The following is a 55,289-nucleotide window of genomic DNA, read 5'->3' on the forward strand; positions in this document are numbered from 1 at the left end:
CCCGGACCTGCTCACCCAGTCCAAATGGGTGCGCGGGAAACCCTGGACCCGGGAGGAACTCGAAGACCCCCTCGAAGACCCCGACCCGTAGCAGCACGTCCTAAGAATTCTCCGGGCAAAAGGAAACCGCCGATTTTCCCTTAAAGGAAAATCGGCGGCATCCGACGTGCTTGCTCAAGTCTCAGCTATTTTTTGCTGCTCCCAGAACGAAGGCATCCTCGGCATTCTCAATCGGCCCGGCCAGCGGATCGTCGGTTCCGTCAGCGCGCACGACATCGCGTTCAGGATTGCGGATATCTCCAACGATCTTGATGCAGATATAGATCAGCATTACCATGTGGGCCAAGATGCCCAGGCCGTACAGGATCTCGATAGTCCAGCTTCCACCGAAGTATCCTCCGTCGGACACTGCCTTGGCGCTCCACAGCCAGACAACCGCCCAGTGGAATACCTCCACCAGCTGCCACACCAGGAATTCGCGCCACTTCGGACGGGCAAGTACGTACAGCGGGATCAGCCACATCACGAACTGCGGCGAGTACACCTTGCCCAGCAGCAGGAAGGCTGCGACGATCAGGAACGCGAGCTGGGCCATGCGCGGGCGGCGCTTGGCGGTCAGCCCGAGGTAGGCGATGCCCAGGCAGGCCAGGCCGAACAGCCCGTTGGACAGCAGCGACATGGTCGAACCCGACATGCCGGTCCCCGCGAAGGCCAACCACATCGAGGAGTTGCCTGCCGGGCGGTCCCCGGAGAACGTGTAGAAACGGCTCCACTCCTCAAAAGCTGTCAGCATGAACGGCACGTTAACTGCCAGCCAGGCAACGACGCCGGACGCCAGCGACACCCAGAAGTGGCGCATGCGCCCCGAGCGCAGGCACAGCACCAGGATCGCCCCGAAGAGGAAGAACGGGTACAGCTTGGCGGCGGCTCCGAGGCCCAGCAGCACGCCAGCCAGCACGATGTGCTTGCGCGAGAAGGCCAGCAGACCCAAGGTGGCGAGCATGACGGCCCACAAGTCCCAGTTCAGCTGGCTGGTGAGGATGATTCCCGGAGCCAGCGCGACCATGATGGCGTCGCGGCTGCGATGCCGGGCGGCGTAGGCGATCGCCACGACGATCACTGCCCAGCAGATGAAGGACAGCGCGGAGTTCAGGTCGAAGTACGCCAGCTGGCGCTCCGGGGAGAACCCGATGCCGGGGATCATCATCGCGGTCACGCCGGCGACGATGGCCAGCAGCACCGGGTATTCCAGTGCCTGCTCCGGCGGCAGTCCGGTGAAGTACGGGAACAGCTTGTCTGCCATGCCGCGGGTGCCGAAGAGCTGGGTGAAGTCCGAATAGCACATGTGCAGGTGCTGCTCGGCCGCAGGCCAGGCGTTCACGCGGCACCACTGCTTGGTCAGCACCGCGACGACGGCGCCGACCGCGGTCAGGACCAGCAGCCATAGGATCACCGGACGCGTCGCCTCGCGGGCGTTGAACAGGGTCTTAACCGGTTGCATCACGGTCCTGTTGCCTCGTTTCTTCTGGATTGGGAATACGTAGGAATTTGCGGGTCCGCGGGCTGAGCCGGCGTCCCAGGTGGCCGAACAGCGGCGCGGTCTTCGGGTCGATGAACACCATGTAGGCCACGCAGAGCAGGCCGACCAGGGCGGCGAAGATCCGCATCCACAGCAGGGAGAACCACTGCGCCACCGAGAGCTGGTCGACGACGCCGGCGATCGCCAGCACCAGGCACAGCACGTAGAGCAGGCGCTCCTGACCGACGCTGAACTTCTTGCCCAGCGCGAAGAACGGGATCAGCCACAGCAGGTACCAGGGCTGGATGATCGGGGCCAGCAGCACGCTGGCCGCCAGCGCGTAGCCCGAGTAGAGCAGCGGATTTCCCGACGGCTTGCGCAGCGCCAGCCACGCGATGACGGCCATGCTGACCACCTTGAAGATCGCGTAGACCACGCCGGCCACGGTGCTGATGCTCCCGCCGAACAACGATCCGATCCAGCCGACCAGCAGGCCGAGCAGACCCACCGGCGCATACGGGAACGCAGCGTCTCCAGAGCTGGCCATGCCGCTGATCCAGCCGAACCACAGTCCGGTGGCGGCGCCCAGGGCGGCGAGGATCGCGGTGGTGAGCACGGTGATCCACAGCCAGACGCGCACCTTGGAACGCAGCCGGGCCTCGGGCTTGAGCATCGCCAGGCCCAGGAAGGGTAGCGCCAGCAGCATCACCGGCTTGATCGCGATCGACAGCGCCATGGCGATGGTTCCCAGCACGCGGCGCTTGCGGTAAACCAGCAGGAACGCCAGCAGCACGCCGCCGAGCATCAGTCCGTCGTTGTGCACGCCGCCGACCATGTTCATCAGGAACAGCGGGTTCACCACGGAGACCCACAGCGTCCAGGACGGATCGCCGCCGAGCTTGAGCGCCAGCCGCGGAATCGCGTAGATGCACAGCGCGACGCCTGCCACCGCGACCAGCCGCATCATGACCACGCCGTACTCGGGGACTCCCCCGGAGACGAAGTAGGCCAGCCGTGCGTACATCAGGAACAACGGGCCATAGGGCGAGGAGGATTCGGCCCACAGCGAGTCCGCGCCCTGGGCGAACCAGCCCGGAAGCTGGGAGACCCAGTTCTCGTAGGGCGAGAGCCCGGAATGCATGAGCCGCCCCTGCCCGAGGTACGAGTACACGTCCTGCGAGAGGATCGGGAAGGAGAACAGCATCGGCGCGGACCAGGTCCAGGCCGCCCGGCGCATCAGCCCAAGCGCCTGCGCACCCAGTGACCTGGTCGTCTGGCGCAGTCGCAGCCAGGCGCGGAACATCAGCACGGTGCCGACGGCCAGCAGCAGGGTGCAGATGATGACGCCGACGGTTTCGGCGCGCAGCGGGAGCACCAGCGGGGATCGGGCAAGCACGGATTCCTGGGCGTAGGGCAGCCAGCCCACACCCCAGGAACCGCAGGAGACCATGACCGAGGCCAGCAACCCCTGGAGAATCGGCCCCTTAGAGTCCTGCAGGCCCGGTCGCCGCGGTCCGGCCGCGGACTGTTGGTTTTCGCGGTGGATCGGGACTACGATGGCGCGACCTCGCCCTTCTTGGGGCCGCCCCGGAACACCCTCAGCCATTGCTTGGAGGGCACCAGTCCGGTGAAGAGCGTACGGGTGCGCGGATCAAGGTAGGCCAGGTAGAACATCGCGACCCAGGAGATGCCGGTGGACAGGTGCTTGACCCACGGGTCGAGGTCTCCGAGGAACTGCCAGATGAACAGCTGGTCGGCGGCGCCGAAGGCGATGAAGAATGCGGTGGTGAAGTACACCCAGACGATCTGCCAGTCGTCGCGGATGCCGGTCACGGCGAAGAACGGCAGCAGCCACAGCAGGTACCATGGCTGCACGATCGGCGAGAGCACCACCAGCGCGGTGAAGGCCAGCGCCATGCGCTGCACCAGGTGCGATGGCTTGCCCTTGAAGATCAGCACGAGCACCAGCACCACCGAGAGCAGGCGCCCGCCGACCTTCAGCACCGGGAGGATCCAGTTGGTGGGCAGCGAGAAGGCCTCGAAGATCCCGGAGAGTAGCGCATTCAGGGCGCCGACGGGGGCGAACAGCACCGACCCGGTGCCGGTGCCCAGCATGACCTTCAGCCAGCCGATGCCGTAGCCGTTGGCCAGCCCGACGGCCAGCATGATCGCGGCGAACAGCGCCAGCGTGTAGCACCAGTAGAGGATCTTGCGCGGCCACTTCGCGTCGGTTCCGGCCCACAGCAGGCCGATGAACGGCAGCAGCACCATGGTGATCGGCTTGATGCCGATGGAAGCCGTCATCAGAACCACCGCGAGGATGCCGCGGCGGGTGGCGGCGTAGTAGGTTGCCGCCACGGCCAGGCCTACCATCACGGCGTCGTTGTGCGCGGAGGCGACGAAGCTGATCAGGAACAGCGGGTTGGCGACGGTGATCCATGCGGCCTTCGCCCCGGAGACGTGGTGCAGGGCCGCGAGCTTCGGCACGTAGATCAGGCACAGGATCACCCCGGCGAAGGCGATCAGGCGGAAGAGCAGCACCGAGAGGTCGGGGCTGAAGCCGACGGCGCGGAACACCCAGTATTCAAGCAGCAGGAACAGCGGGCCGTACGGGGTTTCGTCCTGCGCCCAGGTGATGTCGGTGCCCAGCTGGAACCAGTTGTTCAGCGAGGAGATGCCGGTGACATACGGGTCCTGCCCGGCGTCGACCAGGCGGCCCTGGCCGATGTAGGCGAAGACGTCTCGGGAGAAGATTGGCAGCGCCAGCAGCATCGGCGCCGACCAGATCCAGACGGCTTTCTTGACCGCCTTCAGCGATTCCGGGCCCCAGCCCGCGTGGATCTGCCCCAGCCGCAGCCAGGCACGGAAGAGGATCCAGCAGCCCAGGGTCAGCACCACGGTGGAGGTAATGACGCCGGCGTATTCGGTGCGGATGGCGATCAGCAGCGGATTGCGGTTCATCGGAGAGACGCTGGCCAGCCAGCCGACACCGAAGGATCCCAGGGCGATCATGACCGAGCCGACCAGCCCTTGCCACAGCGGGTCGAATCTCGCGCGGCGGGCGGTCGCCGACGGGGCGTCTGCCGCTGGCCGCGCGGCGGATTCCTTCCGCATATCTGGCGCCATCTTTTCCCTTTCGCCGTCCTCGAACCGCTCGGGGCGGCGGTTTGCCGCGTGTACTTTGCGCATGTCAGCAGGCCGAATCGGACCCCCTTGCGAACTTCTCCCACGGCCGGGCGTTGGACGCCCAAAATTACCAAAGAATCAAGCGAAACTCTAGCATGCAGGGCTGCGCCAACCCTGAACGACAGCCCGCATGCGAAGCGAATCACACCATTGGATTTCCGGCGCCGCGTGGCACCGGCGGGGAATGAAAATCACCCGGCCGGAAACAGTGTTTCCGACCGGGTGATCGTTTGGGGTGAGTAACGGGGTTTGAACCCGCGACCTTCTGGACCACAACCAGACGCTCTACCGACTGAGCTATACCCACCATGTTCGCTTTCATACCAAGTCAAAACGCTTTTGCGTGGTGACCCCGCATTCGGCAACGAGAAATACTATACACACATTCTCCCGGTGCTGGCCAATTGCGAACGCCCCCGGCGGCTGTGGGTTGCATCACCCGCCGCCGGGGCGCCGTCGATTGACTCCTAGGAAGGGTTCGACTTGATCTCGGCGGCGATCCCCGCGGCTACTGCCGAGGTCGGACCCGGCGCTGGAACCATGACCGCGGCGCGGTAATAGCGCAGCTCGTCGATCGAGTCCTTGATATCGCCCAGGGCGCGGTGGTTGCCGTCCTTGGCCGGGGCCGAATAGTAGGCCTTGGGATACCAGCGGCGGCTGAGTTCCTTGATCGTGGACACGTCGACGATGCGGTAGTGAAGGTGCTCGATCACCTCAGGCATATCGCGCACCAGGAAGGTTTTGTCGGTGCCGACAGAGTTGCCTGCCAGCAGGGCGGTCTTCGGCTCCGGGGCGTAGGCGCGGATGTAGTCCATGACAATGGCGGTGGCCTCGGACATGGTCATGCCGCCGTCGAGCTCCTCGAGCAGGCCGCTATTGATGTGCATGTTGCGGACGAAGTCGCCCATCTGCTCCAAGGCCTGGGGCTCGGGCTTGATCACGACGGATACCCCGTCGCCCAGGACATTCAGTTCGGAGTCGGTCACCAGGACGGCGACCTCAATCAATGCGTCGTTTTCCAGGCTGAGCCCGGTCATTTCACAATCGATCCACACAAGTTTTTCTGCAGAAGTAGGCATGAACTCAAATTTACCCCACCTAAAAATGCCATGTTCGGCACCGGAAAACGTGAATTGGCGTTTCCTCAAAGTTTCGGTGTATAGTAATTCTCGTTGCCAAGGACTTCGGTTGAAACGCAATCGCGTTGTGACTAGGTTCAAAGTGAACATGGTGGGTATAGCTCAGTCGGTAGAGCGTCTGGTTGTGGTCCAGAAGGTCGCGGGTTCAAACCCCGTTACTCACCCCAATATCGAGGTGCGAACCTTCGACTGTTGACGCAGTCGAGGTTCGCACCTCGTTTTCATTCCGGACATTTCACCCATCAATATTCCGCAGCATTCCGTCGGTCCGGCTGGTCGCCTTTTGCCGAGCACGACAATCATCGAACGACGCTCCTGATTCGCCGGGCCAGCCAGCTCATTGGCGCTTAGCCACCCCAAGCTTGACCCCGGCGGACGTCTACAGTTTTTCGAACTCTGAATCATGTAGAAATTCTTGACACACGTGCTCCCCGGTCCTGCGGTTGTGATGTAAAAAATTATTTACATCTGGAGATGTCATGACATTCACAGAACGGTATACCTGGGCGGGGCTCATCCTCAGCATCGCTACCTTCGCCGCATACTGGATCGTCATCGTCATCCGCGCGGCCTCGGACGGGCTTCCCTTCGCCGAGGTCGCTTGGCAGGGTCCGATGCTCTGGGCCCTCATTCTCGGCGGCGGTCTTTACGCGCTGGCCATGCTCGTATTGTGGATACGTGTTCGCGGCGAGGCGCATACCGACGCCCGCGACCACGAGATCGAACGCTACGCGGCCACCGCAGGCAGCGGCCTCACGGGGGTCGCCGTGCTGGCGACGCTTGTCATGCTGGCCCTGGCCGCGCCGCTTTTCTGGACTGCCACGGTGCTGTTCGCCGGATCCTTCCTCGGCTCCGTCGTGAGCACGGGCGTCACGCTGTCCGCCTACCGCAGGGGGTTCTAGTGGGCGGCTCCAAACCCACCAAGGTCACCAACTGCATCCGCGATCTGCGCACGGAGCTCGGGCTCACCCAGGCCGGCCCGGCAGCCACGCTCGGCGTCTCGCGCCAGACCGTCATCGCCATCGAACAGGGACGCCACTCGCCCTCGCTCGAAATGGCATTCCAAATCGCGCAGTCACTGCGCGTCCCGCTCGACGAGGTCTTCTCCTACCAGGGGGACGACGCGTTCTGACCCGCCGATGCCTAGCGCCGCTCAACGCTAGCTCCCTGGCGTCCCACCGCCCAAGGACCATGCCCGCGCCACGGAGCCTGGGCCTCCCATACCCTTTTGGAGTTCCCATGCGTGCACTACTGCAGCCCGTCTACGGCGAGGCCCACACCCTGACGATGGGCGACGTGCCCGTCCCCGAGCCGGCCAGGGGCCAGGTGCTGGTCCGGGTGGCCGCCGCCTCGGTCAACGCGGCCGACGTTTTCCTCATGCGCGGCGTGCCCCGCATGGTGCGGCCGGGCCACGGGCTGAAGCGCCCGGCCCGGCGCAGGCTCGGCCTTGACCTGGCGGGTGTGGTGGCCGGCGTCGGCCCCGGGGTCATTCGCTGGAAGCCGGGCGACCCGGTGTTCGGGCAGGGCCTCGCCACCCTCGCCGACTGCGCCCTGGCCAGGGAGCACCAGCTCGCACCGCTTCCCGACGCGATATCCCCGGAACATGCCGCGGCCGTTCCAGTTGCGGGTACCACCGCGCTGCGCGCCGTCGACGTCGCGCGGGTGGCCCCGGGCCAGCGGGTTGTGGTGACCGGAGCGGCCGGCGGGGTCGGCCAGTTCACCGCGCAGCTGGCGGCGCTGCGCGGCGCGGAAGTCATCGCGGTGTGCTCCGGGCGAAACATCGAGCGGGTGCGGTCGCTGGGGATCGAGCACGTCCTGGACTACGAAACCACGAGCCCGCTGGACACGCCGATTCCCTACGACGCAGTGATCGACAACGCGGGCGCCGTGCGCATCCGCGACTGGCGCCGCGTCGTGGCGCCCGGCGGGTCCATCCTCCCCAACAGCGGAGTTCCCGGGCCTGACGGCGGCGCCCTGATGCGCGTGTTCAAGGCCCAGTGGTACGGGCTCATCGCTTCGCAGCGGGTGCGCGTCTTCACGGGGAAGGTCACCGCGCCGGCGCTCACCGAGCTGGGCGTGCTGCTCGCCGCGCAACGCATCTCTCCGCTGCTGGACACTATCTACCCGCTGGAGCAGGCACCGCAGGCGCTGGCCGCGGCGGGCACCCACCACGCACGGGGCAAAATCGTCATCTCCATCTCGCCGCTGGAAAGACACGCGTCATGAGTAGGCGGAGCTTGTCGGCGGGATGGTGTTCTGCGGGCTCGGCGCGTTCCAATTCCTGCGCGGGCTGCGCGACCGGCATCCGCGGTACCACCGGATCGCGGGCCGGATCGTGCTTCCAGCCGGGTTGGCGATGGCGTTGAGCGGACTGTGGATGACGCAGATGTACGACTTCGTGCCCGAGCAGAGCTGGCCGGTGCGCGCGGTGCGCCTCCTGTTCGGATCGGCCACCGCCGTCGGCCTGGTGCTGGCGCTGGCGGCGATGCCGCCGAGGACCTTCAAGCCAGCGTGGCCCCGATCCTGCTCGCCTGGGCCATTCGCGAGGGCCGGACCATCGCCATCCCGAAAGCCTCAACAATTGCGCATGTTGAAGAAAATGCAGCGGCAGCCGCGTTGGAGCTCACAAGCCGCCATTTAGAGGCCATTGACCCTGCGTTCCCCACCTGTGCGGGAAACACCGTTGGAAATGTTATGGGTGCTAATCCGAAGGTTCGAGAAACTCATTTGAGTCAGTTGACGACAACTTTTCGAGAACATTGAATTTGGATTAATTTCACGCAAATCGAGCTTTTTTGGAATGTTACGAAGAAAAGCCTTATTGTTTCGAACATGTGAGGAATTTCAGCTTCTGGTTCGTGCACGGCTTTGCCGCTATGAACTTCTGAGTTTTGCGCGCGTATTTTCGCCAACTGTCGAATAACCGGAAAATCCTAGCCGTTGACCGGGACATTATTGCTAGTAAAGTCGCTACTGAATACCCTCAAAACTACTTGGGTTGCGAGGCAATGCTACTTGACCGGCTCAACCTGGGAGTTTGATATTAGTAGGATGACTGGCTTCCATATTGAGCGCCGAGACATACTGCCTTCCCGTGTCAAAGCGCTGTACACGGCACTCGAAGCAGCACGCACCGGCGGTCCGATATTCATCATCGGGGACGTCGGGTCTGGACGCACGACGTTTTCGCTGCAGCTGATGGATCGCATTGAATCCAATTTCATTTGGATTGTCGGTTCCAAAGCGCTGAGCTCCGTTCCCTTTTCCACGTTGAGCGTCCTCGCGACCCAACTGCCCAACGGATCCACAGGCACGTCGCCCACGGAGCTGGTCACGGGCATCGGCCGAGCCACGAGCGAACGCACCCAGTGGATTTTCCTGGACCAGGCGGAATACGTGGATCAGCAAAGCGCCGCTGTCCTCAAGCAGTTCGCTACCGCCGGAAACATTCGCCTGGTGGTCGCCACGGCGGCAGTACGTTCGCTGCCCTCGGAGCTGCGCTCCCTGATTTCCTCCCCGAGTTTCATGCGCATAGAACTTGCGCCCCTCTCCTACGACGACGCGAACCTGATACTCTCCGAGATCCTCGGCGGCGCCGTCAATTCGAGCGCAGTCACTTCGCTGCTGGAATTCTCCGGCGGACATGCGCTGCATCTGCGTGAGCTGGCCCTTGATGCCCAGTCCACCGGGGCGCTGACCAAGCAGCAGGACTACTGGACGCTCAACAGGGCCTGGACACCGCATGGGAAACGCACCACGGACCTGATCAACGCCCGCTTGAGCGACCAGCCGGAAAACGTCAGGGAGACCCTGGAACTCCTGGCGGTCACGGGTCCGGTCACTCTGCCGGTGGCCCGCAAACTCATGGGCCAGTCAATCTATGATGCCATCGACGCCGACTTGGTCCGCCTCGACCTCGTTTCGGAGAACCCCATTACCGGCGAGCGCACGGAGCGCGTCCGGCTGGGGGCGGGGCTCTCCTCGCAACTGGTTTTCAGCAGTTTCGATTCGTCCACGCTGCGCCGGCATATCAAGACCATCGAGGAGAAGCTGTCCTGGGAACTTTTCGACTCGGCCTCGCGCAGCCGGTTCACCAGGCATCGGCTGGAGATGGGGCTGACCGTTCCGATTCGCGAGCTGCTCTTTGATGTCGAGCAGTCAACCAGCGCGCGGCAGTTCTCGCAGGTGATCGCGTTGACCGATTTGCTGGACCAGCAGCGAGTCGACTCCCCCGACCAGCTGGAATCGTTGCTGATTGCCCGCGCGGATGCGTTGTATGAGCTTGGCAAGCCGGAGGCCGCATTGGCCTTGCTGCAGGAGCACCTGCCAACGGGTTCGCCGGAGATCCGCTTTGTCGCCGCCAAGATCGCTTATGCAAGTCTAGGGCGGCTCGCAGTGGCTGAGCAGATCCTGGAACCCCGCCCGGGCGATCCGCCAGGCGTTGCCGCGTATCTGCTACTGATCCGCTCGCGGGCCAATAAGGTTGTTGATATCGCGTCCTTGCGCGAATATGCGTCGATGCCCGAGCTGCGCAGTGAAGGTCGGGCGGCATGCCTGGCCCATGTGCTGATCGAGAAGTCCTACGCCGGGTTGGCCGAGGAGGCGATGGCCGAGTACGTCCGGATTTCGTCCTCGCCGGAGTGGAAGACGTGGCCTGCCTCGGTTCGGTCCGAACTGGTCTTCGCGTTCCCGACGATCGCGTTCGCGCTGGGGATGAATCCTGCGCAGTTTGCCCAGTTGACGGTAGGTGACGATCTCAAGGAGGCGAACGCCGATCACGGGAACGTCATGGTGAGCATCGGCATGGGCTATCTGGAGTCCGGGTTGGCTTCGCAGGCCTTGGCTGCGTTGGAGCAGGCCATCGGCTTGCTGTCGGTGGGCGACCCGTATTTGGTCAAGGGGTTTGCAGCGGCGTTTGCCGCGTATGCCGCCTCCCTGCTGGGCGACCGGTCCAAGGCGTCGTACTACCTGGACATGTCGCGTGCTCAGCCCGAGGTTTCGGGTCAGATCCTGCGCCCGATCGCCGAGCGTTCGCTCCTGTCGGTGGTTTTGGATCTTGAAGGCGAGCAGGCCGCTGAGGAGTATCTGCACAAGCTGCTTGCTGAGGCCGAAGGATTCGGCCGGAAGAACCTGGTGATGCGCCTGCTGCTCGAAGCGTGGCAGTGCGGGCTGGTGGCCGATGCTTCACGCCTGTCGGAAGCTGCGTTGCAGGTGCAGGGGCCGCTGGCGGCGACGCTGGCGGGGTATCAAGCGGCGCTTGAGGATCCGGCGGAGCTGAATGTGGGACAGCTTGTGCAGGCCCATGTCGATGGAGGGCAGCTACTGCTGGCTGCCCAGCTGGCGGCGAGCGCCGCGGAGCGTGCTCGGGTTTTGGGTCGGCGCACGGTGGCCACTCATCTGCTGGGGCTTTCGGTCGAAATCGCCCAGCCGCTGGAACAGGTTAATACGCCGGCACTGGGTCGGGCGCGTGTTGATGAAGCGCTGTTGACGGCTCGTGAATTTGCAACGTGCGTGCGTGCCGCATCGGGGGCGAGCAATCACGAGATCTCCCAGGAGCTGTTTTTGTCCCCGCGTACGGTGGAGGGACACCTGCAGCGCTCGTATGCGAAATTGGGTATCACGGACCGTCGGCAACTGCTGGCGGAGCCTGTCGCGACGGATGATGAAGTGCTCCCGGCCACAGAGCATACTCTAGCCCTACCTATTTCCGAGCGATGGCCTACCTAGTCGTCTGGTTTTGTTCCTTAAATGTCCATACTTACGCATATGATGATTCTTGTTCGATCAACCTATGCGATGGGTTCTTGGGGGAATCACAGTAGTTGATGGAGCGGATCACGGGATTTTCGATTGCAATCACTCGCAATGAGCGCATATGACTCCCACCGATACAGACCGGTGCCAGCATCATTGATGCTGGCACCTTGTCGTTAAGCTTTGTGACGCCATGCCACGCTCCATATTCGAAGCTATGTTCGAATCGGTGGTTTGAAGGTGTCTAAACCCGCGTTTTTCGAGACTTATTGCTTCAAACATGACGTAGGCAACAGAGTTTCGGTCGTAAATAGGCGCATGTCAATGGGTGAGACCATAATGGGAGTGAACAGTTCGTCAGGTCATTGCACGTGGCCTGCCCCGAACCAGCCCCTCGCCCCCGTCCGAAAGGCGTCTCTCCGTGAAACGCGCGCTCTTTGAAGAAGACCACGAACAGTTCCGCGAACTTGCCGTTGAGTTCAACGCCCGGCAGATCGCCGGTAAGTATGCGCAATGGGAAAAAGAACACCAGATTCCCCGCGAGGTGTGGCAGTCCGCCGGGGAGAACGGATTGCTCGGTCTCGCGGTGCCGGAAGAGTTCGGCGGCATGGGCATCGACGACTACCGCTTCCGCGTCGTGCTTGATGAGGAGTTCGTCCGTTCGGGGCACCTTGCGGTGGCATTGGCCCTGCACCTGCATGACGACCTCGTGCTCCCCTACCTGCTGGCCTACGGGTCGCAGGACCTGAAGCAGCGCTGGCTTCCGCGGTTCGTGGACGGATCCACGATCACCTCCTGCGCCTTCACCGAGCCGGGTGCCGGGTCGGATCTGCGAGGGGTGCGCACCAAGGCTGTGCGCGACGGGGACGACTGGCTGGTCAGCGGCCAGAAGACCTTCATCGGCAACGGCGCCTACGGCGATGCGGCAGTGGTGCTGGCCCGCACGGACGGGCAGACCGCGCGGGCCGGGGAGGATTCGTTCACCCTGTTCATGGTCGAGCGTTCCGAGGGCTACTCGAACGGGCAGCCATTCGACAAGATGGGCCTGCGCGCTTCCGACACCGCAGAGCTGTTCTTCGACGAGGTGCGCGTTTCCGACGCCGATCGCATCGGCGAGGTCGGCCAGGGGCTCGCATACGTCAAGGAGCAGCTGCCGCAGGCGCGCCTGGCGATCGCAGTAGCGGCCAGCGCCATCTGCACCGCCGCATTCGACCAGGCCCTGGCCCATGCCGGCGAGCGCTCCGCCTTCGGCCAGGCGCTGACCGGCTTCCAGAACACCCGCTTCGAGCTGGCGGACCTGAAGACTGAGGCGCATGTCACCCAGGCCTTCGTCGATCGCGCGGTCCTCGCGTTCAACGAGGGAGAGCTCGACGCGCAGGAGGCGGCCGAGGTGAAGCTTTGGGCTAGTGAAAGCGCGAAAAAACTCACCGACAAGGCGCTGCAGATCCATGGCGGGTACGGCTACATCATGGAGTACCCGATCGCGCAGTCGTTCACCGCATCCCGCTTGCTGACCATTTTCGGTGGCACAAGTGAGATCATGCGTGAAACTATTGGACGAGCACTCTAAGCACTTTTTGGAAAGGAACTGATCACGTGCCAATTCGGCAGATCACCGTCTACGGGGAACCCGTCCTGCACAAGCGCGCCGTGGAGGTGACGCAGTTCGACGACGAGCTTCGCCACCTGGTGGCGGACATGCACACCACCATGGATGCCGCGCACGGCGTAGGCCTGGCCGCTCCGCAGATCGGCCTGGGGCTGCGCATGTTCACCTACGTCTACGCGGACCAGGACGATGCCCAGGAGCGCGGCGTGGTGATCAACCCGAAGCTGACCCTGTCCAAGGTGTCCCAGGGTGTTCCCGACGCCGAGGACGATTCCGAGGGCTGCCTGTCGGTGCCGGGGCTGGATTTCCCGCTCAAGCGCGCCGACTACGCCAAGGTGGAGGGCTTCGACGAGTTCGGCAATCCGATCTCCTTCGAGGCGCACGGCTGGTTCGCCCGCATCATGCAGCACGAGTACGACCACCTGGACGGCCTGCTGTACGTGGACAAGTTGCAGCCGCGCTGGGAGAAGCGCTGGAAGAAGGCCAAGAAGTCCCTCGGCTGGGGCGTGCCGGGCAATACCTGGCTTCCGGGCACCGATGCGGACCCGTTCGGCCACTAGGCCCTGAACTCCAGATACCGCTGATGCAGCGCCGCACCGAGTCGATCGGTCGGCGCTGTTTGCGCGTTCCACGGCCTTTCGGCCTTGCCCGAACGCAGCCAGAAGGGCTTGACCATGCCGTTGCTGCCCGGGCCGATCTGCGCGCGCAGCCGCTCGTCGGCGACCAGCGAGCGGTCCGCGTAGGACAGGTAGTACTCGTCGAAGTGCCCCAGCAGGCGCAGCGGAAGCCTGGAGGGAAGATCCGCCGCCAGCGCCGGGCAGGCGAAGAGCAGGTAGAGCTCCTCGCCGCGGGTGTCCCGCCCCACGCAGAGCAGCTCTGAACCCAGCTCGGCGGCCGCCGTCTTGAGCTGCGTGAGCGTCTGCCCGGTATACCAGGCGGCATCCCTGATGCTGGCAGGTCCATGGCCCGCCAGATAGCGCCTGAGCAGCTCCTGCAGCGGCTGGGCGGGCTGGAGGTCCGGTGCGGCCAGGCGATCAAGCAGGATGAAGTCCTGGCCGGCGAGCCCCGCGCCCTCGGGAACCGGCCCCAGGCACAGCAGACCCTCCATGACCAGGCACATAAGCAGGTGCACCCCGCGTTGCGCGGAGGTCTGGATTCCGCGCTCGTTGAGCATGTCGAACAGGCCGGCACGGCTCGCGTGGCCCCGCTCTTCCAGGTGGGCGGCGATCAACGTCCCGGCGGCGTCGATGTCGCCCGCGGTGATCTGCAGTTCGCGCAGGCGCGAGCCCATGGCCTTGAGCGTGCGCTGGCGTGTGGCCCGCACCAGCCACCGCACGTCGGCGGCGGCGCAGATATGCAACGTGCCGCGCATGGTCCAGGAGCGCACCAGTTCCCCCGAGGCGAACAGCGCGTCAATGCGCGCCCTGCCGATGCCCTTTCCCGAACGCTGGGCGAGCGCGTAGCGCCCGGCGGCCAGGTCCTGGGATTGGAGCGCCAGCATGCGTTCCGCGGCCGCGGGGATGGAGCCGGCAGGTTCCAGCAGCAGCTGGTTCGCCATGCGCAGCTGAAGGATGCGCCGCGGCGGCAGGTGCTCGGTCATCGAGATCGCATCCTATGCCAACCGCGTGCGGATCCACTCGGCGAGCGCCTGCCTGAGCAGGGACCAGCTGGCGGCGATGTCGAAGGAGGTCACCAGGTGCGAATCGCTGAGTTTGTGCATGCAGTACCCGGCCCAAGGCACCACCGTGAGATCCGTCAGCCCACGCTCCCACGCGGCGACCAGCACCGGTTCCACCTGGGGGCCGCGCAGCACCGGGTCGAGGTCGATACCCAGCAAGGGATCGAACATTTGTTCCCATTGCTCGAATGCGGTGAGGTCGATCCCCTCGCGTCCGTACTGCGCGGTCCAGGCATCGTTGTCGGTGGCGCGGCTCGCTGCCGTGGTGAGGGCCGCGAGTCCGGGGACGCGATGGGCGCCGTGCGCCTTCACGCCCCAGGCGTTCGACCAGGTGCGAATCCACCGCCGCTCCCACAGGATCCGTGCGGCTTCATCCGGCATGGCGGAGGACCCCGTTTCGGGAACCGGGTTCAGCTCGGGCAGGGCGAGGTCTTCAGCGAGGCCCCAGGCGTGCCGGATGAACAGCAGCATCCGGATCGGCTGCCCGTGGTCGTCCATGGCCAGCGACATGTCCGCAGGCCACGAACTCTGGCGCAGGGCCGGGTTCGTTGATCGCATCATGCCCCGAGCTTGGCACAGGACGCCTCCACTGGCAACAGATTTCCGGCCGCCGGGACTATGTCAGGCTCCACCGGTTCCGGCCCAGGCTCCAACGCCGCCCCTCCAGATCGATATGCACCGTGGTCTTTGCTCCCGGACGCAGAAAGCGCCGGCGTTGTTCAATGCGCGCCTCGCCGCGAAGATAGACCCGCAGCGCGCGGCAGAGCCTGCCGAGGTCGAAGTCCGCGTCGGATTCGTCATCCAGCAGCGCGCAGTGGACGCCGAGCTCCGGTATGAATGCCTCCAGCCAGACGCCGTCGAGACGGATGAATGCGGTGCAGCTCGGATCCGCGGTGCTGCCGACGAGCACCGAATACCGCGGCGGGTTCTCGCGCAGGTCGGTTTCCAGGACGCTGAAGCCCTCGGCGAAGGTCGCCGCGACGACGCGATCCAGCCGCGTGGTGAGCTCGTTTGGCATGCCACCAGCCTACCTCCGCCTCCGACGCAGCCTCGAGTATTCCGGCGGGTCAGGGATTCGGCACCCGGGAGACGCGGCGTCCGATCTGCCATCGCTGCCCGTCAGCCTCAACGTGGACTACCGGAGTCGTCCCGGAGCGGAACAGCCGGCACAGGCGGTGCAGCTCGGCTTCCTTGCCGGCCTCGTTGTCGTCATCGTCAACAATGCCCGTCCGCACATCGTGGTCCGGGAAATCGACGTCCAAGCGGATCAGGTCGATCCTGATCACCGCGGCGAGACCGGTCCCGCAGTTGCGCACCAGCACCGAGTATTGCGGCGGGTTCTCCCGGGAGGCGTCCTCGACCACGATGAAACCCCGGCCGAACACCTCCCCGGTGACCCGGCACAGCATGGATTTCAGCTCGATCGGCATTTCCAGAGTGTACAGCGGGCTTGCGGCCCTCCGAACCCCGTTGCCCGCGGTGCGCAACAAATAGAACAACCCCATGGCCATGCAGATGCCCAGCGTCAGATAGGCAGAGAGCAGTGCGGCCGCCGCGGCCAGCACGTAGATGGGCATCGATACCAGGCCGCGAAGCAGGATCGAGCGTGTCTGCCGGGCATCGAGCGTTTCGCGCAGCAGGTGCGGCCGCCGCTTGGGCAGATGGTATTGCAGGGCGAAAAAGACCACGGGGGTCAGCAGGAACGATCCGGCGTGGATCACGGCTGCCAGCACCCCGTCGGAAAAAGCCTCGACGCGTCCAGTCCCGCTCAGCTCGGCGCGGTGTCCCGGTGCCATGGCAGCCCCCTTGCCGCATTTCTTGCCCCGATGGGTTGCGACTCTACTCCTTGGCGGCCTCCGCGGAGCCGCCGGCACCGGATTTCCCGCGCGGGACGCGTCCGAAGGACGCCAAAGGGGCCGCACCCCGCGTGCCGAAGCACGGGTGTGCGGCCCCTTGGTGGAGCGTATCGCTGCGAAGAGACTAGGCGGTGACTGCCTGGGCCTTCACTGCAGGCACCGCTGCCGGGTGGGTTCCGGCCATGGTCTCGATGACGCGGACAACCTGGCAGGAGTAGCCGAACTCGTTGTCGTACCAGACGTAGACGACGGCGTTCTTGCCGGTGGCGATGGTCGCGAGGCCGTCGACGATGCCGGCGCGGCGCGAGCCGACGAAGTCGGTGGAGACGACGTCAGGCGAGTCGATGTAGTCGATCTGCTTGTGCAGCTCGGCGCCCAGCGAGGTTTCGCGCAGGTAGTTGTTCAGCTCGTCCTTGTCGGTGGCGGTCTCCAGGTTGAGGTTCAGGATCGCCATGGAGACATCCGGGGTAGGAACGCGGATGGCGTTGCCGGTCAGCTTGCCTTCCAGCTCCGGCAGGGCCTTCGAGACGGCCTTGGCGGCACCGGTTTCGGTGATCACCATGTTCAGGACCGCCGAGCGGCCGCGGCGCTCGCCCTTGTGGAAGTTGTCGATCAGGTTCTGGTCGTTGGTGAACGAGTGAACGGTCTCGACGTGGCCGTGGATGACGCCGAACTTGTCGTTCAGGGCCTTCAGGACCGGGGTGATGGCGTTGGTGGTGCACGATGCGGCGGAGACGATCTTGTCATCGGCGGTGATGTCGGAATCGTTGATGCCGTGCACGATGTTCTTCAGGCTGCCCTTGCCCGGTGCGGTCAGCAGCACGCGGGCAACGCCCTTGGACTGCAGGTGCTGGGACAGGCCTGCCTCGTCGCGCCAGCGGCCGGTGTTGTCGACGACGATGGCGTTGTCGATGCCGTAGGCGGTGTAGTCGATGGTGGCCGGGTCGTTCGAGTAGATGACCTGGATCAGGGTGCCGTTGGCGAGGATGGTGTTGTTTTCCTCGTCCACGGTGATGGTGCCGTCGAAGCGGCCGTGTACCGAGTCGCGGCGCAGCAGCGAGGCGCGCTTGATGATGTCGTCATCCGAGCCCTTGCGCACGACGATGGCGCGCAGGCGCAGGCCGTAGCCGCCGCGCTCGATGAGGATGCGGGCCAGCAGGCGGCCGATGCGGCCGAAGCCGTACAGGACCACGTCGGTTGGCTCTGCGTCGGTGGCGCCGGCCTGGCCGACCTTGGCGCCCAGCTCAGCGGAGACGAATTCGGTCAGGTCGGCGGAGCCGGACTCGACGAACTTCTTGTTCAGGCGGCCGAGGTCGACGGAAACCGAACCAACGTTCAGGGTTTCAATGACATCGAGAATTGCCTTGGTGGCATTCAGGTCCAGCTCTTCACCGTCGATGCGGCGCACCACGCGGTGGGCCTTGATGATATCGATGGCGGACTGGTTGATCAGCTTGCGGCCGTAGATGGAGGTCACCACATTGTTCTTGCGGTAGAGACGTCCGATCAGTGGAATCATGGCCTCGGCGAGCTCTTCGCGCCCGCTCCATTCTTCCTGGGCAACGACAGACTGCTGGGTCACAGAGAATCCTTCCAAATCAGCCGGCTTGCAGATCCATAAAGCCGGTTGGCACCGAGAGAAGCACCATTGCTTTTGCGGTGGTGCGGGGTAACAGGATCATCCCCGCAAGTACGTTTTCCATTCTAGTCGGTGCACGGAGTTTCCACAGGCTTGCGCCTGTGAATCATCTCACCGTTCTGGAGTGTGCGAATGGGATGGCCGATACGCCGGGTTTTGTCCCGCCGAAGCGGTGACGGTCATCTATCTACGACTGCCGTTGCCGACAGCCTCTAGCGGTCCACCCGACTGCATGGGGCGAACAGCCCTCGTAACGCAGTCTGTCTGACCTTGCTCCGAGTGGGGTTTACCGAGCCATCCCGGTCACCCGGGATGCTGGTGGTCTCTTACACCACCGTTTCACCCTTACCAGGAGAACCTGGCGGTCTATTTTCTGTGGCACTGGCCTGCGGGTTACCCCGAGTGGGCGTTACCCACCACCCTGTTCTGTGGAGCCCGGACGTTCCTCGGGACAATTGCTTGCCACGCGACCGTCTGGCCATCCCATTCACCACTAGTCTAGTACCTTTGCGAACAACATCGTGTCCAGTGCCGCCGGCGAACTGGCTCACACGGGCTGCGGGTAGAAGTAGTCCTCCAGCAGCCGCAGCCAGATCTCGCTGATGGTCGGATAGGCGGGCACCGCGTGCCACAGGCGTTCCATCGGCACCTGCCCGGCGATCGCGATGGTGGCGGCGTGCAGCAGCTCGGCGACGTCCTGGCCCACGAAGGTCGCGCCGAGGATCACCGAGCGGGCCTTGTCGACGATAAGCGTCGCCCGGCCGGAATACCCGCTGGCATGCAGGCTGGCCCCGGCCACCGACCCCAGGTCGTGCTCGATGACCACGATGTCCAGGCCTTGGCTGCGCGCCTGCTTTGCGGTCAGCCCGACGGCTGCGACCTGCGGATCGCTGAACACCACCCGCGGCACGGCGCCGTGGTCGGCGGTCGCTGCCTGGGCGCCCCAGGGATCGTCGGCCAGCGGTTTCCCGGTGAGCCGGGCGGCGATCGCCCTTCCGGCGGCGCGGGCCTGGTACTTGCCCTGGTGGGTGAGCAGGGCGCGGGAATTCACGTCGCCCACCGCATACAGCCAATCGGTGCCGGGAACGAGCAGCGTGTCGTCGACCTCGCGTAGGGCCTCGGGCTGGATGCCGAGTTCCTCCAGGCCCAGATCGGCGGTGTTGGGTTTCCTGCCGGTGGACACCAGCAGTTCCTCGGCCTGCAGCACGGCGCCGTCCTCCAGCTGGACGCTGACCACGCCGTCGGGGCCGCGGTCCACGCGTGCCGGGGTGGCGCCCTCGCGCACGTCGACACCCCTGGCCTGCAGCGCCCGGGCCACCAGGTCCCCGGCATGGGGTTCCTCGGAGCCCAGCAGCCGGCCGCGGGCCAGCACCGTGACCTGGGCGCCAAGCGAACCATAGGCGAAGGCCATTTCGGTTCCCGCCACGCCGCCGCCGATGACGATCAGCCGGGCCGGGACCTGCTGGGCCGAGGTGGCCTCGCGGGTGCCCCAAGGCTCGGCGTCGGCCAGCCCGTCGATGGGCGGCAGCGCCGGGGCGGAACCGGTGGCCAGCACGACCGCGCGGGCGGTGTAGGCCTGCTCCCCCACCTGGACCGTGCGTTCCCCTGCCAGCCGGCCGTGGCCGCGCAGCAGCGTGATGCCCGCCGATTCCAGCCACTTGACCTGGCCGTCGTCTTTCCAGCCGCTGGTGAAGGCGTCGCGCCGGGCCAGCACGGCGGGCGCGTCGAGCGAACCGGTCAGCGCCTGCTGCGCGCCGGGCAGCCGCCGGGCCGCATCCAGCGCCTGGCCGCTGCGCAGCAGCGCCTTGGAGGGCATGCACGCCCAGTACGAGCATTCGCCGCCGACCAGTTCGGATTCGACGATGGCCGCCGACAGCCCGGCCCTGGCCGCGTAGTCGGCGGCGTTCTCCCCGGCGGGCCCGGCGCCGATCACTATGAGATCGAAGTCTGCCGCGGTCTTCGCTGGATCCTGCATGGTCCCTCCTCGTCCACCGGGCGGCGCACCCGCCCCTGGGGCCTCAGCCTAGTGAGCCCGGGGCGTTGGGGATAGGGGCGCAGGCGGATGCCCAGCCGGCGGCTGCTTGGCGGGAAGTCGGCCGTCGTGGCGATAAGCTGGAGAGCGTGCTTATTTTGCTGCCGCCTTCAGAAGGCAAGACCGCCCACGCCGCCGGAACCCCGTTCGAGCTGACGGAGCTCTCGTTCCCCGAACTGAACGCGGACCGCGAGCTGGTGATTTCGGCGCTGTCGGAGGTTTCCTCGCGCGATGACGCGCTGGAACTGCTCGGGGTCGGGGCCTCGCTGGCCAACGAGGTCACCCGCAATATCAAGCTGCACACCGAGCCGGCGGCCCGCGCGCACGACATCTACTCAGGGGTCCTGTTCGAGGCCCTGGGTTATGCAAGCCTGGATGAGGCCTCGCAGCGGCGCGCCGACGCCTCGGTGGTGGTGGTCTCTGCCTTGTGGGGCGCGGTGCGATTCGGCGACCGAATCCCGCCGTACCGGCTGTCGATGTCGGTCAAGCTCGAGCCGCTGGGCAAGCTGGCCAGCTGGTGGAAAAAGCGCATGAGCGCGGTGCTCGACCAGGCGGCCGAGGGGCAGCTGGTCGTCGACGCCCGCTCCAGCACCTATGCGGCGGCATACAAGCCTGCCGCCGGGAACACCGTGGCGGTCAACGTCTTCCAGCTGCGCAACGGCAACCCCAAGGTGGTCTCGCACTTCGCCAAGCACACCCGCGGCGAGGTCGCCCGATTCCTGGTGCAGCAGTCCCAGGCGCCCACCACGGCGCAGGAGCTGCTGGAACTGGCCTCCACCAAGTGGGAGGCGAGCCTTATCGAGGACAAGAAGGGCACGGCGCTGAACATCCTGCTTCCGGAGGACCACCAGTTCACCACCGTGAACAAGGTGGCCTGAGCGCGGCTCAGCTGCCGGGCGCAGAAGCGACCAGCTCGACTTCGAATCCCGCTTCGTCCGCCAGGTAGGCGGCATAGTGCTGCCGCCCGCCGGCATACGGGTGGCGGTCGGCGAACAACAGGGTGAAGCCGTGGGCCAGCGCGTCGGCGGCCAACGCCTCGACCTGCTGGGGGCTTCCTGCCTGGAAGGCCAGGTGGTTCAGCCCGGCCCGGGTGCGCTCGTGGGCGCCGGGCACCACGTCGGGCCCGGATTCCAGCACGATGTAGAAATCCCCGTGGCGGTAGCTGACCCCGGCATTCCAGCGCGATTCCAGCTCGAATCCCAGGTGCAGCAAGAGCCAGCCCAGCGACTTCTCGCTGGTTTCCAGGTCCTGGACCCACAGCTCCAGATGATGCAGCATCGGCGTCCCCTTAAGGGGTGAGGATGAAGTCCCAAGGGTCGGAATTGACTTGGGAAACCTCGATCTCGACCTCGTGGCCCAGATCCCGCAGCACGTTGCCCAGGGCCTTGGCCGCGGAGGACAGCCACACCCACTCGGAGGCGAAGTGCGAGACGTCGATCAGGTACGGGAAGCCCGACCCGGCGGCTTCGCGCGCCTCGCTGGCCGGGTGGTGGCGCAGGTCGGCGGTGACGTAGACATCTGCCTGGTGCGAACGCACCGCATCGAACAGCGAATCCCCGGCCCCGGAGCACAGCGCGACCTTGCGCACCAGCCCGGTGCGGTCGCCGGCCACGCGGATGCCGCCGGCCACGGCCGGCAGCACGGTGTAGACGCGTTCGGCGAAGTCCTCCAGCTTCATCGGCTTGTCTAGGAAGCCGACCCGGCCCAGCCCTTCCTCGGGCAGTCCGTCCTTGGATTCGACCAGCGGCACGCAGTCCTTGAGCCCGAAGGCGTCGGCCAGGGCGTCGTTGACCCCGCCCACGGCGCTGTCGGCATTGGTGTGCGCGGTCAGCAAGGCGGTGCCGGTCTCGATGAGCCGGTGGATCGCCTCGCCCTTGAAGTTGGTGCCGGCCACCTGGGTGACCCCGCGCAGCAGCAGCGGGTGGTGGGTGATCAGCAGGTCGGCGCCGCGGGCGATCGCGTCCTCGATGACGGCGAGGGTCGGGTCCACGGCCAGCACGACCTTGGACACCGGCGCGCCGGTGCGCCCTGCCACCAGTCCGACAGCATCCCAGTCCTCGGCCAGGGACTGCGGCCAGAGTTCTTCGGCTGCCTCCAGGACGTTGCCCAGGGTCGCAGCGCCGGCGCTGGTGCGCGCCTGCTGGTCCGCCGGCTCCTCGGCAACGGGCTTGAGCGCAGGAGGCGCCACCGCGGCATCTTGAGGCTGGGGTTCGTGCGAGTTGTTTGCCTTGCTCTGCATATGCCAAGCCTACGCGCTGGAACCGGCGATGGAACAGAATGCAACGCCGCGACGTTGGGATGTGTGTGAGTACTCTGAGCATTCAATCGCCCCATCATTTCACTGCCAGCCTGGACGTCGACGGCAAGCGGCTGACCACTTTCGTGCTGGCCGGCGGCTGCTTCTGGTGCCTGGACGCCGTGTACCAGCGCACCAAGGGGGTGGCCGCGGTCATCTCGGGCTACATCGGCGGGCATACCGCGGATCCGGACTACTACCAGGTGTGCACCGGAACCACCGGCCACGCCGAAGGACTCGCGGTGATCTTCGACGAAGACGTGGTGCCCGCAGAAGTCATCCTGGACATGTTCTTCACCATGCACGATCCGACCACCCTTAACCGCCAGGGCTACGACGTGGGAACCCAGTACCGCTCGGCCATGTTCCCGCTGGACGCGCAGCAGCGCGCCACCTTCCAGAAGGCCATCGACAAGTACGCGGGCCTATACCCCGATCCGATCGTCACCGCAATGGAAGAGTCGAAAGATTTCTACCCGGCCGAGGAAATCCACCAGGATTACTACACGAACAACTCCCGGGCGGGCTATTGCCGGGCCATCATCGACCCAAAGCTCGCAAAAGTCAGGAAATATTACGCTCAATGGCTAAACGAGGCCTGAGCGCCCAGCCGCCCCACTAGTGTTGGATATGAACCATTCGCGGTCAGCGCACTGCGGAACACGCTTGCAGACAAGTCACGTAAGGATTGCATAGAAGATGGCCAAGATCTACAACAATGTCACCGAAGTAGTTGGCGGAACCCCGCTGGTGAAGTTGAACCGCCTGAGCGAAGGCCTGCCAGGCAACATCGCGGTCAAGCTCGAATTCTACAATCCAGCCAACTCGGTCAAGGACCGCATCGGCGTGGCCATCGTCGACGCCGCCGAGAAGTCAGGCTCGCTGAAGCCCGGCGGCACCATCGTCGAAGGCACTTCCGGCAACACCGGCATCGCCCTGGCCATGGTCGGCGCGGCCCGTGGCTACAAGGTCATCCTGACCATGCCGGAGACCATGTCCACCGAGCGCCGCGTCATGCTGCGCGCCTTCGGCGCCGAGATCGTGCTGACCCCGGGTGCCGACGGCATGCGCGGCGCGGTCGAGAAGGCCAAGGAAATCGTGGCCACCACCGAGAACGCCATCTGGGCCCAGCAGTTCGCCAACGACGCGAACCCGCAGATCCACTCCGAGACCACCGGCCCGGAAATCTGGGAAGATACCGACGGCGCCGTGGACGTGCTGGTCGCAGGCATCGGCACCGGCGGCACCATCACCGGCGCCGGCCGCTACCTGAAGTCCAAGAAGGCCGACCTGCAGCTGGTCGCCGTGGAGCCGAAGGACTCCCCGATCCTCAACGGCGGCAAGCCGGGCCCGCACAAGATCCAGGGCCTGGGCGCCAACTTCATCCCCGAGGTGCTGGACACCGAGCTGTACGACGAGGTGCTGGATGCCAGCATCGACGACTCCGTCGCCACCGCCCGCGCGCTGGGAGTGAAGGAAGGCATCCTCGGCGGCATCTCCGCCGGCGCAGCCGTCTGGGGCGCCCTGCAGGTCGCGGCCCGCGAAGAGAACGCCGGCAAGCTGATCGTGGCGATCATCCCCGACTTCGGCGAGCGCTACATCTCCACCCTGCTCTTCGACGACATCCGCGGCTAGCCTGCCCTGCGCGAGATCTGAAAAGAAGTTCGCCGAAAAGTGAATAAATCGGCGCGAGCCACCGTTGAACCTTTAAGGGTTCGCAATGGTGCGGCTCGCGCCGATTTGCTGTGTGACATCTGTATTTCCGTCACGAAAACGACCAACCACTAAGGTAGAGTTCATGAGTTTCTTCTCCCGGCTACGTGAAGACCTGGCCACCGCCCGATCCCATGATCCGGCCGCGCGCAGCGACGTGGAAAACTTCTTCGTGTATTCCGGCCTGCATGCGATCTGGATGCACCGGCTTGCCCACCGCATGTGGCAGAACCCCGCGCTGCGTTGGCCAGCGCGCCTGCTCTCGCAGGCGAACCGCGCGATCACCGGCATCGAGATCCACCCGGGCGCGACCATCGGCCGCCGCTTCTTCATCGACCACGGCATGGGCATCGTCATCGGCGAGACCGCCGAGGTGGGCGACGACGTAATGCTGTACCACGGGGTGACCTTGGGCGGCCGTTCGCTGGCCAAGGTCAAGCGCCACCCGACCATCGAGGACCGCGTGGTCATCGGCGCCGGCGCCAAGGTGCTGGGCCCGATCACCATCGGCGCTGATTCGGCCATCGGCGCGAACGCCGTGGTGGTCAAGGACGCGCCGGCCGGTTCCATCGTGACCGGCATCCCCGCGCAGAACCGCCCGCGCACCCCCGAGCAGCGCCAGCCGGCCGTCGATCCGGCCGAGTACATCGATCCGGCCATGTGGATCTAGCCTGGGGCAGCGCCACGGCACCAACGGCACAGCGCCGGTACCCAGTGGGTACCGGCGCTGTGCCGTTGGCGCTGGTGGACTACTCGCCGAGCAGGTGCGAAGGCTTCTGGCCTTCAAGCAGCTCCACCGACTCGTCGGACGGATCCTGCGCCTGGACGCCGAGCTTGCCGCGGGTCAGCTTGTTCATGATCATCGCGATCGCGCCGTCGCCGGTCACGTTGGTCGCGGTGCCGAAGGAGTCCAGCGCGATGTAGGCGGCAAACATCAGGCCGACCTCGACCTCGCCGAAGCCCAGCATCTGCTGCAGCAGGCCGGCTGCCGCGGCGATCGCGCCGCCGGGGACACCCGGGGCGGCGATCATCATGACGCCGAGCATCAGGATGAACGGCAGGTAGGAGCCGAAGGACACATCGCCGCCGGTGAGCAGCAGCACGGCGATGGAGAAGCAGGTGATCTTCACCATCGAGCCGGACAGGTGGATGGTGGCGCACAGCGGCACCACGAAGCCTGCCACGGCGTCGGCGACCTTGTTCTTCTTGGTGGAGGCGAGGGTCACCGGGATGGTGGCGGCGGAGGACGAGGTGCCCAGCGCGGTGAAGTAGGCGTCGCGCATGTTCCACAGCGCCTTGAACGGGTTCTGCTTGTTCATCGACCCGGCGATGGTGTACTGCAGCAGCAGCACCACCAGGGTCAGCGCGAAGGAGACCACGGCGACCAGCAGGAACTTCTGGATCACCACGACGGCCGAGCCGCTGGCCGAGAGGTCAAGGAAGATGCCGAAGATGAACAGCGGCAGGGCCGGCACGATGATGCGGCGGATGACGCCCTCGATGATCGCGCGGAATTCAACCACGCCGCGGAAGAGCACCTTGGAGTGGAAGGAGGTGATGCCCACGCCCACCATGAAGGCCAGCACCAGCGCGGTCATCACGCCGAAAACCGGCTCCAGGACGATGGCGGTGGCCGAGTCGGAGGCCGAGGCGGTCAGCGTCACGAAGGGTTCGAAGCCCGAGCCCTCGCCCTCAGTGATGGCTTCCACGCCGCCTCCGGCCAGCGGGCCGCTGAACAGCCAGATGCTGGTGAAGTAGGCCAGCAGGCCGGCGGCGAAGGTCGAGCCGTAGGCCACGACCGCGGTGAGGCCAAGCCACTTGCCGGCGCCCTTGCCGAGCTCCGCGATGGCCGGGGCGACCAGGCCGAAGATGATCAGGGGCACCACGAAGCCCAGGATGCCGGAGAAGATCGAGTTGTAGGTGAGGAAGGTGCTACCAAGCCAGAGCGGCATGACCGGCCCGAGCAGAATGCCCGCCACGATGGCCAGGACAATCCAGCCAAGCAGCGGTATCGATTTCAGCAGCTTCATGAGGTTCCTTTGGGGTGAGAGGTCAAAGCGATGCGATGCGCCCGCGGATTGTGTCGCAGCGCACCAAACAATGATAGAGGGTGGCCGGGGCGCACCGAAATTTCCCCGCGCGGGTCCGGTGTTAAGTAGGCTGGTTTCCATGACCCAGCACCCCGCAGACACCCACGACACCATCCGCGTCCGCCAGGCGCGGGAGAACAACCTCAAGGGCGTCGACGCCGACATCCCCAAGCGCCGCATCACCGCCTTCACCGGGGTCTCCGGCTCCGGCAAGTCCTCCCTGGTCTTCGGCACCATCGCCGCCGAATCCCAGCGGCTGATCAACGAGACCTACACGGCGTTCATCCAGACCTTCATGCCCTCCATGCCGCGCCCCGACGTGGAGGTGCTGGAAAACCTGTCCGCGGCGATCGTGGTGGACCAGGAGCGCATGGGCGCAAACTCGCGCTCGACGGTGGGCACCGCCACCGACGCCTACTCGCTGCTGCGCGTTTTGTACTCGCGCTACTCGGTGCCCAGCGCCGGCGGCGCCGGGGCCTACTCCTTCAACCTGGGCGAGGGCGCCTGCGCGGTGTGCGAGGGCTTCGGCACCGAGGCGAGCATCGACCTGGACGAGCTGCTGGACTGGGACAAGACCCTGAACGAGGGCGCGATCACCGCCCCGAACTTCGCCCCCGGCGCCTGGCTGTGGCAGACGCTGACCGCCGGCACCCAGGCGGACCTTGACGTCAAGCTGCGCGACATGCCAGCTAACATGCTTCACCGGCTGCTCTACGACCAGGCCGGGAAGGTGAAGCTGAACGGCGCGAACATGAGCTATTCAGGGCTGGTCACCCGCATCAAGTCCAACTACATCCATTCGGGCCGCGAGATCAAGCAGGCGCACATCCGCGACTGGATCGCCCGCATCTCCACCACCGCGCCGTGCTCGGCCTGCGGCGGCTCGCGGCTGGGCGAGAAGGCCCGCGCCTCGAAGATCAACAACCTGGGCATCGCGGACATGACTGCGCTGCAGGTCTCGGACCTGCTGGCGGAACTCGACCAGCTGGACATTCCGGCCGCCGCTCCCCTGCTGGCCAACCTGAAGGCGGTGCTGGAGGCGATGGTGCAGATCGGCCTGGGCTACATCTCGCTGGACCGTCCGGCCGGGACCCTTTCGGGCGGCGAGGCGCAGCGCGTGAAGATGATCCGCCACCTGGGCAGCGCCCTGTCGGATGTCACCTACGTGTTCGACGAGCCCACCGTGGGCCTGCACCCGCACGATATCCAGCGCATGAACCGGCTGCTCGAAGACCTGCGCGACAAGGGCAACACCGTGCTGGTGGTCGAACACAAGCCGGAGGTCATCAAGATCGCCGACCACGTGATCGACCTGGGCCCCGGGGCCGGCGTGCATGGCGGACAGGTCACCTACAGCGGCGACGTGACAGGGCTGCTGGCCAGCGGCACGCTGACCGGCAGGCACTTCTCCACCCGCATCCCGCTGAAGGCTTCGGTGCGCCCGGGGCGCGAGCCGCTGCCGATCCGCGGGGCGCACCTGCACAACCTGAAGAACGTGGACGTGGATGTGCCCACCGGGGTGCTGTGCGCGGTGAGCGGGGTGGCCGGCTCGGGCAAGTCCTCGCTGATCCATTCGACGATCTCCAAGCGCGAGGACGTGGCGGTGGTGGACCAGTCGGCGATCCGCGGTTCGCGCCGCTCCAACCCCGCCACCTACACCGGGCTGCTGGAACCCATCCGCGCGGCCTTTGCCAAGGCCAATGGGGTGAAGCCGGCGCTGTTCAGCGCCAACTCGGAGGGCGCCTGCGAGCACTGCGGCGGCGTGGGCTTCACCTACACCGACCTGGTGTCCATGGCAGGGGTGGCGCTGCCCTGCGAGATCTGCGAGGGCAAGCGCTACAAGCCCGAGGTGCTTGAATACACCCTGGAGGGGCTGAACATCGCCCAGGTGCTGGACCTGAGCATCGAGGCCGCCGCGCAGCGGCTGAAGATCAAGAAGGCCGCCGCCATGCTTGAACGGCTGAACCAGGTGGGCCTTGGCTACCTGAAGCTCGGGCAGCCGTTGAATACGCTCTCGGGCGGCGAGCGCCAGCGCCTGAAGCTGGCGATCAACCTGGGCAAGGGCGCGGGCACCTACGTGCTGGACGAGCCGACCACCGGCCTGCACCTGGCCGACGTGCAGCGCCTGCTGGCCCTGCTGGACGAGATGGTCGATGAGGGCAACACGGTGATCGTGATCGAGCACCACCTGGCGGTTATCGCCCACGCGGACTGGGTCATCGACCTGGGCCCGGGCGCCGGTCACGAGGGCGGCACCGTGGTCTTCGAAGGCACCCCGGCGCAGCTGGCGGCCGCGGGCACCCTGACCGGCGAGCACTTGGCCGCGTACGTGAAGGACTGATGGTGCCATTCACGCTGCGCGCTGCGGGCCCGGCGGATGCACGGGAACTGACCCGGGTGCAGGTGCTCTGCTGGAAGCAGACCTATTCGGCCATGCTGCCGGCGAGCTTCTTCACCCCGGAGCACGAGGCTTCCCGGCTGGCCCAGTGGCGCCGGGTGCTGGCCGATCCGGCCTGCCAGGTAGCGCTCGCCGAGGGATCGGACGGCGGCCTGCTGGGATTCGCGATGGCCGCCAAGCCCTTCGGCGAGGCGGCGGCCGGCCTTCCGGTGGGCCGCCAGCTCTACAGCCTCTACGTGCTGGCCGAGCACCACGGCACGGGGGCGGGCCGGGCGCTGCTGGTTGCGGTGCTGGGAACTGCGCCGGCCGTGCTGTGGGTGGCGCAGGGCAACGCCCGCGCCATTGCCTTCTACCGGCGCAACGGCTTCGCGCCGGACGGCACCACGATGACCGACCCTGCGATCCCGGGCATCACCGAGGTGCGGATGCTGAGCGTCGGGCAGCCGCCGCACCCTGGATCCATTTCCTAGCCCAGATCGACGTCCAAGGAGGACTCGGAGCTGACCTTGCCGCCGTCCGGGACGGTTCCGGTGATGGTGCAGGTCGGGGCCAAACGGACCCTCCAAACAGCAACCCGCAAGGTGCCGTAAACTCAAGCTCATGGAGACTTTCAAGCGCCGTCAGGTAGTCGATTTTCTGGTCGACGAGCTCGGCTACGACGCGCACCTGACGCCTTGGGGCATCTATATCGACATGCCGAACTTCGAGGACACTGGCCGCGCCGTCATCGAATGGCGCGTCTCCGAGCGCGACATCGCCAATCTGAATGGCCTCAGGATGCCGCGCGGCTTCGTCGGGGGCGCACCCTACGCAATGGATGAGCTCAGAGCCGCGCTCGCCTGCTTCACGGCAGAGCGCGGCATCATGAGAGGTTCCGGCATGCGCATCGAGCCTGCGTAGCCTCAGTCGGCTTCGGGCCTTGTTTCGTGTTCGAGGGAACCGCAAGCCGGCCAGCCCGGTCGGGCAAGCCGAAGGCCCTGCCCGCGGTTGGAATTCCGTGGGTCGGGCCTTCACCTACGAAGCGGCTCGACTGGCCGGACTAGGTGGCTGGACGCATCGAGGCCTTGGCGTGCGGCACGTAGGCCGGCGCATGGGCCACGGCGTATGCACCGACCTCGGCCAAGGCCAGGACCGTGAATGCATTGGCCGCATGCAGCAATCCGACCCATGGAGCGTCGAAGGCCAAGATGCCAATGGCGATCTGGACGGCCACCGCCGCGGCGAGCCACAAAGCCCACTTCAGCCCTGCGTGGGCGAACAGGGCGACGACGATCAGCGCCAGCACGAGGATCGGGATGATCGTTTGCCCGATCATGCCGTGAAGCATCGCCGCAACCGGCGCATCGCTTTCGCTCATGGTGGCGCCGGCACCAATCGCCTGGATCATCAGGAAAGTCGTCATACCTATGGTGGCTGCTTGGACAACGACCACTGCAGAGATGACGTGCGCAAGAACCTTGTATGCGGTACGCAACTTTTCAAAACCTCCAGCAAGAATGGATGGAGATCATGAATACCCGAAAAGGCTACGTGGTCGCGGAATTGCCCGTGGAGCGCACCTGAGCGCCGCACGGTGGGCGATCACCAATGAAGATTCGCAATTATAGGCTTGCCCTGCGCCTGGATCCATGGTTTTTCGGCAACGACTGCCGAAATTTCCAGGCAATGCCATACATCGATTCCGGAGCCCGGCGCGAGTGGCGGATTCCATGCCAGCCGCCCGGGTCGGTCGACGTGAAGGACACGGATCCGAAGCCCCGGGCGTTCGCAATGGCACTGCTACCGGTCGCCGAAAGTCCGGCTCTTTCGACCCCAGCGACCCGATGCCGGGCTACGCGGCGCTGAGCACCGCGACCAGGAAGTCGCCATTCGGTGCATGCAGCTGCCAGGTGGAATATTCCTGGTCCACCGACAGCCCGGCCCGCGCAGCGTCGGCGCGGAAATCATCGAACTCGTAGCCGCGTCCGGCGCCGAAGCCTACGACCAGGCGGCCTCCCTCGGCCAGTCGCCCGCGCAGCCGGGTCAGCGCCGGGAGGCGCTCGCCGGCGGCCAGGAAGGTCAGCACGTTGCCGGCGCAGACGATCAGGTCGAACTCGGTCAGCTCCCCCGGGCCCTCGGGGAGCGTGAAGTCGGCCAGGTTGCCCTGCTGCCAGCGCACGAACGGATAGTCTTCGCGGGCCACCTGGATCAGCTGCGCATCCAGGTCCACACCCAGCACCCGGTGGCCGTGTTCGGCCAGCCAGCCGCCGATGCGCCCGGTGCCGCAGCCGGCATCCAGGATGCGCGCACCGCGGTCGGCCATGGCGTCGATCATGCGCGCCTCGCCGTGGATGTCGCGGCCCTGTGCGATGAAGCCGCGCCAGCGTTCAGCGTAGTTCGCCGCGTGGTCGGGGTTGTTGCGGACGGCCGCAAGCCAGAGGTTTTCTTCAGGACCAGTCATGTCCCCCAGTTTCCCACAACCTGCGGTCCGCCCAGGCCTGCGGCTAGATGCGCACCAGCATCTTGCCGGTGTTCTCGCCCTGCATCATGGCGATGAACGCGTGGACGGTGTTCTCGATCCCATCCACGATCGTCTCGTCGTAGGCGATCTGTCCGTCGGTGAACCACTGGCCCATGCGCTCGGCAAATTCGCCGGAATGCTGCAGGTAGTTGGCCAGCGTAAAGCCCTGCAGCTTCAGCCCGCGGGTGATCAGGTTCGCCATGTTGCGCGGGCCGGGGGCCGCCTCGGTGGTGTTGTAGCTGGAGATCGCTCCGCACAGCGCGGCGCGACCGCCGTCGTTGAAGTTCTCCAGTGCGGCTTCTAGGTGCTCGCCGCCGACGTTGTCGAAGAACACGTCGATGCCCTCGGGCGCCAGGGATGCCAGCTGGCCGGCGACGTCCCCGTCCTTGTAGTTGAAGGCCGCGTCGTAGCCGTACTTTTCGGTCAGCAGCGCGACCTTCTCGGCGCTGCCGGCGGAGCCGATGACGCGCTTGGCGCCCAGCAGCCGGGCGATCTGCCCGGCGGCGGTGCCCACCGCGCCGGCGGCTCCGGAGATGAAGACGGTGTCGCCCTCCTTCATCCCGGCGATCACCGTGAGGCCGACCCAGGCGGTCAGGCCGGTCATGCCCATCATGTGCAGCCGCAGCGAGCTGGGCACGCCGGGGATTTCCGGGACCGCGGTGAATCGCTCGGCGGTATCCTGGACGGTGTCGGACCAGCCGTGCTGGTGGGTGACCAAGGTGCCGACGGGCAGCGTGTCGGACATCGATTCGGTGACCCGGCCGACGGCGCCGCCGGTGATCTGCTCGCCGATCTGGTACGGGGCGACATAGGAGCGTGTATCATTCATGCGCCCGCGCATGTAGGGGTCCACGGAGATGAACTCGTTGCGCACGCGCACCTGCCCCGGCGCCAGCTCGGGCAGTTCGGAGGTGCGGAACTGGAAGTTCTGCTCGGTGGGCCAGCCGGTCGGGCGGGAGGCGAGCAGGATCTGGGTGCTGGTGGTGTTGGACATGGGTGGATGTTCCCTTTCTGTTGTCAGGTAATCCGGAGATTGCCCGGGTCGGCAAGTTGATCGGTGCGCTAGAGGATCAGTCCGAGGGCCAGGAAGATGAGTCCCAGCAGCGGCAAGGTGCCCTGCTTCAGGGCTGCGGCTGACTTCTCCGGGCTGGAGATGGCCAGCACGAGGGCCGCGAGCAGCATGGAGCCAAGGCTGGTGAACACCAGGGCCGAACCCACGGCCGCCTGCCCGGCGAGCTGGAAGACCAGCCCGGCGAACACGGCAATCGCCAGAAACAAGTTGTAGAAACCCTGGTTGAAGGCCAAGGCCTTGGTGGCATGGGCTTCCGCGACGCTGGTGCCGAAGACCTTGCGGGTGGCGGGTCGCTCCCACCACAGCGACTCCATCAGGAAGATGTAGACATGGAGCAGCGCGGCTGCAAGCGCAAGGACCTGCGAAATGATGATCATGAGTGCGCCTTCCCTCGGCGGCAGGTGCCGCGGACCTTTATCTGTAACGACCATTTCAATATATACTGAAATGGTCGTTACGAAAAGGGAAAGGACTGTGATGGCTCGAACACTGGCCTTCGACCGCGCCGAGGCGGTGCGCCGGGCGCGCTCCGTCTTCTGGTCCCGCGGCTACGAATCGGCATCCGTCCCGGAGCTCGAAGCGGCCACCGGGCTGAGCCGTTCGAGCATCTACAACTCCTTCGGTTCCAAGCGCGGCCTGTTCGACGCGGCGGTCGACAGCTATCTGGAGGAAGTGGTTCGGCCGCGCCTTGCAGACTTGGCCGGCACCGCGGTGTCCGCCCACGCGCTGGACGAGTACTTGGCCGCGACGCAGGAAATTTTCCAGAAGCCCGAGTCGCTTCCGGCCGCCAACGGGTGCCTGCTGATCAACAGCGCCAACGCGCCGATCGCCCGAGACGAACACGTCAGCGAGGCGATCAGCGCCTACCGCGCCGAACTGCACGCCGCGTTCTCCCGCGGACTGCGGGCCGCGGCCCCGGGTCTGGATGAACAGCGCCATGAGCTGTTGGCCGAGGCGGTCACCGGATTGGTGGTCGCAGCCTTCGCCCTGGTGCGCATCAGCCCCGTGGAGGCCGCGCGGCTGATCGAGTCGGCCCGGCAGCTGGCGCAAACCCGCGCCTAGGGTCAACGTGCCCTGGGACCGCCCAGAGCCGAGGAATACTGGCCCGCAGTGACAGTTGCAACTGGCTTGGCCCCGTCCAGCTGCCCGGCACCCAGGCCCGCTGCCACCTCGGCGCTCCCGCCGGTGGAGATCGTGTAGCTGCGGCCGTTCACGATGTCCTTTGAGGAATAAACCAGGTTTTCGGTCGGCTTGCTGGTGACGAAGGTGGCGAGCAGCGTTCCGGCGGAGTCAGCGATCTGGATTACCGTGCCTGCGGGAACCGCGGAACCCAGCGGGACCTGCAGCCCGCCCTGGGTGGATGAACCGCTGGGCCCCTGGGCCATGGAGCCGCTGCCAGCCGCCGCCAGCACGCCGCCGGTGATCGTCATCTCCCCGTTCGCGTCGATGGCCCCGTTGCCGGCGCCGGTCGGACCATTGACCACGATCTGCCCGCCGGATATAGCGATGCCGCCATTGGAGTCCAGCCCGTCGCCCTCGGCGTTAACCGTCACGGCCCCGCCGGAGATCTCCAAGTGGAAATCACCCGCCTGCTGCGCGCCGCCCCCGGCAATCGAGGCGTTCAGCCCGTCGTCGTCGGCCGTGGCGTTGACCGTGCCGCCGGAGATATCGATGATGGCCGCTTCCAGCGCTTCGGTCGAGTCGCTGACCACGGCGGTTCCGCCGCTGATCCTCAATGCCGTCTCGGCCTTCAGGCCGTCGTCCCCCACGGAGACGGTGAGCTGCCCGGCGTACTGGTGCAGCCAGCCGAGGTCCTCGCTGGCGTCGTTGGTGGACTTGATGCCATCCGCGGCGGCGGTCACGGTGTAGTTGCCGCCGAGCACCAGCACGTAGTCCCTGCCTTTCACCCCGTCATCAGCGGCGGCCACCGTGACCTGCCCGGAATCCAGGACCAGCCCGTCAGCGCTCGCGATGCCGTCTTGGTGGTTGCCCTCCACGGACAACTCGCCGCGCCCGGCGATGGTCAGGTCCGCCATCGAGTAGATCGCGGCGTTCGGTGCGTCCGCGGCGGTGTCCGCATAACTCGGGGCGTCGCTGGCGGAGTTTCCGGTCCCCTCCTCCAGGTACAGCAGCACCTCGTTCGCCTGCGCGGCCAGGATGGCGGGGCCGGTGGACGAGGTGATGTGCGCGCCGTCCAGGATGATCCGCACCAAGGCATCCTTGGGGGCATCCACCACCAGCTGGCCGTCGCCGAGCGTCCCGGAGACGCGGTAGGTGCCCGCGGCATTGATGCTCACGGTGCCGCCGGACACGGAGACCTCCTTCGCGTTCTCCCCCGCGGCCGTCGATCCAGAGTCTGCCAGCACAAGCGTGGTTTCCGCGGAGGCGTCCCAGTGCAGGTCATCGGCGTCGAAATGGGTGTCCTCGATGACGTCCTTGGCCGAGGCGGTGCTGGTGTCGGGCGAGGCGCTGGGCACTGCGGCGCTTTGGAAGGTGCTGTTGCCGGTCACCTCGGACACGGTTTTCATCGACCCTGCGGAGCATCCGGCCAGGGCCAAGGCCAGACACAGGGCCGCAGCCGATGCCAGGGCCTTGGTTCGGAACGGGAACTTCATGGGGTCAACCTCGGGGAAATTGAAGGGGCAGTACCCATTGTTTTCCGCCAGTCTGTGACAGCTCTGTTCAGCGCAAAAGCCGCACGTATGAATCCAGCCGGCGGCGCTCGCCGGGAATACGCAAAAGCCGGCCGGGCCGGGGAAAATTCCCCTGCCCGGCCGGCTTTAGGCGCCAGAAGACCTAGTGGGTGTCTTCTGCTTCGATCTCCGAGCGGTCCCCGCTCCACAGGGTGTGGAAGGTGCCGTCCTTGTCGGTGCGGCGGTAGGTGTGCGCACCGAAGAAGTCGCGCAGTCCCTGGGTCAGGGCCGCCGGCAGGCGGTCGCGGCGCAGGCCGTCGTAGTAGGCCAGCGAAGAGGAGAACACCGGTGCCGGGATGCCCAGCTGCACCGCCACTGCCACCACGCGGCGCCAGGCCGGAACCGCCTTGGCGATGGCCTCGGAGAAAGCCGGGGTGAACAGCAGGTTGGCGGGCTTCGCGTCACCCTTGTAAGCGGCCATGATGTCCTTGAGCAGGGCGGCGCGGATGATGCAGCCCTCGCGCCACAGGCCGGCGATCTCGTCCAGCTTCAGTTCCCAGTTGTACTCGTCGGCAGCCGAGGTGAGCATGTCGATGCCCTGGGCGTAGGAAACCAGCTTCGAGGCGAACAGCGCCTGGCGCACGTCCTCCACGAAGTTCTCCGGCAGCGCGACCTCGGTAGTCTCGCCGGCCAGCACGCTCTGGCCCACGGCGCGGATCTCGCGCTGCGAGGACAGGGAGCGGGCGAACACGGATTCGGCGATCGCGGAGACCGGGGAGCCCAGGTCCAGGCCGGACTGCACGGTCCAGCGGCCGGTGCCCTTCTGGCCTGCGGAGTCCTGGATGACATCGATCAGCGGCTTGCCGGTGGCGGCGTCGGTGTGGCCCAAGACCTCGGCGGTGATTTCAATCAGGAAGCTGGACAGGTCGCCCTGGTTCCAGTCGGCGAAGATCTTGGCCTGCTCGGCCGGCTCGATGCCGGCGGCGCTGCGCAGCAGGTCGTAGGCTTCGCCGATGACCTGCATGTCGGCGTACTCGATGCCGTTGTGGACCATCTTCACGAAGTGGCCGGCGCCGTCGGTGGAGATCCAGGCGCAGCACGGGGCGCCGTCATCGGCCTTGGCGGAGATCTTCTCCAGCATCGGGCCCAGGGCCTCGTAGGACTGGGCCGAGCCGCCGGGCATGATCGAAGGGCCGAGCAGCGCGCCCTCTTCGCCGCCGGAGACGCCGACGCCGACGAAGTGCAGGCCCTTTGCGGCCAGCGAAGCCTCGCGGCGGCGGGTGTCGGTGTAGTGCGAGTTGCCGCCGTCGATGATGATGTCACCCGTATCCAGCAGCGGAACCAGCTGGTCGATCACGGAATCGACCGGGCCGCCGGCCTTGACCATGATCATCACCCGTCGCGGGGACTCGAGGTTCGCGACAAGCTCTTCCAGGGATTCGGTGCGGATGAAGTCGCCTTCATCGCCGTGGGCCTCAAGCAGCGCGTCGGTCTTGGCGACCGAGCGGTTGTGCAGGGCGACGGTGTATCCGTTGCGGGCGAAGTTGCGAGCGAGGTTCGCACCCATCACGGCCAGACCTGTGACACCAATCTGTGCAGGCATAAAAATAAGTCTCCATCAATTACCGGGAGGTGGGCCGGGAACAGAGACCGGAACAGTCACGGTCTCAGATCACGACCACGTGACCCTCCCATCTTACAAGGGTTCGACAGGCGTTTCCCAGAGCACTCACGCACTTAAAACATATTTGTTTACGCGTGGCAGGGCCCGCGATAGCCAACGCCGCCTGCTCATTGGCTAAACTGGCGTCATGGCAACTAGTCTGCACGCTCATGTGGTTGAGCACCTCGGCTCCCGCATCGTCAGCGGACAAATTCCCCGCGGCTCCATCATCCTGGCCGCCGATCTTGAGCAGAAACTCCAGGTCTCCCGTTCGGTGATCCGCGAGGCGGTGCGCGTCCTGGCCCAGTGCGGCCTGGTCAACAGCACCAAACGCGTCGGAATCCGGGTGCTCAGCGCCGAGCATTGGAACCCGTACGACGACCACGTGATCCGCTGGCGGCTGGCCAGCGACCAGAAGGGCGCGCAGCTGCGCTCGCTGACCGAACTGCGCATCTCCGTCGAACCGATGGCCGCCGAGCTGGCCGCCGAGGTCGCCCCGGAGGACATGCGCAAGGAACTGATGCTCATCTCGGCGCAGATGAACCACTATGGACGCCAGGGCGATTTGCGCCGCTTCCTCGAACTCGACATCCGCTTCCATGCGCTGGTGCTGGCCGCCAGCGGCAACGAGATGTTCGCGAACCTGTCCACCCCGATCGGCGCAATCCTGCGCGGGCGCACCGAGCTGGGCCTGATGCCCGAACGCCCCCACGAGGAGGCGCTGCTGTGGCACCAGTCGGTGGCGGACGCGATCTCCAACTCCGACCCGGCCGCGGCCCGGCGAAATATGGAAAGCATCATGCGCCGCACGCACAACGAGATCTCCAGCCTGTGGGAGAACGAGCCGCGCTTGTTCGTGGACCCGGCCAAGACCAGCTGATCCCCCGGCGCAAAATCAAAGGATCCCGCTGCGTGCACCTTGCATGGTGCGCACAGCGGGATCGTGTGGTTATGCGGTCCGGGCCCGGCTAGGCGAGCACGGTGGCGATGCCGTAGAGCACCATCACGAAGACGAAGCCGACAACCGAGACCAGCGCCTGGCCCACGGTCCACACGCGCAAGGTGGTCGGCACGTCCATCTGCATGAAGCGCGAGACCAGCCAGAAGCCCGAGTCGTTGACGTGGCCGGCGAACACCGAGCCCGCGGCCAAAGCGAGCACCATGGTGGCGACCTGGAAGGCGCTCAGCGAGGCATCGGCCAGCACCGCCGGCTGCACGATGGCTGCCGCAGTGGTCAGCGCCACGGTGGCCGAACCCTGCGCCAGGCGCACGATCGCGGCGATGAGGAAGCCGGCAATGATCAGCGGCAGACCTACGGATTCCAGCGAGTCGGCGATGGCTGTGCCGATGCCGCTGGCGCGCAGCACGCCGCCGAACATGCCGCCGGCGCCGGTGATCAGGATGATCGAGCACACCGGGCCCAGCGCCGAGTCGACCACGGTTTCGATCAGGGTCTTGGCCTTGCCGGTGCGGAAGCCCAGCAGGTAGATCGCCAGCATCACGGTGACCAGCAGCGCCACCGGGGTCTCACCGAACAGGCGCAGCCACTGCACCCAGTCGGCCTTGGGGTCGACCACGCCGGCGGTGCCGAGCATGTTCAGGCCGGTGTTCATGAAGATCAGCAGCAGCGGGAGCAGCAGCAGGCTGAACACGGTGCCCACCGACGGGGAAGACTTGAACGGATCGGCTTCGCCCGGCTTGGCGCCGCCCAGTGCGGCATCCAGGATGTTCGGCACGGAGATGTCGAACTTCTTGCCCACGAACTTGCCGAACAGGTGGCCGGCGAAGAACCAGGTGGGGACGGCGACCAGCAAGCCGAGCAGCAGCACCAGGCCGACGTTGGCTTCCAGCAGGCCGGAGGCGGCCACCGGACCCGGGTGCGGCGGCACGAACACGTGCATCACAGAGAAGGCGGTCGCGGCCGGGATCGCGTAGGTGAGCAGCGAGCCGCCCAGCCGGCGTGCGACGGTGAAGATGATCGGCAGCATGACCACCAGGCCGGCGTCGAAGAAGATCGGGAAGCCGAAGAGCAGGGAGGCCACCGACAGCGCCAGCGGAGCGCGCTTTTCGCCGAACTTGCCGATGAGCCAGTTGGTCAGCACGTCGGCGCCTCCGCTGGTTTCCAGCATGCGGCCGAGCATCGCGCCCAGGCCGACCAACAGGGCGACGCTGGCCAGCGTGCTGCCGAAGCCGCCGGTCATCGTGGAGATGATGGAGCCGGCCGGGATGCCTGCGGCGATCGCCGTCAGCAGGCTGGTGATCACCAGCGCCAGGAAGGCGTGGACGCGGAAGCGGATGATCAGCACCAGCAGCACGGCGATGGCCGCGGCCGCCAGGGCCAGGAGCGCGGGGGTGCCCAGCGTCCAGTTGAGTTCGAGCTCAGTTGTCATTGTCGTCCTTGATCAAGTCGAGCGTGAGGGATGGGTGTCCAGGCCACGCGGCCTAAGCGGTCGGTGCGGGAAGGGCCGCGAGCAGTGCGTCGACGATCTGCGCGGGGGTTTGCGTGATGTCGGCGGTGAGCACCCGCTCGTCGCTGCCGGGTTCTTCCAGCGTGGCCAGCTGGCTTGCCAGCAGCGAGGCGGGCATGAATTCGTGGTCGCGGGCCGACATGCGTTCCCCGATGAGGGATTTGCCGCCGGACAGATGCACGAACAGGGTGGAGGGCTCATGGGCCCGAATCAGGTCCCGGTAGGAACGCTTGAGCGCGGAGCAGGCCAGCACGATCGGGCTTCCGGCGTGGTTGGTCTCGGCCAGCTTCAGGCCGATGATTTCAAGCCAGGGTGCGCGGTCCGCGTCGTCCAAGGCATGGCCGGCGGCCATCTTGTCCCTGTTGGACTGAGGGTGCAGCGAATCCCCGTCGATGAAGGCCCGCTCCAGCCGGCGGGCCAGCAAGTCGCCGATGGTCGACTTGCCGCTGCCGGAAACACCCATCACCACGATGGGAGGGATCATTTCAGTCATGTGTCACTCCATTGTGCATGAACCCTGTAATCAGACTTTAGTGATCCAGTGATTCATAAAATCATATTTATACAGACTAAAAGTCAGCCCCTGTGATGTCAAGCAAGTTCTCCTGGCTGGCCTCCCGCCCTTGGATCCGCGCAGGTCAGCTGTCTGCGGCGTAATTTCCAAGGGCTGCCTCAAGCTGTTGGAGTCCAATTCCTTGGGGAATTCTGAGAAATTCGCACCGCCTGCAGACCAGCTCATTTATCGAGGGGTATTCTCACGATCAAGCCGGTCAACCCGGACTGCTAGGACCAAAGAGCATTGGAGTAAACAATGGGATTCTTAGGCTTCATTCTTCTAGGACTGATTGCCGGTGCCATCGCAAAGGCCATCATGCCCGGAAAGCAGGGAGGCGGCTGGATCGCGACCCTGCTGTTGGGAGTCGTCGGCGCCGTACTCGGCGGATGGCTCGGCAGCGTAATTTTCAACAAAGGCCTCGAAGAATTCTGGGACCTGTCAACGTGGCTGCTGGCGATCGCCGGCGCCTTGGTGGTCCTGTTCATCTGGGGACTGGTCACCAAGCGCACGGCGCACTGACTGAACGAATGACCCGCAGGGACGGCAGTATTCGCCGACCTGCGGGTCATTGCGTGCCCGGCTACGAAACCGGGACGAGCTCAGTTATATGCGCCAGCGCAAACGGCTTTCGCTCTTCGAGGACTTGCAGGTGTAGGTTTTGCCAGCCTTCGACTTGCCCTTCTTGCCCTTGTCAGCGCTCTTGCAGAACGCTCCGGGCGAAACCAAGCCCTTCACCGTGCCCGGCGCCTTGGGCTTGGAGGTTGTGCTCGGCTTCGAGGAACCGGCAGGCTTGATCGGGGTGACCTTGGCGGCCTTCTGGTTCTTGCAGGAGTTCAAGACCTTGCTCATGGCCTTCTTTTCGGACGAGGTCACCGAGAGCGCGTATTTCTTCTTCACGCTGATCTGGGTAGCCACGTACTGGCAGCGGAATGACTTGTTTTTCGGCAGCCATTCGGCGGCATTCTTGTCCCCCTTCTGGCGGTTGGCCGAGGCATCGGCCGCGATCAGGTTCAGCGGATCGTTGGCCAAGGCCTGGCGCTGGGCCTGCGAAAGCTTCTGGCCGCCCGAAATCCACGCATTCTTCAATGCCACCACGTGATCGATGTCGACGGAGCCCGACTTGACCTTCCAGTTGATCTTCTTGCCGGTGTAGAGGTCGTTCAAGGTTCCCGAAGCCACCGTGCACTTCTTCTTGTCCTTGAACTTCACCTTGGACATGTCCCGCGACAGGGCCTCCTGGCGCTCATCGCATTTGTCCTTGTCGAAGTCCTTCCAGCCGTTGCCGAATTCGGCATTGCGGTTGTACCCCGTCGCCGGCGCCTTGCCCTTCACCGGCAGCGTATTCAGGACTGTCAGCGCCTTGGGGCCGTTGAGCTTGGCGCCGGGCTTGACCGCCTTCGATTTCGTTGAAACCAGTTCCGCTTCAAGCGGTTGCAACGCGGATATTGCGGATTCCCCGACGGCCTGCGCCGAGGTGCGCGTGTCCGCCCCGGGAGCAGAACATCCGACGAGCACCAATGCGCTCACTGATACTGTGGCCAAAAGGCGGCGCAGCATATTTCCCCATTCTGAAAATTTGAGTGATGGTGCCCCGAGCGGGCACAGCCATAACTCATTCGCCCTTGCAGATGGACGAAGAATTCCCCAGCCACGAGAGAGTTTAGCCAATGACGCCGACATCCGGGGAACGTTGATGAAATCTGCAAGTTCTTAGTCTTCATACTTCATTCACCGCGTCCCGCCGCAGCGGAATTCCGTTGGGCACAGCACGTTGCCAGAGAGGTGCCGTAGACTGCAAGCAGTTGGGCGCTACGCCCGAAGGACCAAAGGATTCGCATGACTTCGCCTACGCTGTCAGCTGCCAAGCAGCCGAAACGCCCACTTCGACAACTGGCAGTCCAGGGCACCGAGAGGACTCGCTGGCGGGGATTAATCCACGCGTGGTCGACGCCGGGCATCATCATCATGGGTCTGCTGCTCATCGTGCTGGCGGACGGACACCTGGCTGAATGGACTACCGCCGTCTTCGCCCTGAGCTCGATCACCCTATTCGGCACCTCCGCGCTATATCATCGCGGCAATTGGACGGATAAGATCATGGGCTTGTTCCGCCGAGCGGACCACGCGAACATCTTCTTGTTGATTGCCGGTACCTATACTCCCGTCGCCTCGTTGACGCTTCCGCCCAAGCAGGCGATCATCGTGCTTTCGATCATCTGGACCGGGGCCCTGTCTGGAATTGCCGTCAAGTCGTTCTGGCCGTGGGCTCCACGCTGGGTCGGCGTCAGCCTCTACATCCTGCTGGGATGGGGCGCCGTCATGTATCTCCCGGCGTTCTGGGCGGCAAATCCTGCGGTCATGATCCTGATCGTTGCAGGCGGGCTCGCCTACACCGTTGGCGCTGTCTTCTACGCCACCAAACGCCCCAACCCTCTGCCGAAAATCTTTGGCTTCCACGAGCTGTTCCATGCCTGCACCATTCTTGCTTTCCTCTGCCACTGGACAGCAGTGCTCTTGGTAGCCCTGTAGGATCCGCTCCGCGAAGTCCACGGTCACCAGACAACGCACGGCGCCGACCAGCTCCCCGAGGGGGCGGGTCGGCGCCGTGCGTTGGACTTTGGCCATGCCGCTGCGGCCGAAAACGCCCCGAACACTTCATCAGTGTCCGGGGCGTTCGAGGTTTAGTCGCCAGTCGCAGGCTTACTTCGTGAAGTCGTCTTTGATGTTCTTGGCTGCGTCCTTGACGTGTTCTCCAGCTTGCTTGGTCTTGGCAGCTGCCTGGTCGGCGAGGCCTTCGGCCTGCAGGTCTTCATTGTTGGTAGCGTCGCCGACCTTCTCCTTGACCTTGCCGCTGGCTTCCTGTGCCTTGTTCTTGATCTTGTCCCCGAAACTCATGTGCGTTTTCCTCACTGTCGCTGGAACTTCGTACTATCTCACGCTAGCAATTTAGCTTCCGGATCAGGTGGGTAGCTGCTGAATAGAAACCCGAAAAACCAGCACTTGCTTGCGACGCATGGAACAGGCGGATATCCTCAAGGCCGCTGTCGCGGGCAACCAGGTTATCTAAACAAGCTTCACTTTCACGGGCCGATGGATGGCAATCTTCTGCCCGCCGAATCATGAGGTTGGAATCCGAGTCAACAACATCATTATTGGCCAATGTTCTACGTAGACTTCAGCAGCTCTTTCCATCGGGACGCGGAAAACCCCACCAATTTCTTGGTGGGGTTCTCTTGCGAGTGAAGGTATTCGTGGCTATCCCCATATCCACGCAAACCGTATGCCGCTCCGGACTACGCCCCCCGGTTTGTCCGGATCCTGCGACTATCACTGTTGCTAGACTACAGCCGCCTGCCGACAATCGGAGTAAAGCGCTCCAATTGTTTCAATATGGCCAAGTAATACTTCGTCACGGAGCAGAAATTCGCTTCTTGCCTCAGGAAAGTCAATAAAACCGACTTTCTCACGCACAGCAATTTGCACCGACGCGTGGGAGTCTAGGTGCTTGAAAATGCTCATTCAGGTCTAGCCGCCATGCTTCCACGCTTTTGACCAGACGGGCCGACCGGCATGGCAGTCTTGGCCTGGATTCCTGCGAGGAAAGTAGAACCTCAGACGACATCTAATTCACTCTGGGGCCGCCACCGACCTAAGGCTTCTGGAAAGAGGAAACCCGCGCAAGTGATCGTGAAGATCGCTTGAGCGGGTTTCATATTTGGTGGGCCCTACCGGGATCGAACCGATGACATTCACGGTGTAAACGTGACGCTCTACCAGCTGAGCTAAAGGCCCTTGGCATTGCCAGCCGAGGATATTTCCCCGCGCCAACAGGGAATAACTTTACGGGGAACCCTGCATCCACGCAAGTCAGGACTCCGTGACATACATCTCTAGGACGGTGGCTCGGTTTGCGCGTCCCGCTTGGGGATCACTATTTCACGCACGACGATCAGGATCGAGGCGGTGATGGGGATGGCAAGCAAGGCTCCGAACAGGCCCATCAGCGCGGCGCCGGTCATGGCGGCGATAATGACCAAGACGCCGGGGACATTTACCGCCTTGCCCATGATTCGAGGCGTAACTTGATATGCCTCCAATTGGACATAGATGAAATAGGCAATCAGGAATACCAGCGCCGCCGATGGGCTGATGAGCAATGCGCCCAAAGTGCCAATGATAAGAAACAGAACCGAACCGATCATCGGAATCAGGGTAATCAAGAACGCCATCAAGGCGAATAAGACTGCTACTTGTGAGCCGAGCAGCAGGAAAATCACCAGAACCACTGCGGCGTTGATGGCCGACAGCGTGACGGCCCCAGCAACCGCCTTGCCGACGGCGAAAACGATCGAATTCAGCGTCGTCGAAAACTTCTCGCGCCGATAGGCCGGCACCAGACGCGCGACGGCCAGCTTCATCGGATCCAACGTGGAGACGAAATACAGGGTCAAGACGATCACCAGGAAAGCTGACGAGATCCCATTGACGATGCCCATGCCGACATGCAGCACGCCCCCGGACAGTGCCAGCAGGTTTTCTGCGGTGAAGTACGTTTCGAAGGCCGCCAGTAGCTGCTCACTCGCGTTGAACCCCATGGACTCGGAAAGCTCCGTGTACCACTGGCTGGCTTGGATCGCGTCGATTTCCTGCGGGATGCTTGCGAGGAACTCAGTGAATTGGCGGACGATCGCGGGAACAACGAGCGCCGCAATACCGATCATGAGGAGGACAAATGCCACGATAACGGTCAACACGCTCCAGCCATGGGGCATGCCGCGTCCCTTGAGCGCGTTGACGGCCGGCGTCATACCCAAGGCGAGGAAGAGCGCAAGTGTGATGGACATGAGCACCGACGACATCGAGACTACGACCATGGCCAAGCCGACCGCGAGCAATGCTCCCGCGGCCATGATGAATCCAGTGGCGAACGGTTGTCCTGGTACCACGGCCAGGCCCTTGGGAAAACTGCTCAGGGTGAAGGTGCGCCGCCCGCGGTGATCCGGCACTTTCGAATCCATGCTCATGGCAGTACCCTACCGTCCAGGCTGCCGGCTGGATACAGTCGACGGCCTAATATGTCCTAGTCGATGCCCAAGTCGAGGGCTACCATGTGCTGGTTGTTTCCAGGCAAGGCGTCCTTCACTCCCAGCCCATCCTCCAGGGCAATCGACCGGAAAACCATTGGCAGGCCTTGAGCTACCAGCGGCGAAACACGGTCCATCAGCTGGGCGTGGACGTGCGGCTGGCCAACGAGGGAAGTCTGGACGCGGCCGAAACGCTGGAACGAATCCTCGGAGAATAATTCCCTAAAGTCACGGAGCGCGGAAACGTAAAAACCCAGGTTCTCGATAGTAAATCGAGAACCTGGGTTCCAATTGGTGGGCCCTACCGGGATCGAACCGATGACATTCACGGTGTAAACGTGACGCTCTACCAGCTGAGCTAAAGGCCCTAACCACATCAGCTTTTGCAAGCCAACGAGGAATTACTTTACAGAGCTTTCCAGCTCTGCGCAAATCGGGGCGTTTCCCGAACGCGCCGCAATGCTTCTACGCTTTGTCGATGGCGCTCCGATAGTCCTCCAGGCTGCGCGGCTGGGTCATTTCACTGGTGAAAGTTCGACGCACTATCCCGTCTTCAAGATAAATCGACAGCCGTGTCGCCACGCCCTGCCGCTCGTCGAACGCGCCGGCTAGCCGCGCCACTCGACCATGAGGCCAGAAATCGGCCAGCAGGTCGAACTGGATCCCCAACGCCTCGGCATAATTTCGCAACGCGAACTTGTGATCCACCGAAATCGCGACAACCCGCACCGAACGGTTGGCGAAGTACTCGAGATGCTCCTGGAGCTGCGCCAATTCCGAGCCGCAGACGCGGGAAAATGCCCACGGATAGAAGACAACCAGCACCCGGCCGTCGGACAGCCCGGTGCTGGTGATCATTTCACCGTACTGATTTTCCAGCGAGAAGTCGAACAGGCGTGAACCCGTTTCGATCATTTAGTTCTTCTTGCGCGGTGCCAAACGAATGGCCGACCAGTCGGCCGAGACACCCTCAGTAGTAGTCACGTGCAGCCCGGCGCTCGGAGCTTCCTGCTGGATCAGCGATGGGGACACATGTCCCTCGCGACCCTGCTTCGGGGTCAGCAGCCATACGATGCCACCCTCCCCGAGGTTGCTCAGCGAGTCCATCAGCGCGTCGACAAGGTCTCCGTCGCCATCGCGCCACCAGTAAATCACTGCATCAACGACGTCGTGATCCTCTTCGGTGAGCAGCTCTGAACCAATAGTGTCCTCGATCGCGTCGCGAAGATCGTAGTCCACGTCATCGTCGTAACCCAGTTCCTGGATAAGGTCTTCATTCTTGAAGCCCAGTTTTTTAACGGACTCCAGGTTTGCCGATACGGCGTCGCTCACTTCATTCCTCCTGATGGTGCAAAGCGTTACTACCAACGAAACACCGTTTCGTCGCTCCATTCAAGCGCTACGGCAATAACACGCCGAACGAATATCGCCCGCCAGAAAGTGATGCAGACCAATTTGACAGGGTCAATCTAGCGTTGACTCCTGCACACTGTTGCACAAGTCACCTAAAATAGCCTATTTAATGCTATTTTGCCCAAAAATCTCGTCGATTTTTCGGCTTTCGATTCATTAGAGTAGGCAGTGAACCGAGCAGGACACACCACTCCAGTGTTACTGCACCCGATGTCCCATCCCGCTGCACGGCAGAAAAATGTCTGCACCGCGGCGGAGCCGCAATTTCAATCAAGGAGCTTCAGTGGCTGTAGAGGAACACATCTCCCAGATCCGTAGTGGTTTGACTTACCAGCTATCCGATCGGGATCCCGAGGAAACCCAGGAATGGTTGGACTCGTTCGACGCACTCGTCGAAACCCAGGGCACCGAGCGCGCCCAGTTCATCATCCGCTCGCTCCTGCAGCGTGCCGGCGCCAAGTCCGTTGGCGTGCCGATGGTGACCACCACCGACTACGTGAACACCATCCCCGTCGACCAGGAGCCCGAGTTCCCCGGCGACGAGCAGATCGAACGCCGCTTCCGCGCGTTCATGCGCTGGAACGCTGCCATCATGGTGCACCGAGCCCAGGAGCCTTCCATCGGCGTCGGCGGCCACATCTCCACCTACGCAGGCGCCGCGACCCTGTACGAAGTGGGCTTCAACCACTTCTTCCGTGGCAAGAACCACCCGGGCGGCGGCGACCAGGTCTTCTTCCAGGGCCACGCCTCGCCGGGCATGTATGCCCGCGCATTCCTCGAAGGCCGCCTGTCCGAAGAGGACATGAACGGCTTCCGCCAGGAGAAGTCGAAGGAAGGCCACGCGCTTCCTTCCTACCCGCACCCGCGTTCGCTGCCGGACTTCTGGGAATTCCCGACCGTGTCGATGGGCATCGGCCCGGCCAACGCGATCTACCAGGCCCAGCTGAACCGCTACCTGCACAACCGCGGCATCAAGGACACCTCCGAGCAGCACGTCTGGGCCTTCCTGGGCGACGGCGAAATGGACGAGCCGGAGTCGCGCGGCTTCCTGCAGCTGGCGGCCAACGAGAAGCTGGACAACCTCACCTTCGTGGTGAACTGCAATCTGCAGCGCCTTGACGGCCCGGTGCGCGGCAACGGCAAGATCATCCAGGAACTGGAAGCCTTCTTCCGCGGCGCCGGCTGGAACGTCATCAAGGTCGTCTGGGGCCGCGAGTGGGATGCCCTGCTCGAAGCCGACAAGACCAACGCCCTGGTCGACGTCATGAACCAGACCCCGGACGGCGACTACCAGACCTACAAGGCGGAGTCCGGCGCGTTCGTGCGCGAGCACTTCTTCGGGCAGCGCCCGGAGACCAAGGAACTGGTCGCGGACTACACCGACGATGAGATCTGGAATCTCAAGCGCGGCGGCCACGACTACCACAAGGTGTACGCGGCCTACAAGGCAGCCACCGAGTTCAAGGGCAAGCCGACCGTGATCCTGACCAAGACGGTCAAGGGCTACGGCCTGGGCTCGCACTTCGAGGCCCGCAACGCCACGCACCAGATGAAGAAGCTGACCCTCGAGGACCTCAAGGGCTTCCGCGACCACCTGCGCATCCCGATCACCGACGAGCAGCTCGAGGCCGATCCGTACCTGCCTCCGTACTACCGCCCGTCCGAGGATTCGGCCGAGTACAAGTACATGATGGAGCACCGTGCCAAGCTCGGCGGCTCCGTGCCGTCGCGCCGCCAGGAATCCGACGTCAAGCTGACCCTGCCGGGCGAGAAGGCCTACGCCATCGCCAAGCGCGGTTCGGGCAAGCAGCAGGCGGCCACCACCATGGCCTTCGTGCGCCTGCTCAAGGACCTCATGCGCGACAAGGAATTCGGCCACCGCATCGTGCCGATCGTGCCCGACGAGTCCCGCACCTTCGGCATGGACGCGTTCTTCCCGACTGCCAAGATCTACAACCCGGGCGGCCAGAACTACCTGTCCGTGGACCGCGACCTGGTGCTGGCCTACAAGGAATCCCCGCAGGGCCAGCTGATCCACCCGGGCATCAACGAGGCCGGCGCCGTCGGCGCGTTCACCGCGGCGGGCACCAGCTACTCGACCCACAACGAGCCGCTGATCCCGATCTACGTGTTCTACTCGATGTTCGGCTTCCAGCGCACCGGCGACCAGTTCTGGGCCGCCGGCGACCAGATGGCCCGCGGCTTCATCATCGGCGCCACCGCCGGCCGCACCACCCTGACCGGTGAGGGCCTGCAGCACGCCGACGGCCACTCGCCGGTGCTGACCAGCACCAACCCGGCGGTTATCACCTACGATCCGGCCTACGGCTACGAGATCGGCCACATCATGCGTTCCGGCCTGGAGCGCATGTACGGCGGAACCCACGAGGATCCGAACGTGATGTACTACCTGACCGTGTACAACGAGCCGATCCATCAGCCGGCCGAGCCGGAGAACGTGGACGTCGAGGGCATCGAGAAGGGCATCTACCTGCTCAAGGAAGCCACCACCGACGGCCCGCGCGCGCAGCTGCTGGCTTCGGGCGTGGCAGTGCCGTGGGCCCTGGAAGCCCAGAAGATCCTGGCCGACGAATGGGGCGTGTCCGCAGACGTCTGGTCCGTGACCTCGTGGAACGAGCTGACCCGCGACGGCCTGCACGCCGACGAGCAGGTCCTGGTTGATCCGTCCAAGGCCCGCCGCGTGCCGTACGTGACCCAGAAGCTGTCCTCGGCCACCGGTCCGTTCATCGCGACCACGGACTACATGCGTGCGGTGCCGGAGCAGATCCGTCCGTACGTCCCGGGCGAGTACCACACCCTGGGCGCCGACGGCTTCGGCTTCTCGGACACCCGCTCGGCGGCGCGCCGCTTCTTCAAGATCGACGCGCACTCGCTGGTGGTGCAGACCCTGCACTCGCTGGTTGAGCGCGGCGAGATCGCGGCCGACTCGGCCATCAAGGCGCACGCCAAGTACGATCTGAACAACCCGAACGCCGGCAAGTCCGGCAACGCCGGCGGCGACGCCTAAGCGCGGGATCGTCCACCTCGAACGCGAATGAGCTGCCCTGCCCGAACATGTTTCGGGCAGGGCAGCTTGCCGTTAACCGCTGGCTCGGGCACCGCTGGATCTGAGGCGAAGGCGCAACGCTAAACTTGAAGGCATGGTCCCAGAAACCGAATCGATCGCCGCCGCGCGCGCCCGGGCAGCCCGCACTGCGCCGAGCGCCGAAACCGTCAAGCGGCTCAAGAACCACATCGGCGTGCTGTCCACGACCGCGCTGAAGTACCTGGACCAGCAGCTGCCCTGGTACCGCTCGCTGGAGCCGAACGAGCGCGCGGCCCTGGGCCTGATCGCGCAGAAGGGCATCTCCACATTCGTCACCTGGTACGAGGACCCCTCCTCCACCCCGTCCTGGGTGGTCACCGACGTGTTCGGCGCCGCCCCGACCGAGCTGACCCGTTCCATCTCGCTGCAGAAAGCGCTGGGCCTGCTGCGCACCATCGTGGAGGTCGTCGAATCCCAAGTCCCGGACATCGCCCCGGAGAAGGAACAGGCGGCCCTGCGCGAAGCGGTGCTGCGCTATTCCCGCGAGGTCGCCTTCGCCGCCGCCGACGTCTACGCCCGCGCGGCCGAAACCCGCGGCGCCTGGGACTCCCGGCTGGAGGCCCACGTGGTGGATGCGGTGCTCCACGGCGAGGGCCACGATTCGCTCTCCTCCCGGCTGGCCGCCATCGGCTGGAAGTCGCAGAGCAACATCCGAATCCTGGTCGGCGCCACCCCGGGCTCGAACTCGGTCAGCTTCGTCTCCGCCATCCGGCGCCTGGCCACCCGATACGCTCGCGACTCGCTGGTCAGCGTGCTGGGCGACCGCTCGGTGCTGATGCTCTCGGACACCAAGTTCGAGGAGGCAGACCTGGGCCGGCTGGCCCGCTTCTTCGGGCCCGGCCCGCTGGTCTACTCCCCCTTGGCCGCCACGGTCACCGACATGCCGCAGGCCGCGCAGGCAGCCATCGCGGGCTACGCCGCCGCCTGCGCCTGGCCCCAGGCGCCGAACCCGGTGGGGGCCGATGACCTGTGGCCTGAACGCGCCTTCAACGGCGACGAGCTGGCGCGCACCGCGCTGCTCGAACGCGTCTACCGGCCGCTGCAGCAGGCCTCCAACGGGTTGCTGGAAACGCTGTCCAGCTATCTGGCCCTGGGCCATTCGCTCGAAGGCACCGCGCGCGGGCTGTTCGTGCACGCCAACACCGTGCGCTACCGGCTCAAGCGCGTCTCCGAGGTGACCGGCTGGGATCCGCTGTCCCCGCGCGACGCCTTCGTGCTGCAAAGCGCGCTGGTGGTGGGGCGCCTGGCTGACTCGGGCCAGTAGCGCTTTTGGCGGTTCCGCACAGTTGCCGGACCGTCATGCAGCGGCGTTACATGGGTTTTTGCCTCCCCCATGCGCTAGGCTTTTGTAGGAAACCTACAATCCGTGACCGCGAGCTTGGTGCGTGACCACGCGCCACGAGGCCGCAATCTTTGGAAAGCTGTAAGAGTGTTAGCAATCGTATGCCCGGGACAGGGCTCCCAGACCCCAGGTTTTCTTTCCGAGTGGCTCGACGTCGACGGCGTGCGTGAGCATCTTGCCTCGCTGAGCGAAATCACCGGCCGCGACCTGATCGAGCACGGCACCGTCTCCGACGAGGAGACCATCAAGGACACCGCAGTGGCGCAGCCGCTGATCGTGGCCGCCGGCTTGATCACCGCCCGCGCGCTGTTCGGCGAGCAGCTTCCGGCCAACTCCGTGCTGGCCGGACACTCCGTCGGCGAAATCACAGCCTCAGCCCTGGCCGGCGCGCTGAGCGAGAACGACGCAATGAACTTCGTGCGCGTGCGCGCCAACGCCATGGCCGAAGCCGCCGCGGCAACCCCGACCGGCATGGCCGCAGTGCTCGGAGGCGACCCGCAGGAGGTCCTTGACCGCCTGGCCGAACTGGATTTGACCCCGGCCAACGCCAACGGCGGCGGGCAGACCGTCGCCGCAGGCACCATGGAGCAGCTGGCGGCGCTGGGCGAGAACCCTCCGGCCAAGGCCCGCGTGATCCCACTCAAGGTCGCCGGCGCATTCCACACCGCGCACATGGCCCCGGCCGTCGGCGTGCTGCAGGAACTGGCAGACACCCTGGCCCCCGCCGAGCCGGCCACCACCCTACTGTCCAACTACGACGGCCAGGCTGTCGCCTCGGGTGCGGCCAACCTCGAATCCCTGGTGGCCCAGGTATCCCGCCCAGTCCGCTGGGACCTGTGCATGCAGACCCTCGCAGCCCAGGGCGTCACCGGCATCCTGGAGCTGGCTCCGGCCGGCACCCTGGTAGGCCTGGCCCGCCGCGGACTGAAGGGCGTGAAGGGCATGGCCCTGAAGTCCCCCGCGGACCTGGACGCCGCCCGCGAGTTCATCGCCGAGCACACCGCCAACTAGGCGCCGCACCGCGCCAGCTGAAATTTTTCGCCCGCTTGACGCGTCATCGCCCAACCGGCGAGGGCCATCTGGCCTAAGCTTTAAGCGGTGAAACCCTGTCCGTGCCCCGCACGGGACGCGGAGAGGGTTTCGAACAGTCGGATCACGGCCCGTTACCGCGGGCATGAATCCAGAGCAACGACCGGATCCCTCCGGCATCATGAGAAAAGGAGCCATCCATGGCTAGCAACGAAGAAATCCTGGCAGGCCTCGCCGAAATCGTTAACTCGGAGACCGGCCTGGACGAAGCAGACGTGCAGCTGGACAAGTCCTTCACCGAGGACCTGGACATCGACTCGATCTCGATGATGACCATCGTCGTTGAGGCCGAGGAAAAGTTCGAGGTCAAGATTCCGGACGAGGAAGTCAAGAACCTGAAGACCGTGGGCGACGCCGTGAACTTCATCGCCGGCGCCCAGGCCTAGCAGCATTCCGCCAGCGAACTTTTCGCTGGCACGCCGTTGTGCGGGCAAGCCGTGCACACCGGCCGGTACGTCAAGCCGGCCCCCACAAATTTTAAACAGCAAAGTTGTACCCCAGTAGAGAGTTTGATGATGGCGCGCAAAGTAGTGATCACCGGTCTCGGAGCCACCACCCCCATCGGTGGGGACGTCCCTACCCTGTGGGAGAACGCCCTGAAGGGTGTTTCCGGCGCCGCAACCATGGAAGACAGCTGGGTCGAGGAATACGACCTGCCGGTGACCTTCGCCGCCCGCGCCTCCGTGCAGCCTTCCGAGGTGCTGACCCGCCCGGAGACCAAGCGCATGGACCCGTCCACGCAGTTCGCCGTCGTGGCGGCCCGCGAGGCCTGGGCCGACTCGGGCCTGTCCAAGGACGACGTCGACCGCAACAAGCTTGCCGTGGCCTTCGCCACCGGCATCGGCGGCGTCTGGACGCTGCTGAACGCCTGGGACACCCTGAAGGAAAAGGGCCCGCGCCGCGTGCTGCCGATGACCGTGCCGATGCTGATGCCCAACGGCCCGGCAGCCGCGGTGTCGCTGGACCTGGGAGCCGCCGGCGGCGCCCACACCCCCGTCTCCGCCTGCGCATCGGGCACCGAGGCCATGCACGTGGGCATGGAGCTGATCCGCGCCGGCAAGGCCGACGTGGTCATGGTCGGCGGCGCGGAAGCCGCCATCCACCCGATGCCGATTGCAGCGTTCTCCTCCATGCACGCCCTCTCGCGCCGCAACGACGATCCGGCCAAGGCTTCGCGCCCGTACGACGTGGACCGCGACGGCTTCGTGATGGGCGAAGGCGCCGGCGCACTGGTGCTGGAGTCCGAGGAGCACGCGCTGGCCCGCGGCGCCCGCATCTACGCCGAGCTGGCAGGCTCGTCGGTCACCGCCGATGCCTACCACATCACCGCGCCGGACCCGGAGGGCCTGGGCGCCACCCGCGCGCTGAAGGCCGCCATGTACGACGGCCGCATCCAGCCGGAGGACGTGGTGCACGTGAACGCGCACGCCACCTCCACCCCGGTAGGCGACAAGCCCGAGTACACCGCGCTGAAGGCCGCCCTGGGCGACCAGCTGGACAATGTCCTGGTCTCCGCCACCAAGTCGCAGATGGGCCACCTGCTTGGCGCATCCGGCGCCGTGGAGTCCGTGCTGACCACCCTGGCGATCTACCACCGCAAGGCCCCGGTCACCATCAACCTGGACAACCAGGATCCGGAGATCCCGCTGAACGTCGTCACCGGCGCTCCGGCCGACCTGCCGGCCGAGGGCTCGATCGTCGCGCTGAACAACTCCTTCGGCTTCGGCGGCCACAACGCCGTCGTCGCGATCCGCAGCATCTAGCAGCAGCTGTGCCCCCGCGGGCCGGAACCGAGCATTCGGTTCCGGCCCGCGGCGCGTTAACTGCACGTCCCTATTGTCGCCGGGCGCCGGGCGTTGCTACGCTCGATCTCGACAGGCCACCGATCATTTTCCACCTTTTAGGAGCCGCATCATGCGCACCTTGATCGCCACCGCATTCATCTCGCTGGACGGGGTCATGGAGGCGCCCGGCGGCGAACCCGGCTACCGCAACTCCGGCTGGACCATGAGCTCGGTGGACTTCGACCCGGCCGCCTACGAGATGAAGGGCACCGAACAGGGCGAGGCCACGGCTCTGCTGCTGGGGCGCCGCAGCTACCAGGCCTTCTCCCCCGTCTGGCCGGCGATGACCGAGGAATTCCCCGGCTACAACGCGATGCCCAAGTACGTGGTCTCCACGACGCTCAAGGACAAGGACCTGGTGGACAACTGGGGCGAAACCACGATCCTGCGTTCGGCCTCCGACGTGGCCCGGCTGCGCGCCAGCGACGGCGGACCGATCAGCATCCACGGCTCCGCGACGCTGGTCCACTCGCTGCAGGAGCACCACCTGATCGACCGCTACCACCTGCTGGTTTTCCCGGTGCTGCTCGGCGCCGGCAAGCGCCTGTTCAGCAGCGCCGACCTGGACGCGCAGAAGCTCAAGCTCGTCGACTCCGCCGTCTATTCCAACGGCATCCAGAAGAACGTGTTCGACGTGCTGCGCTGATCTGCGCTCCTGCGCTACAGATAGGGCCGGGTGATCAGCTCGAGGTAGTGGCCCGACGGGTCCAGCAGGTAGACGCCCCGGCCGCCGTGCTCGCGGTTGATCTGCCCGGCCAGCTGGCGCTGCGGATCGGCCCAGTGCTCGATCCCGCGCGCGCCGATCAGCGCGCAGGCCCGATCGAAGTGCGCATCATCGAGCAGATATGCGTAGTGCTGCGGCGGGAACTGCATTGGCGGCGTGGCGAATTGCAGCAGCACGCCGCCGCCGATGCCGATGTTTTGGAACGGCCCCCAAGAGGGCTACCGCTCGGCCTCCAGCAGCTCGATGTAGAACTCGGCCATCTGGGCCGCGTCGGTCGAGGCGATGATGGTGTGGTTGAAGTGCGCGGTCATGTTTCCCTCTCGTTGTACGGTTTCCGGTGTGCTTGGAAGGTGCATACGCAGGGAGGAGCGCGGATCAGGGAACGACCAGATGGCCGTTCCGGGAGCGGCCTGTGGTGGCCTGACTGGTCTTCATCACGATCGATCCTAGCACCAGAGGGTCGTCAGAAGGCAGATGCACAAAATGCGATCCCCCGCAGGGGGATCGCATTTTGTTTTAGGTAACAACCCCGCACCACCGGGGCTGGATCCGGGCCGGCTCGCGCAGACTCGGAGACTAGTTAACCAGTGGCTAAACCACCTGGTTGAGCCATCGAACAGAGGAGTTCTCCCCTGCATGTCGGAAGGGTTCGAGCTCCTCATCCCAAGCCTCGCCCAGGGCAATGGACATTTCCTGGTAGAAGATCGAGGGATTGCCGTCGCCCTTTTCATAGGCCCAGCGGATGCGCTCTTCGCTGATCATGACGTTGCCGGCCGTGTCGATGGTGGCGTGGAAGATCCCCAGATCCGGGGTCACCGACCAGCGGCTGCCGTCGACGCCCGGGCTCGGGTCCTCGGTGATTTCGAATCGCAGATGCTGCCACCCG

General features: G+C 65.0%; 56 protein-coding genes, 4 tRNA genes and 1 other RNA gene (1 of these 61 running past the window's edge). 26 read left to right on the forward strand and 35 right to left on the reverse strand.

The window, feature by feature from the left end:
• Window positions 1-181: 181 nt before the first annotated feature.
• The 5 genes from C1H84_RS15905 to orn all read right to left on the reverse strand — a co-directional run bounded on the left by C1H84_RS15905 (window position 182) and on the right by orn (window position 5,784).
• A complete protein-coding gene (locus C1H84_RS15905) occupies window positions 182-1,501 on the reverse strand; it encodes a glycosyltransferase family 87 protein (protein ID WP_053797978.1) in 1,320 nt (439 codons plus the stop codon).
• A complete protein-coding gene (gene mptB, locus C1H84_RS15910; RefSeq protein ID WP_146956149.1) occupies window positions 1,488-3,125 on the reverse strand; it encodes a polyprenol phosphomannose-dependent alpha 1,6 mannosyltransferase MptB in 1,638 nt (545 codons plus the stop codon). The genes C1H84_RS15905 and mptB (C1H84_RS15910) overlap by 14 nt, the downstream gene beginning before the upstream one ends.
• The gene (gene mptB / locus C1H84_RS15915) at window positions 3,071-4,633 is read right to left on the reverse strand and encodes a polyprenol phosphomannose-dependent alpha 1,6 mannosyltransferase MptB (RefSeq protein WP_181728177.1); all 1,563 of its coding nucleotides are present in this window, start codon (window positions 4,631-4,633) and stop codon (window positions 3,071-3,073) included. The genes mptB (C1H84_RS15910) and mptB (C1H84_RS15915) overlap by 55 nt, the downstream gene beginning before the upstream one ends.
• Before the next feature lie 303 nt (window positions 4,634-4,936).
• Window positions 4,937-5,012: transfer RNA gene (locus C1H84_RS15920), tRNA-His, on the reverse strand.
• A gap of 160 nt (window positions 5,013-5,172) precedes the next feature.
• A complete protein-coding gene (orn, locus tag C1H84_RS15925) occupies window positions 5,173-5,784 on the reverse strand; it encodes an oligoribonuclease (protein ID WP_082123890.1) in 612 nt (203 codons plus the stop codon).
• Between the two features lie 151 nt (window positions 5,785-5,935).
• Here orn and C1H84_RS15930 point away from each other — a divergent pair.
• The 9 genes from C1H84_RS15930 (at window position 5,936) to def (ending at window position 13,767) form a co-directional block, all read left to right on the forward strand.
• Window positions 5,936-6,011: transfer RNA gene (locus C1H84_RS15930), tRNA-His, on the forward strand.
• A gap of 312 nt (window positions 6,012-6,323) precedes the next feature.
• On the forward strand, window positions 6,324-6,746 hold the full coding sequence (locus C1H84_RS15935; protein ID WP_113607952.1) for a hypothetical protein: 423 nt from the start codon (window positions 6,324-6,326) through the stop codon (window positions 6,744-6,746).
• On the forward strand, window positions 6,746-6,976 hold the full coding sequence (locus tag C1H84_RS15940; protein WP_113607953.1) for a helix-turn-helix transcriptional regulator: 231 nt from the start codon (window positions 6,746-6,748) through the stop codon (window positions 6,974-6,976). The genes C1H84_RS15935 and C1H84_RS15940 overlap by 1 nt, the downstream gene beginning before the upstream one ends.
• A 107-nt stretch (window positions 6,977-7,083) precedes the next feature.
• A complete protein-coding gene (locus tag C1H84_RS15945) occupies window positions 7,084-8,070 on the forward strand; it encodes an NAD(P)-dependent alcohol dehydrogenase (protein WP_181728178.1) in 987 nt (328 codons plus the stop codon).
• 22 nt (window positions 8,071-8,092) lie between these two features.
• Window positions 8,093-8,485: a DUF2306 domain-containing protein gene (locus C1H84_RS15950; protein WP_220124921.1), complete on the forward strand. Its 393-nt coding sequence runs from the start codon at window positions 8,093-8,095 to the stop codon at window positions 8,483-8,485.
• Window positions 8,383-8,607, forward strand: a complete 225-nt coding sequence (locus tag C1H84_RS18725; RefSeq protein WP_425323573.1) for a hypothetical protein — start codon at window positions 8,383-8,385, stop codon at window positions 8,605-8,607. The genes C1H84_RS15950 and C1H84_RS18725 overlap by 103 nt, the downstream gene beginning before the upstream one ends.
• Before the next feature lie 252 nt (window positions 8,608-8,859).
• Complete coding sequence (locus C1H84_RS15955; protein ID WP_220124922.1) at window positions 8,860-11,571, forward strand: LuxR family transcriptional regulator; 2,712 nt, start codon at window positions 8,860-8,862, stop codon at window positions 11,569-11,571.
• A 448-nt stretch (window positions 11,572-12,019) separates the two neighbouring features.
• On the forward strand, window positions 12,020-13,168 hold the full coding sequence (locus tag C1H84_RS15960; RefSeq protein WP_047119017.1) for an acyl-CoA dehydrogenase family protein: 1,149 nt from the start codon (window positions 12,020-12,022) through the stop codon (window positions 13,166-13,168).
• 26 nt (window positions 13,169-13,194) lie between these two features.
• Complete coding sequence (gene def, locus C1H84_RS15965; RefSeq protein ID WP_113607957.1) at window positions 13,195-13,767, forward strand: peptide deformylase; 573 nt, start codon at window positions 13,195-13,197, stop codon at window positions 13,765-13,767.
• Here def and C1H84_RS15970 read toward each other — a convergent pair.
• From C1H84_RS15970 to C1H84_RS16000, 7 genes are all read right to left on the reverse strand, one after another.
• A complete protein-coding gene (locus C1H84_RS15970; protein ID WP_113607958.1) occupies window positions 13,764-14,807 on the reverse strand; it encodes a winged helix DNA-binding domain-containing protein in 1,044 nt (347 codons plus the stop codon). The two genes, def and C1H84_RS15970, sit on opposite strands and share 4 nt — an antisense overlap.
• 12 nt (window positions 14,808-14,819) lie before the next feature.
• Entirely contained in the window at window positions 14,820-15,446 is a 627-nt protein-coding gene (locus tag C1H84_RS15975; protein ID WP_146956151.1) for a hypothetical protein, read from the reverse strand.
• Window positions 15,447-15,501: 55 nt separating this feature from the next.
• Window positions 15,502-15,903 carry a hypothetical protein gene (locus C1H84_RS15980; protein WP_113607960.1) on the reverse strand — a complete coding sequence of 134 codons (402 nt, stop codon included), beginning with the start codon at window positions 15,901-15,903 and terminating at the stop codon, window positions 15,502-15,504.
• A gap of 49 nt (window positions 15,904-15,952) precedes the next feature.
• Window positions 15,953-16,681, reverse strand: a complete 729-nt coding sequence (locus C1H84_RS15985; protein WP_113607961.1) for a hypothetical protein — start codon at window positions 16,679-16,681, stop codon at window positions 15,953-15,955.
• Window positions 16,682-16,865: 184 nt separating this feature from the next.
• The gene (locus C1H84_RS15990; protein WP_113607999.1) at window positions 16,866-18,323 is read right to left on the reverse strand and encodes a glyceraldehyde-3-phosphate dehydrogenase; all 1,458 of its coding nucleotides are present in this window, start codon (window positions 18,321-18,323) and stop codon (window positions 16,866-16,868) included.
• Window positions 18,324-18,509: 186 nt separating this feature from the next.
• Window positions 18,510-18,866: RNase P RNA component class A (gene rnpB / locus C1H84_RS15995), an RNA gene on the reverse strand.
• 61 nt (window positions 18,867-18,927) lie between these two features.
• Window positions 18,928-20,355: a dihydrolipoyl dehydrogenase family protein gene (locus C1H84_RS16000; protein WP_047119010.1), complete on the reverse strand. Its 1,428-nt coding sequence runs from the start codon at window positions 20,353-20,355 to the stop codon at window positions 18,928-18,930.
• Between the two features lie 146 nt (window positions 20,356-20,501).
• Here C1H84_RS16000 and C1H84_RS16005 point away from each other — a divergent pair, with 146 nt between their 5' ends.
• Window positions 20,502-21,290 carry a YaaA family protein gene (locus C1H84_RS16005; RefSeq protein WP_113607962.1) on the forward strand — a complete coding sequence of 263 codons (789 nt, stop codon included), beginning with the start codon at window positions 20,502-20,504 and terminating at the stop codon, window positions 21,288-21,290.
• Between the two features lie 7 nt (window positions 21,291-21,297).
• On the opposite strand, the gene C1H84_RS16010 is transcribed toward C1H84_RS16005, so the two are convergent.
• Both C1H84_RS16010 and C1H84_RS16015 read right to left on the reverse strand, forming a co-directional pair.
• Window positions 21,298-21,690: a VOC family protein gene (locus tag C1H84_RS16010; RefSeq protein ID WP_113607963.1), complete on the reverse strand. Its 393-nt coding sequence runs from the start codon at window positions 21,688-21,690 to the stop codon at window positions 21,298-21,300.
• 10 nt (window positions 21,691-21,700) lie between these two features.
• Complete coding sequence (locus tag C1H84_RS16015) at window positions 21,701-22,651, reverse strand: Nif3-like dinuclear metal center hexameric protein (RefSeq protein ID WP_082344738.1); 951 nt, start codon at window positions 22,649-22,651, stop codon at window positions 21,701-21,703.
• 131 nt (window positions 22,652-22,782) lie between these two features.
• On the opposite strand from C1H84_RS16015, the gene msrA reads away from it, so the two are divergent.
• The 3 genes from msrA to epsC all read left to right on the forward strand — a co-directional run bounded on the left by msrA (window position 22,783) and on the right by epsC (window position 25,091).
• Complete coding sequence (gene msrA / locus C1H84_RS16020) at window positions 22,783-23,310, forward strand: peptide-methionine (S)-S-oxide reductase MsrA (RefSeq protein WP_113608000.1); 528 nt, start codon at window positions 22,783-22,785, stop codon at window positions 23,308-23,310.
• 97 nt (window positions 23,311-23,407) lie between these two features.
• Entirely contained in the window at window positions 23,408-24,343 is a 936-nt protein-coding gene (gene cysK / locus C1H84_RS16025) for a cysteine synthase A (RefSeq protein WP_047119006.1), read from the forward strand.
• A 163-nt stretch (window positions 24,344-24,506) separates the two neighbouring features.
• Window positions 24,507-25,091, forward strand: coding sequence for a serine O-acetyltransferase EpsC (gene epsC, locus C1H84_RS16030; protein WP_053797996.1), 585 nt, complete (start codon window positions 24,507-24,509; stop codon window positions 25,089-25,091).
• A 79-nt stretch (window positions 25,092-25,170) separates the two neighbouring features.
• On the opposite strand, the gene C1H84_RS16035 is transcribed toward epsC, so the two are convergent.
• A complete protein-coding gene (locus C1H84_RS16035) occupies window positions 25,171-26,451 on the reverse strand; it encodes a dicarboxylate/amino acid:cation symporter (RefSeq protein ID WP_113607964.1) in 1,281 nt (426 codons plus the stop codon).
• A gap of 139 nt (window positions 26,452-26,590) precedes the next feature.
• On the opposite strand from C1H84_RS16035, the gene C1H84_RS16040 reads away from it, so the two are divergent.
• The 3 genes from C1H84_RS16040 (at window position 26,591) to C1H84_RS16050 (ending at window position 29,809) form a co-directional block, all read left to right on the forward strand.
• On the forward strand, window positions 26,591-28,852 hold the full coding sequence (locus C1H84_RS16040; RefSeq protein ID WP_113607965.1) for an ATP-binding cassette domain-containing protein: 2,262 nt from the start codon (window positions 26,591-26,593) through the stop codon (window positions 28,850-28,852).
• On the forward strand, window positions 28,852-29,379 hold the full coding sequence (locus C1H84_RS16045) for a GNAT family N-acetyltransferase (protein ID WP_113607966.1): 528 nt from the start codon (window positions 28,852-28,854) through the stop codon (window positions 29,377-29,379). Before C1H84_RS16040 ends, C1H84_RS16045 begins: the two co-directional genes overlap by 1 nt.
• A gap of 130 nt (window positions 29,380-29,509) precedes the next feature.
• Window positions 29,510-29,809, forward strand: a complete 300-nt coding sequence (locus tag C1H84_RS16050) for a hypothetical protein (protein WP_053798000.1) — start codon at window positions 29,510-29,512, stop codon at window positions 29,807-29,809.
• A gap of 139 nt (window positions 29,810-29,948) precedes the next feature.
• Here C1H84_RS16050 and C1H84_RS16055 read toward each other — a convergent pair whose 3' ends face one another.
• The 4 genes from C1H84_RS16055 to C1H84_RS16070 all read right to left on the reverse strand — a co-directional run bounded on the left by C1H84_RS16055 (window position 29,949) and on the right by C1H84_RS16070 (window position 32,858).
• Window positions 29,949-30,311: a hypothetical protein gene (locus C1H84_RS16055; protein ID WP_113607967.1), complete on the reverse strand. Its 363-nt coding sequence runs from the start codon at window positions 30,309-30,311 to the stop codon at window positions 29,949-29,951.
• A 429-nt stretch (window positions 30,312-30,740) separates the two neighbouring features.
• Window positions 30,741-31,349, reverse strand: coding sequence for a class I SAM-dependent methyltransferase (locus tag C1H84_RS16060; protein ID WP_047118999.1), 609 nt, complete (start codon window positions 31,347-31,349; stop codon window positions 30,741-30,743).
• 43 nt (window positions 31,350-31,392) lie between these two features.
• The gene (locus C1H84_RS16065) at window positions 31,393-32,403 is read right to left on the reverse strand and encodes an NADP-dependent oxidoreductase (RefSeq protein ID WP_047118998.1); all 1,011 of its coding nucleotides are present in this window, start codon (window positions 32,401-32,403) and stop codon (window positions 31,393-31,395) included.
• Between the two features lie 68 nt (window positions 32,404-32,471).
• Window positions 32,472-32,858, reverse strand: a complete 387-nt coding sequence (locus C1H84_RS16070) for a DUF1304 domain-containing protein (RefSeq protein ID WP_113607968.1) — start codon at window positions 32,856-32,858, stop codon at window positions 32,472-32,474.
• A 100-nt stretch (window positions 32,859-32,958) separates the two neighbouring features.
• Here C1H84_RS16070 and C1H84_RS16075 point away from each other — a divergent pair, with 100 nt between their 5' ends.
• The gene (locus C1H84_RS16075; RefSeq protein WP_053798004.1) at window positions 32,959-33,543 is read left to right on the forward strand and encodes a TetR/AcrR family transcriptional regulator; all 585 of its coding nucleotides are present in this window, start codon (window positions 32,959-32,961) and stop codon (window positions 33,541-33,543) included.
• Window positions 33,544-33,545: 2 nt separating this feature from the next.
• Here the strand turns inward: C1H84_RS16075 and C1H84_RS16080 are convergent, their stop codons facing one another.
• A complete protein-coding gene (locus C1H84_RS16080; RefSeq protein WP_113607969.1) occupies window positions 33,546-35,096 on the reverse strand; it encodes a carbohydrate-binding domain-containing protein in 1,551 nt (516 codons plus the stop codon).
• Between the two features lie 181 nt (window positions 35,097-35,277).
• Window positions 35,278-36,717 (reverse strand): NADP-dependent phosphogluconate dehydrogenase, encoded by a 1,440-nt coding sequence (gene gndA, locus C1H84_RS16085; protein ID WP_113607970.1) that lies wholly within the window; start codon window positions 36,715-36,717, stop codon window positions 35,278-35,280.
• A 208-nt stretch (window positions 36,718-36,925) separates the two neighbouring features.
• Between gndA and C1H84_RS16090 the strand changes: the two genes are divergently transcribed.
• Window positions 36,926-37,657 carry a FadR/GntR family transcriptional regulator gene (locus tag C1H84_RS16090; RefSeq protein ID WP_047118993.1) on the forward strand — a complete coding sequence of 244 codons (732 nt, stop codon included), beginning with the start codon at window positions 36,926-36,928 and terminating at the stop codon, window positions 37,655-37,657.
• 88 nt (window positions 37,658-37,745) lie between these two features.
• On the opposite strand, the gene C1H84_RS16095 is transcribed toward C1H84_RS16090, so the two are convergent.
• Window positions 37,746-39,167: a GntP family permease gene (locus C1H84_RS16095; RefSeq protein ID WP_047118992.1), complete on the reverse strand. Its 1,422-nt coding sequence runs from the start codon at window positions 39,165-39,167 to the stop codon at window positions 37,746-37,748.
• 52 nt (window positions 39,168-39,219) lie between these two features.
• Window positions 39,220-39,738 (reverse strand): gluconokinase, encoded by a 519-nt coding sequence (locus tag C1H84_RS16100; RefSeq protein WP_053798009.1) that lies wholly within the window; start codon window positions 39,736-39,738, stop codon window positions 39,220-39,222.
• A 318-nt stretch (window positions 39,739-40,056) separates the two neighbouring features.
• Here C1H84_RS16100 and C1H84_RS16105 point away from each other — a divergent pair, with 318 nt between their 5' ends.
• A complete protein-coding gene (locus C1H84_RS16105) occupies window positions 40,057-40,320 on the forward strand; it encodes a GlsB/YeaQ/YmgE family stress response membrane protein (RefSeq protein ID WP_047118990.1) in 264 nt (87 codons plus the stop codon).
• Window positions 40,321-40,404: 84 nt separating this feature from the next.
• Here the strand turns inward: C1H84_RS16105 and C1H84_RS16110 are convergent, their stop codons facing one another.
• Entirely contained in the window at window positions 40,405-41,328 is a 924-nt protein-coding gene (locus C1H84_RS16110; protein WP_244910930.1) for an HNH endonuclease family protein, read from the reverse strand.
• A gap of 309 nt (window positions 41,329-41,637) precedes the next feature.
• On the opposite strand from C1H84_RS16110, the gene trhA reads away from it, so the two are divergent.
• The gene (trhA, locus tag C1H84_RS16115) at window positions 41,638-42,330 is read left to right on the forward strand and encodes a PAQR family membrane homeostasis protein TrhA (RefSeq protein WP_082123887.1); all 693 of its coding nucleotides are present in this window, start codon (window positions 41,638-41,640) and stop codon (window positions 42,328-42,330) included.
• A 171-nt stretch (window positions 42,331-42,501) separates the two neighbouring features.
• On the opposite strand, the gene C1H84_RS16120 is transcribed toward trhA, so the two are convergent.
• From C1H84_RS16120 to C1H84_RS16150, 9 genes are all read right to left on the reverse strand, one after another.
• Window positions 42,502-42,696: a CsbD family protein gene (locus tag C1H84_RS16120; RefSeq protein WP_047118988.1), complete on the reverse strand. Its 195-nt coding sequence runs from the start codon at window positions 42,694-42,696 to the stop codon at window positions 42,502-42,504.
• Between the two features lie 43 nt (window positions 42,697-42,739).
• The gene (locus C1H84_RS18100) at window positions 42,740-42,961 is read right to left on the reverse strand and encodes a hypothetical protein (protein WP_146956153.1); all 222 of its coding nucleotides are present in this window, start codon (window positions 42,959-42,961) and stop codon (window positions 42,740-42,742) included.
• 176 nt (window positions 42,962-43,137) lie between these two features.
• Window positions 43,138-43,320: a hypothetical protein gene (locus C1H84_RS18105; RefSeq protein ID WP_146956155.1), complete on the reverse strand. Its 183-nt coding sequence runs from the start codon at window positions 43,318-43,320 to the stop codon at window positions 43,138-43,140.
• A gap of 197 nt (window positions 43,321-43,517) precedes the next feature.
• A tRNA-Val gene (locus tag C1H84_RS16125) sits at window positions 43,518-43,593 on the reverse strand.
• Between the two features lie 98 nt (window positions 43,594-43,691).
• Complete coding sequence (locus tag C1H84_RS16130; RefSeq protein ID WP_113607972.1) at window positions 43,692-44,825, reverse strand: AI-2E family transporter; 1,134 nt, start codon at window positions 44,823-44,825, stop codon at window positions 43,692-43,694.
• Window positions 44,826-44,881: 56 nt separating this feature from the next.
• Complete coding sequence (locus C1H84_RS16135; RefSeq protein WP_113607973.1) at window positions 44,882-45,214, reverse strand: hypothetical protein; 333 nt, start codon at window positions 45,212-45,214, stop codon at window positions 44,882-44,884.
• Window positions 45,178-45,253 (reverse strand) — tRNA-Val (locus tag C1H84_RS16140). The genes C1H84_RS16135 and C1H84_RS16140 overlap by 37 nt, the downstream gene beginning before the upstream one ends.
• A gap of 97 nt (window positions 45,254-45,350) precedes the next feature.
• Window positions 45,351-45,800 carry a redoxin domain-containing protein gene (locus C1H84_RS16145; RefSeq protein ID WP_053798012.1) on the reverse strand — a complete coding sequence of 150 codons (450 nt, stop codon included), beginning with the start codon at window positions 45,798-45,800 and terminating at the stop codon, window positions 45,351-45,353.
• Window positions 45,801-46,217, reverse strand: a complete 417-nt coding sequence (locus C1H84_RS16150; protein WP_231735959.1) for a DUF3052 domain-containing protein — start codon at window positions 46,215-46,217, stop codon at window positions 45,801-45,803.
• A 319-nt stretch (window positions 46,218-46,536) separates the two neighbouring features.
• On the opposite strand from C1H84_RS16150, the gene aceE reads away from it, so the two are divergent.
• The 6 genes from aceE to C1H84_RS16180 all read left to right on the forward strand — a co-directional run bounded on the left by aceE (window position 46,537) and on the right by C1H84_RS16180 (window position 54,325).
• The gene (aceE, locus tag C1H84_RS16155; protein ID WP_424679326.1) at window positions 46,537-49,326 is read left to right on the forward strand and encodes a pyruvate dehydrogenase (acetyl-transferring), homodimeric type; all 2,790 of its coding nucleotides are present in this window, start codon (window positions 46,537-46,539) and stop codon (window positions 49,324-49,326) included.
• 133 nt (window positions 49,327-49,459) lie between these two features.
• Window positions 49,460-50,668 (forward strand): PucR family transcriptional regulator, encoded by a 1,209-nt coding sequence (locus C1H84_RS16160; RefSeq protein ID WP_113607974.1) that lies wholly within the window; start codon window positions 49,460-49,462, stop codon window positions 50,666-50,668.
• Between the two features lie 165 nt (window positions 50,669-50,833).
• Entirely contained in the window at window positions 50,834-51,757 is a 924-nt protein-coding gene (locus C1H84_RS16165) for an ACP S-malonyltransferase (RefSeq protein ID WP_047118983.1), read from the forward strand.
• A gap of 218 nt (window positions 51,758-51,975) precedes the next feature.
• Window positions 51,976-52,221, forward strand: coding sequence for an acyl carrier protein (locus tag C1H84_RS16170; RefSeq protein ID WP_047118982.1), 246 nt, complete (start codon window positions 51,976-51,978; stop codon window positions 52,219-52,221).
• A gap of 129 nt (window positions 52,222-52,350) precedes the next feature.
• A complete protein-coding gene (fabF, locus tag C1H84_RS16175; RefSeq protein WP_047118981.1) occupies window positions 52,351-53,598 on the forward strand; it encodes a beta-ketoacyl-ACP synthase II in 1,248 nt (415 codons plus the stop codon).
• A gap of 151 nt (window positions 53,599-53,749) precedes the next feature.
• Window positions 53,750-54,325, forward strand: coding sequence for a dihydrofolate reductase family protein (locus C1H84_RS16180; RefSeq protein ID WP_113607975.1), 576 nt, complete (start codon window positions 53,750-53,752; stop codon window positions 54,323-54,325).
• A gap of 14 nt (window positions 54,326-54,339) precedes the next feature.
• On the opposite strand, the gene C1H84_RS18680 is transcribed toward C1H84_RS16180, so the two are convergent.
• Together C1H84_RS18680 and C1H84_RS16190 are read right to left on the reverse strand one after the other, a co-directional pair.
• Entirely contained in the window at window positions 54,340-54,579 is a 240-nt protein-coding gene (locus tag C1H84_RS18680; RefSeq protein WP_342352859.1) for a VOC family protein, read from the reverse strand.
• A gap of 415 nt (window positions 54,580-54,994) precedes the next feature.
• Window positions 54,995-55,289, reverse strand: partial view of a DUF3145 domain-containing protein gene (locus tag C1H84_RS16190; RefSeq protein ID WP_047118978.1) — the 3' portion only. Its footprint extends 209 nt past the window's final position; only the last 295 of its 504 coding nucleotides appear in the window; the start codon falls outside the window, past its right edge; the stop codon is at window positions 54,995-54,997.

It is taken from the genome of Glutamicibacter soli (assembly GCF_003309065.1).
GTDB lineage: Bacteria > Actinomycetota > Actinomycetes > Actinomycetales > Micrococcaceae > Glutamicibacter > Glutamicibacter soli.

What these genes read in the sequence shown, in the direction of transcription:
- C1H84_RS16160 (WP_113607974.1), top strand. Translation starts at nt 49,460, where the DNA reads ATGGTCCCAGAAACCGAATCGATCGCCGCCGCGCGCGCCCGGGCAGCC.
- C1H84_RS16130 (WP_113607972.1), bottom strand. Translation starts at nt 44,825, where the DNA reads ATGAGCATGGATTCGAAAGTGCCGGATCACCGCGGGCGGCGCACCTTC.
- mptB (WP_181728177.1), bottom strand. Translation starts at nt 4,633, where the DNA reads ATGCGGAAGGAATCCGCCGCGCGGCCAGCGGCAGACGCCCCGTCGGCG.
- trhA (WP_082123887.1), top strand. Translation starts at nt 41,638, where the DNA reads ATGACTTCGCCTACGCTGTCAGCTGCCAAGCAGCCGAAACGCCCACTT.
- aceE (WP_424679326.1), top strand. Translation starts at nt 46,537, where the DNA reads ATGTCTGCACCGCGGCGGAGCCGCAATTTCAATCAAGGAGCTTCAGTG.
- orn (WP_082123890.1), bottom strand. Translation starts at nt 5,784, where the DNA reads ATGCCTACTTCTGCAGAAAAACTTGTGTGGATCGATTGTGAAATGACC.
- C1H84_RS16180 (WP_113607975.1), top strand. Translation starts at nt 53,750, where the DNA reads ATGCGCACCTTGATCGCCACCGCATTCATCTCGCTGGACGGGGTCATG.
- C1H84_RS16095 (WP_047118992.1), bottom strand. Translation starts at nt 39,167, where the DNA reads ATGACAACTGAGCTCGAACTCAACTGGACGCTGGGCACCCCCGCGCTC.
- C1H84_RS16060 (WP_047118999.1), bottom strand. Translation starts at nt 31,349, where the DNA reads ATGACTGGTCCTGAAGAAAACCTCTGGCTTGCGGCCGTCCGCAACAAC.
- C1H84_RS16100 (WP_053798009.1), bottom strand. Translation starts at nt 39,738, where the DNA reads ATGACTGAAATGATCCCTCCCATCGTGGTGATGGGTGTTTCCGGCAGC.
- C1H84_RS16075 (WP_053798004.1), top strand. Translation starts at nt 32,959, where the DNA reads ATGGCTCGAACACTGGCCTTCGACCGCGCCGAGGCGGTGCGCCGGGCG.
- C1H84_RS15970 (WP_113607958.1), bottom strand. Translation starts at nt 14,807, where the DNA reads ATGACCGAGCACCTGCCGCCGCGGCGCATCCTTCAGCTGCGCATGGCG.
- C1H84_RS16070 (WP_113607968.1), bottom strand. Translation starts at nt 32,858, where the DNA reads ATGATCATCATTTCGCAGGTCCTTGCGCTTGCAGCCGCGCTGCTCCAT.
- C1H84_RS16050 (WP_053798000.1), top strand. Translation starts at nt 29,510, where the DNA reads ATGGAGACTTTCAAGCGCCGTCAGGTAGTCGATTTTCTGGTCGACGAG.
- C1H84_RS16035 (WP_113607964.1), bottom strand. Translation starts at nt 26,451, where the DNA reads ATGAAGCTGCTGAAATCGATACCGCTGCTTGGCTGGATTGTCCTGGCC.
- C1H84_RS16055 (WP_113607967.1), bottom strand. Translation starts at nt 30,311, where the DNA reads ATGACGACTTTCCTGATGATCCAGGCGATTGGTGCCGGCGCCACCATG.
- C1H84_RS15985 (WP_113607961.1), bottom strand. Translation starts at nt 16,681, where the DNA reads ATGGCACCGGGACACCGCGCCGAGCTGAGCGGGACTGGACGCGTCGAG.
- C1H84_RS15950 (WP_220124921.1), top strand. Translation starts at nt 8,093, where the DNA reads ATGGTGTTCTGCGGGCTCGGCGCGTTCCAATTCCTGCGCGGGCTGCGC.
- C1H84_RS16015 (WP_082344738.1), bottom strand. Translation starts at nt 22,651, where the DNA reads ATGCAGAGCAAGGCAAACAACTCGCACGAACCCCAGCCTCAAGATGCC.
- C1H84_RS16040 (WP_113607965.1), top strand. Translation starts at nt 26,591, where the DNA reads ATGACCCAGCACCCCGCAGACACCCACGACACCATCCGCGTCCGCCAG.
- C1H84_RS15945 (WP_181728178.1), top strand. Translation starts at nt 7,084, where the DNA reads ATGCGTGCACTACTGCAGCCCGTCTACGGCGAGGCCCACACCCTGACG.
- C1H84_RS16170 (WP_047118982.1), top strand. Translation starts at nt 51,976, where the DNA reads ATGGCTAGCAACGAAGAAATCCTGGCAGGCCTCGCCGAAATCGTTAAC.
- C1H84_RS15905 (WP_053797978.1), bottom strand. Translation starts at nt 1,501, where the DNA reads ATGCAACCGGTTAAGACCCTGTTCAACGCCCGCGAGGCGACGCGTCCG.
- C1H84_RS16120 (WP_047118988.1), bottom strand. Translation starts at nt 42,696, where the DNA reads ATGAGTTTCGGGGACAAGATCAAGAACAAGGCACAGGAAGCCAGCGGC.
- C1H84_RS16045 (WP_113607966.1), top strand. Translation starts at nt 28,852, where the DNA reads ATGGTGCCATTCACGCTGCGCGCTGCGGGCCCGGCGGATGCACGGGAA.
- C1H84_RS16000 (WP_047119010.1), bottom strand. Translation starts at nt 20,355, where the DNA reads ATGCAGGATCCAGCGAAGACCGCGGCAGACTTCGATCTCATAGTGATC.
- cysK (WP_047119006.1), top strand. Translation starts at nt 23,408, where the DNA reads ATGGCCAAGATCTACAACAATGTCACCGAAGTAGTTGGCGGAACCCCG.
- C1H84_RS16145 (WP_053798012.1), bottom strand. Translation starts at nt 45,800, where the DNA reads ATGATCGAAACGGGTTCACGCCTGTTCGACTTCTCGCTGGAAAATCAG.
- C1H84_RS15935 (WP_113607952.1), top strand. Translation starts at nt 6,324, where the DNA reads ATGACATTCACAGAACGGTATACCTGGGCGGGGCTCATCCTCAGCATC.
- C1H84_RS18105 (WP_146956155.1), bottom strand. Translation starts at nt 43,320, where the DNA reads ATGAGCATTTTCAAGCACCTAGACTCCCACGCGTCGGTGCAAATTGCT.
- mptB (WP_146956149.1), bottom strand. Translation starts at nt 3,125, where the DNA reads ATGGCTGAGGGTGTTCCGGGGCGGCCCCAAGAAGGGCGAGGTCGCGCC.
- C1H84_RS16105 (WP_047118990.1), top strand. Translation starts at nt 40,057, where the DNA reads ATGGGATTCTTAGGCTTCATTCTTCTAGGACTGATTGCCGGTGCCATC.
- epsC (WP_053797996.1), top strand. Translation starts at nt 24,507, where the DNA reads ATGAGTTTCTTCTCCCGGCTACGTGAAGACCTGGCCACCGCCCGATCC.
- gndA (WP_113607970.1), bottom strand. Translation starts at nt 36,717, where the DNA reads ATGCCTGCACAGATTGGTGTCACAGGTCTGGCCGTGATGGGTGCGAAC.
- C1H84_RS16090 (WP_047118993.1), top strand. Translation starts at nt 36,926, where the DNA reads ATGGCAACTAGTCTGCACGCTCATGTGGTTGAGCACCTCGGCTCCCGC.
- C1H84_RS15980 (WP_113607960.1), bottom strand. Translation starts at nt 15,903, where the DNA reads ATGCCAAACGAGCTCACCACGCGGCTGGATCGCGTCGTCGCGGCGACC.
- C1H84_RS16065 (WP_047118998.1), bottom strand. Translation starts at nt 32,403, where the DNA reads ATGTCCAACACCACCAGCACCCAGATCCTGCTCGCCTCCCGCCCGACC.
- fabF (WP_047118981.1), top strand. Translation starts at nt 52,351, where the DNA reads ATGGCGCGCAAAGTAGTGATCACCGGTCTCGGAGCCACCACCCCCATC.
- C1H84_RS15975 (WP_146956151.1), bottom strand. Translation starts at nt 15,446, where the DNA reads ATGATGCGATCAACGAACCCGGCCCTGCGCCAGAGTTCGTGGCCTGCG.
- C1H84_RS16010 (WP_113607963.1), bottom strand. Translation starts at nt 21,690, where the DNA reads ATGCTGCATCATCTGGAGCTGTGGGTCCAGGACCTGGAAACCAGCGAG.
- C1H84_RS16080 (WP_113607969.1), bottom strand. Translation starts at nt 35,096, where the DNA reads ATGAAGTTCCCGTTCCGAACCAAGGCCCTGGCATCGGCTGCGGCCCTG.